The 44148-nt window shown below is 69.6% G+C and carries 40 protein-coding genes; 24 read left to right on the forward strand and 16 right to left on the reverse strand.

Annotated features, from left to right (window positions below):
- Positions 1 to 190: 190 nt before the first annotated feature.
- From rplM to glmM, 3 genes are read left to right on the forward strand one after another with little or no spacing between them, the layout of a single operon-like run.
- On the forward strand, positions 191 to 637 hold the full coding sequence (rplM, locus tag Q9S78_RS14070) for a 50S ribosomal protein L13 (protein WP_018187296.1): 447 nt from the start codon (positions 191 to 193) through the stop codon (positions 635 to 637).
- A 29-nt stretch (positions 638 to 666) separates the two neighbouring features.
- Entirely contained in the window at positions 667 to 1152 is a 486-nt protein-coding gene (gene rpsI, locus Q9S78_RS14075; protein WP_020098671.1) for a 30S ribosomal protein S9, read from the forward strand.
- A gap of 7 nt (positions 1153 to 1159) precedes the next feature.
- Positions 1160 to 2503: a phosphoglucosamine mutase gene (glmM, locus tag Q9S78_RS14080; protein WP_311859670.1), complete on the forward strand. Its 1344-nt coding sequence runs from the start codon at positions 1160 to 1162 to the stop codon at positions 2501 to 2503.
- Positions 2504 to 2946: 443 nt separating this feature from the next.
- Here glmM and Q9S78_RS14085 read toward each other — a convergent pair whose 3' ends face one another.
- A complete protein-coding gene (locus Q9S78_RS14085) occupies positions 2947 to 3171 on the reverse strand; it encodes a hypothetical protein (protein ID WP_311870817.1) in 225 nt (74 codons plus the stop codon).
- Positions 3172 to 3786: 615 nt separating this feature from the next.
- Between Q9S78_RS14085 and Q9S78_RS14090 the strand changes: the two genes are divergently transcribed.
- The gene (locus Q9S78_RS14090; RefSeq protein WP_311870818.1) at positions 3787 to 4026 is read left to right on the forward strand and encodes a hypothetical protein; all 240 of its coding nucleotides are present in this window, start codon (positions 3787 to 3789) and stop codon (positions 4024 to 4026) included.
- 62 nt (positions 4027 to 4088) lie between these two features.
- Here the strand turns inward: Q9S78_RS14090 and Q9S78_RS14095 are convergent, their stop codons facing one another.
- Positions 4089 to 5315, reverse strand: coding sequence for a hypothetical protein (locus Q9S78_RS14095; protein WP_311859663.1), 1227 nt, complete (start codon positions 5313 to 5315; stop codon positions 4089 to 4091).
- Between the two features lie 292 nt (positions 5316 to 5607).
- On the reverse strand, positions 5608 to 7071 hold the full coding sequence (locus Q9S78_RS14100; protein ID WP_311870820.1) for a glutamate-cysteine ligase family protein: 1464 nt from the start codon (positions 7069 to 7071) through the stop codon (positions 5608 to 5610).
- A gap of 190 nt (positions 7072 to 7261) precedes the next feature.
- Here Q9S78_RS14100 and Q9S78_RS14105 point away from each other — a divergent pair, with 190 nt between their 5' ends.
- The 3 genes from Q9S78_RS14105 to Q9S78_RS14115 all read left to right on the forward strand — a co-directional run bounded on the left by Q9S78_RS14105 (position 7262) and on the right by Q9S78_RS14115 (position 10633).
- A complete protein-coding gene (locus Q9S78_RS14105) occupies positions 7262 to 7432 on the forward strand; it encodes a CsbD family protein (protein ID WP_018187284.1) in 171 nt (56 codons plus the stop codon).
- A 160-nt stretch (positions 7433 to 7592) separates the two neighbouring features.
- On the forward strand, positions 7593 to 8744 hold the full coding sequence (locus Q9S78_RS14110; RefSeq protein ID WP_311870822.1) for an acyltransferase family protein: 1152 nt from the start codon (positions 7593 to 7595) through the stop codon (positions 8742 to 8744).
- A gap of 80 nt (positions 8745 to 8824) precedes the next feature.
- On the forward strand, positions 8825 to 10633 hold the full coding sequence (locus Q9S78_RS14115) for a hypothetical protein (protein WP_311870824.1): 1809 nt from the start codon (positions 8825 to 8827) through the stop codon (positions 10631 to 10633).
- A gap of 21 nt (positions 10634 to 10654) precedes the next feature.
- On the opposite strand, the gene Q9S78_RS14120 is transcribed toward Q9S78_RS14115, so the two are convergent.
- Complete coding sequence (locus tag Q9S78_RS14120) at positions 10655 to 10798, reverse strand: hypothetical protein (protein WP_311870825.1); 144 nt, start codon at positions 10796 to 10798, stop codon at positions 10655 to 10657.
- 214 nt (positions 10799 to 11012) lie between these two features.
- Here Q9S78_RS14120 and Q9S78_RS14125 point away from each other — a divergent pair, with 214 nt between their 5' ends.
- The gene (locus Q9S78_RS14125; RefSeq protein ID WP_311870826.1) at positions 11013 to 15194 is read left to right on the forward strand and encodes a carboxypeptidase regulatory-like domain-containing protein; all 4182 of its coding nucleotides are present in this window, start codon (positions 11013 to 11015) and stop codon (positions 15192 to 15194) included.
- Between the two features lie 18 nt (positions 15195 to 15212).
- On the opposite strand, the gene Q9S78_RS14130 is transcribed toward Q9S78_RS14125, so the two are convergent.
- Together Q9S78_RS14130 and Q9S78_RS14135 are read right to left on the reverse strand one after the other, a co-directional pair.
- Positions 15213 to 16763: a GMC family oxidoreductase gene (locus tag Q9S78_RS14130; protein ID WP_311870828.1), complete on the reverse strand. Its 1551-nt coding sequence runs from the start codon at positions 16761 to 16763 to the stop codon at positions 15213 to 15215.
- A gap of 17 nt (positions 16764 to 16780) precedes the next feature.
- Positions 16781 to 18157, reverse strand: coding sequence for an alpha/beta fold hydrolase (locus tag Q9S78_RS14135; protein ID WP_311870830.1), 1377 nt, complete (start codon positions 18155 to 18157; stop codon positions 16781 to 16783).
- A 166-nt stretch (positions 18158 to 18323) separates the two neighbouring features.
- Here Q9S78_RS14135 and Q9S78_RS14140 point away from each other — a divergent pair, with 166 nt between their 5' ends.
- Positions 18324 to 19217, forward strand: coding sequence for an SDR family oxidoreductase (locus Q9S78_RS14140; RefSeq protein ID WP_116227444.1), 894 nt, complete (start codon positions 18324 to 18326; stop codon positions 19215 to 19217).
- Positions 19218 to 19244: 27 nt separating this feature from the next.
- Here the strand turns inward: Q9S78_RS14140 and Q9S78_RS14145 are convergent, their stop codons facing one another.
- The gene (locus Q9S78_RS14145; protein WP_311870831.1) at positions 19245 to 20819 is read right to left on the reverse strand and encodes a cellulase family glycosylhydrolase; all 1575 of its coding nucleotides are present in this window, start codon (positions 20817 to 20819) and stop codon (positions 19245 to 19247) included.
- A gap of 132 nt (positions 20820 to 20951) precedes the next feature.
- On the opposite strand from Q9S78_RS14145, the gene coaA reads away from it, so the two are divergent.
- Entirely contained in the window at positions 20952 to 21899 is a 948-nt protein-coding gene (coaA, locus tag Q9S78_RS14150; RefSeq protein ID WP_018187275.1) for a type I pantothenate kinase, read from the forward strand.
- Positions 21900 to 21917: 18 nt separating this feature from the next.
- Here coaA and Q9S78_RS14155 read toward each other — a convergent pair whose 3' ends face one another.
- Together Q9S78_RS14155 and Q9S78_RS14160 are read right to left on the reverse strand one after the other, a co-directional pair.
- Positions 21918 to 22373 carry a VanZ family protein gene (locus Q9S78_RS14155; protein ID WP_311870833.1) on the reverse strand — a complete coding sequence of 152 codons (456 nt, stop codon included), beginning with the start codon at positions 22371 to 22373 and terminating at the stop codon, positions 21918 to 21920.
- 81 nt (positions 22374 to 22454) lie between these two features.
- On the reverse strand, positions 22455 to 22949 hold the full coding sequence (locus Q9S78_RS14160) for a CAP domain-containing protein (RefSeq protein WP_020098683.1): 495 nt from the start codon (positions 22947 to 22949) through the stop codon (positions 22455 to 22457).
- A 158-nt stretch (positions 22950 to 23107) separates the two neighbouring features.
- On the opposite strand from Q9S78_RS14160, the gene glmS reads away from it, so the two are divergent.
- Positions 23108 to 24958 carry a glutamine--fructose-6-phosphate transaminase (isomerizing) gene (glmS, locus tag Q9S78_RS14165; RefSeq protein ID WP_028497542.1) on the forward strand — a complete coding sequence of 617 codons (1851 nt, stop codon included), beginning with the start codon at positions 23108 to 23110 and terminating at the stop codon, positions 24956 to 24958.
- 1 nt (position 24959) lies between these two features.
- On the opposite strand, the gene Q9S78_RS14170 is transcribed toward glmS, so the two are convergent.
- A complete protein-coding gene (locus tag Q9S78_RS14170; RefSeq protein WP_311870838.1) occupies positions 24960 to 25622 on the reverse strand; it encodes a hypothetical protein in 663 nt (220 codons plus the stop codon).
- Between the two features lie 222 nt (positions 25623 to 25844).
- Between Q9S78_RS14170 and Q9S78_RS14175 the strand changes: the two genes are divergently transcribed.
- Positions 25845 to 27155 (forward strand): UDP-glucose dehydrogenase family protein, encoded by a 1311-nt coding sequence (locus tag Q9S78_RS14175; protein ID WP_311870840.1) that lies wholly within the window; start codon positions 25845 to 25847, stop codon positions 27153 to 27155.
- A gap of 28 nt (positions 27156 to 27183) precedes the next feature.
- Here the strand turns inward: Q9S78_RS14175 and Q9S78_RS14180 are convergent, their stop codons facing one another.
- On the reverse strand, positions 27184 to 27996 hold the full coding sequence (locus Q9S78_RS14180) for a CPBP family intramembrane glutamic endopeptidase (protein WP_311870842.1): 813 nt from the start codon (positions 27994 to 27996) through the stop codon (positions 27184 to 27186).
- Positions 27997 to 28066: 70 nt separating this feature from the next.
- Between Q9S78_RS14180 and Q9S78_RS14185 the strand changes: the two genes are divergently transcribed.
- The 8 genes from Q9S78_RS14185 to Q9S78_RS14220 are packed head-to-tail and all read left to right on the forward strand — an operon-like array spanning position 28067 to position 33489.
- Positions 28067 to 28687, forward strand: coding sequence for an arsenate reductase/protein-tyrosine-phosphatase family protein (locus Q9S78_RS14185; protein ID WP_311870844.1), 621 nt, complete (start codon positions 28067 to 28069; stop codon positions 28685 to 28687).
- A gap of 53 nt (positions 28688 to 28740) precedes the next feature.
- On the forward strand, positions 28741 to 29097 hold the full coding sequence (locus Q9S78_RS14190; RefSeq protein WP_018187267.1) for a holo-ACP synthase: 357 nt from the start codon (positions 28741 to 28743) through the stop codon (positions 29095 to 29097).
- Between the two features lie 23 nt (positions 29098 to 29120).
- Entirely contained in the window at positions 29121 to 30236 is a 1116-nt protein-coding gene (gene alr, locus Q9S78_RS14195) for an alanine racemase (protein WP_018187266.1), read from the forward strand.
- Positions 30233 to 30736 (forward strand): tRNA (adenosine(37)-N6)-threonylcarbamoyltransferase complex ATPase subunit type 1 TsaE, encoded by a 504-nt coding sequence (tsaE, locus tag Q9S78_RS14200; RefSeq protein WP_018187265.1) that lies wholly within the window; start codon positions 30233 to 30235, stop codon positions 30734 to 30736. The genes alr and tsaE overlap by 4 nt, the downstream gene beginning before the upstream one ends.
- A 39-nt stretch (positions 30737 to 30775) precedes the next feature.
- Positions 30776 to 31444 carry a tRNA (adenosine(37)-N6)-threonylcarbamoyltransferase complex dimerization subunit type 1 TsaB gene (gene tsaB, locus Q9S78_RS14205; RefSeq protein WP_311859636.1) on the forward strand — a complete coding sequence of 223 codons (669 nt, stop codon included), beginning with the start codon at positions 30776 to 30778 and terminating at the stop codon, positions 31442 to 31444.
- Positions 31441 to 31938, forward strand: coding sequence for a ribosomal protein S18-alanine N-acetyltransferase (rimI, locus tag Q9S78_RS14210; protein WP_311870846.1), 498 nt, complete (start codon positions 31441 to 31443; stop codon positions 31936 to 31938). Before tsaB ends, rimI begins: the two co-directional genes overlap by 4 nt.
- Before the next feature lies 1 nt (position 31939).
- Positions 31940 to 32998: a tRNA (adenosine(37)-N6)-threonylcarbamoyltransferase complex transferase subunit TsaD gene (gene tsaD / locus Q9S78_RS14215; protein WP_018187262.1), complete on the forward strand. Its 1059-nt coding sequence runs from the start codon at positions 31940 to 31942 to the stop codon at positions 32996 to 32998.
- On the forward strand, positions 32995 to 33489 hold the full coding sequence (locus Q9S78_RS14220) for a hypothetical protein (protein ID WP_311870848.1): 495 nt from the start codon (positions 32995 to 32997) through the stop codon (positions 33487 to 33489). Before tsaD ends, Q9S78_RS14220 begins: the two co-directional genes overlap by 4 nt.
- 1 nt (position 33490) lies before the next feature.
- Here the strand turns inward: Q9S78_RS14220 and Q9S78_RS14225 are convergent, their stop codons facing one another.
- Positions 33491 to 34690, reverse strand: a complete 1200-nt coding sequence (locus tag Q9S78_RS14225; protein WP_311870850.1) for a THUMP-like domain-containing protein — start codon at positions 34688 to 34690, stop codon at positions 33491 to 33493.
- 151 nt (positions 34691 to 34841) lie between these two features.
- Between Q9S78_RS14225 and groES the strand changes: the two genes are divergently transcribed.
- The 3 genes from groES to Q9S78_RS14240 all read left to right on the forward strand — a co-directional run bounded on the left by groES (position 34842) and on the right by Q9S78_RS14240 (position 37729).
- The gene (groES, locus tag Q9S78_RS14230; protein WP_017203655.1) at positions 34842 to 35138 is read left to right on the forward strand and encodes a co-chaperone GroES; all 297 of its coding nucleotides are present in this window, start codon (positions 34842 to 34844) and stop codon (positions 35136 to 35138) included.
- 137 nt (positions 35139 to 35275) lie between these two features.
- Positions 35276 to 36214: an EamA family transporter RarD gene (gene rarD / locus Q9S78_RS14235; RefSeq protein ID WP_311870852.1), complete on the forward strand. Its 939-nt coding sequence runs from the start codon at positions 35276 to 35278 to the stop codon at positions 36212 to 36214.
- A gap of 156 nt (positions 36215 to 36370) precedes the next feature.
- On the forward strand, positions 36371 to 37729 hold the full coding sequence (locus Q9S78_RS14240) for an ABC transporter substrate-binding protein (RefSeq protein WP_020098690.1): 1359 nt from the start codon (positions 36371 to 36373) through the stop codon (positions 37727 to 37729).
- Positions 37730 to 37899: 170 nt separating this feature from the next.
- On the opposite strand, the gene Q9S78_RS14245 is transcribed toward Q9S78_RS14240, so the two are convergent.
- From Q9S78_RS14245 to Q9S78_RS14260, 4 genes are read right to left on the reverse strand one after another with little or no spacing between them, the layout of a single operon-like run.
- Entirely contained in the window at positions 37900 to 38667 is a 768-nt protein-coding gene (locus Q9S78_RS14245; RefSeq protein ID WP_311870854.1) for an ABC transporter ATP-binding protein, read from the reverse strand.
- Positions 38664 to 39695: an ABC transporter ATP-binding protein gene (locus Q9S78_RS14250; RefSeq protein ID WP_311870856.1), complete on the reverse strand. Its 1032-nt coding sequence runs from the start codon at positions 39693 to 39695 to the stop codon at positions 38664 to 38666. Before Q9S78_RS14250 ends, Q9S78_RS14245 begins: the two co-directional genes overlap by 4 nt.
- The gene (locus Q9S78_RS14255) at positions 39685 to 40665 is read right to left on the reverse strand and encodes a branched-chain amino acid ABC transporter permease (RefSeq protein WP_018187255.1); all 981 of its coding nucleotides are present in this window, start codon (positions 40663 to 40665) and stop codon (positions 39685 to 39687) included. Before Q9S78_RS14255 ends, Q9S78_RS14250 begins: the two co-directional genes overlap by 11 nt.
- Before the next feature lie 6 nt (positions 40666 to 40671).
- Positions 40672 to 41991: a branched-chain amino acid ABC transporter permease gene (locus Q9S78_RS14260; protein WP_311859621.1), complete on the reverse strand. Its 1320-nt coding sequence runs from the start codon at positions 41989 to 41991 to the stop codon at positions 40672 to 40674.
- Positions 41992 to 42220: 229 nt separating this feature from the next.
- On the opposite strand from Q9S78_RS14260, the gene guaB reads away from it, so the two are divergent.
- A complete protein-coding gene (gene guaB / locus Q9S78_RS14265; protein ID WP_018187253.1) occupies positions 42221 to 43723 on the forward strand; it encodes an IMP dehydrogenase in 1503 nt (500 codons plus the stop codon).
- Positions 43724 to 44148: the final 425 nt, after the last annotated feature.

Genomic DNA, 44148 nt, shown 5'->3' on the forward strand with positions numbered 1-44148 from the left:
CCGCCGAACCTGATTCCCGGTTCTGTGCGAGTCCGGTCGTGGTAGAGTCATTCTTTGGTGCCTGCGCCCTGCTGGCCTCGCACCGCGAACGTGAGCCCTCCACTGGCGTGTTCGACCGGCATCCCGAGCGAACCACCCCGGAGTGGGATTCACGAACTCCTCCGTTCGAATCTATGAAAGCAGCACTACTGTGACGCGCACTTACACGCCCAAGGCTGGTGAGATCACCCGCGAGTGGGTGGTCATCGACGCATCCGACGTCGTCCTCGGCCGCCTCGCCTCGCACGCTGCCACGCTCCTGCGCGGCAAGCACAAGCCCACGTTCGCGAACCACGTCGACACCGGCGACTTCGTGATCATCATCAACGCCGACAAGGTGGCCCTCACCGGCCAGAAGCTCGAGCAGAAGAAGGCCTACCGCCACTCGGGTTACCCGGGCGGCCTCAAGTCGGTCACCTACGCCGAGCTCCTCGAGAAGAACTCGGTTCGCGCTGTGGAGAAGGCCGTCCGCGGCATGCTCCCCAAGAACAGCCTGGGTCGTCAGCAGCTGACGAAGCTGAAGGTCTACCGCGGTGCTGAGCACCCCCACGCTGCCCAGCAGCCCACCACGTACACCTTCGACCAGGTCGCCCAGTAAGCGCCGCCGAGAAGAACAAGGATTATCTGATGGCGAAGATCGCTGACTCCCTCGACCAGACCCCCGAGAACTACTCGACCGAGACCCCGGCCGCCGCTGAGGCTGCCCCGGTCCGTCCCGTCCTCTCCGTCCCCGGTGCCGCTGTCGGCCGCCGCAAGCAGGCCATCGCCCGCGTGCGTCTCGTCCCCGGCTCGGGCACCATCACGGTGAACGGCCGCACGATCGAGGACTACTTCCCCAACAAGCTGCACCAGCAGCTGATCAACGACCCGTTCACGGTCCTCGGCCTCGCCGGTGGCTACGACGTGATCGCCCGCATTTCGGGTGGTGGCCCCTCGGGCCAGGCCGGCGCCCTGCGCCTCGGCATCGCGCGGTCGCTGAACCAGATCGACGAAGAGAACAACCGCCCGACCCTCAAGAAGGCCGGCTTCCTCTCCCGTGACGCTCGCGTCAAGGAGCGCAAGAAGGCTGGTCTCAAGAAGGCGCGTAAGGCTCCTCAGTACTCGAAGCGTTAATCCTTCGATGGCACTGTTCGGGACCGACGGTGTGCGGGGCCTCGCAAACGGCCCCCTCACCGCCGATCTCGCGCTCACCCTGGCCCAGGCGACCGCTGTCGTCCTGGGCCAGGGTCGTATCGCGAACGCACGCAAAGCCGCCGGCAAGCGCCTCACCGCTGTCGTCGCGCGCGACCCCCGGGTGTCGGGCCACTTCCTGAGCGCGGCCGTCGCCGCAGGTCTCGCCTCGTCCGGCGTTGACGTGCTCGACGCCGGCGTTCTGCCGACCCCGGCCGCCGCCTTCCTCGTCGGCGACATCGACGCCGACTTCGGCGTCATGATCTCGGCCTCGCACAACCCGGCGCCCGACAACGGCATCAAGATCTTCGCGCGCGGCGGCGTCAAGCTGCCCGACGTCGTCGAACAGCGCATCGAAGAAGCGATGACCGGCCCGAAGCTCGCCCCCACCGGGGGAGCGGTCGGCCGCATCAGCCGCTTCGCCGACGCCGAAGACCGCTACGTCGTGCACCTGCTCGCGTCGCTGCGCACCAGCCTGCGCGGCCTGCACGTCGTCCTCGACTGCGCCCACGGCGCCGCATCCGGCGTCTCGCCCGAGACCTTCCGCGATGCCGGAGCCAAGGTCACCGTCATCGGCGCCGACCCCAACGGCCTCAACATCAACGAAGGCCTCGGCTCCACCCACCTCGACGTGCTCGTCGCCGAAGTGCTCCGCACCGGCGCCGACCTCGGCATCGCCCATGACGGCGACGCTGACCGCTGCCTCGCCGTCGACGCCGACGGCCGCATCATTGACGGCGACCAGATCATGGCGATCCTCGCCGTGTCGATGAAACAACGCGGACTGCTGCACGACGACACCCTCGTCGCGACCGTGATGAGCAACCTCGGGTTGCACCGCGCGATGGCGGCCAACGGCATCCACCTCGAAACCACCGCTGTCGGCGACCGCTACGTCCTCGAGCGTATGAACGAAGGCGGCTACTCGCTCGGCGGTGAGCAGAGCGGCCACGTCATCATGAGCGAGTACGCCACCACCGGTGACGGTGTGCTCACGGGCCTGCACCTCGCCGCGGAGGTTGCGCGTCAGCGCAAGCCGCTGTCAGAGCTCGCGAAGGTCATGACCGTCTTCCCGCAGGTGCTCATCAACGTGAAGGGCGTCGAACGTTCGCGCTCGACCGACCCCGATGTGCTCGAAGCCGTCGCCGCAGCTGAGGCAGAGCTCGGCGATTCCGGCCGGGTGCTGCTGCGCCCGTCAGGGACCGAACCGCTCGTGCGCGTCATGGTCGAAGCGGCCTCGGAAGAGGACGCACAGCGGGTGGGCGAGCGGCTCGCGGCGGTCGTTCGCGGCTAGGCTCAGCCCGTACTCTCTGCCAAGATCGACGAAGCCACCCGCACCCTCCTGGCGGACCTTCTCAACCGTGACCCGTCGCGCGCGTTCCTCCCGATCGCGACCGCTGGTCCCACGATCTCCTACAGCGCGAACAACGGCCCATCGACCATCACGAGCCCCGTCGAGAAGAACATCGGCGGTGGCAACTTCCCAATCCAAGGTGCTGCCGGATTCCGCGGCGTCACCTCGGGGACCGACTACCGCAACCCCGCGACAGCCGGCGAATACATCAACTCGGCCGTCGTCGGCAATGAGCTGCCCCCGTGCATCCTCACTTTCGACACCGACGCGCCCCTGTTCGAGGTCGTCTACCAGGGCACGTCGAGCCCTGCCTACCGCATAGCCGTCAACGGCGGGTGGGTGACCCCTCTCCCGGGCACGGCTGGTGATGCGGCATCCGGGGCTCAGTTGCGCATGCGTGTCAACTTCGGCACCCGCCGGATGCGTCGCATCACGATCGAGCACGGCGGCGGGTTCGCCATCAAGTCGATCACCACCAGCCCCATCGACACGGTCTCCGCTGTCGCCCTCGCGCCGATCACGTTCGCCGTGGAGGGTGACTCGCACATCGGCTCCGGAGGCATCGACGGCATCGCCCCGACCTGCGCGCGGATGCTCGGCACGGCCATCGTCGTGAACGGCTCCGCCGGCACCGGGTGGCTCAACGACCAGGCCGGAGGTGCTGGAAAGCAGGTCTACGCCGGGTCCGTACGCCTGCCAGCCATCCTCGCGAACAACCCCACCATCCTCGTCTGGTTCGGTGGGGTCAACGACGGCACAACCGGACTGCAAGCCGCGGTCGAGAGCTGGATCGACGCCGTCCACGCGGGCTCCCCGAAGACGATCCCGGTCATCTGCGGGCCCGAAGCCCCACTTAGCACCACCGTCGGGACGAAGTCCGCTCTCTTGCGCGCAGCTGCCGCGGCGAAGGGCACCCGGTACATCGGACATGAGCACAGGCAACGTCTACGCGCCGAGCGGCGCCCTCGTCCGCTCGGGAACGCTGTAAATTACCGGGACCGGGTCGAAGACCGCTCCGACCGGAGACGGCAGCGCCGACATCTACATCGGCTAGGCCCGCCTGCACGCCGGGTCAGCGACCACGCTCGCAGACTTCCCGTCCGGGCTGATCTACCACGGCATCCGTCTCGCCACCGCGCTGCAAGCGCTGATCGCAGGAGGTCTCTGATGGCTGGGTCCCCGTTCCCGTTCTCACCCCTCCGGCGCTCAATGCGACTACTCGCGTGAACAACAACGCCGCGTCGAGCGCACCACCAATGACTGACGCGGTAAGGATCACGTTTCCCGGCCCCGGCGTGTACCTGGTCACGCTCTGCGCCAAGATGCAGGGCAGCCTCGACCACGCCGGGTGGGAGCCGTCGCTCGTCTGCTACTCCGGTGACCGGTCGAACGACACGATCGTCGCGCAGCTGCTGCTGGGAACGGTCGAATGGGCTGCTGGCACAGGGTCATCAACGGGCTGACAGTCTCGGACCCGACGCCCGCAGGAGTCATGACCGCGACTGCGACGTGGAATACCGGCGGCTCATGCCCAGGATGGTTCGACCGGACTGCGACGCCGTTCGCCTCGGTGGCCTGATCGGTCGAAGACGCTAGGCCCGCGCAGCTCGGTTCGGGGTGTGCACGTGGTGATCGCCAGCAGGATGACCAGCCCGACGTATGGGCTGTTCAGGCCGCTGACGGAGAAGCTGTTGGCGACCATCACGCCCGCGATGGTCAGAGTCATCCACCCGCTCGCGCCGCTCTTCTTCAGGGTGTAGAACGTCACGATCACGGCGAGGAGTAGACCGAAGATCCCGGCGTCGAAGACCACTCGCAGAATGAAGGCGTGGAGGATGACGGAGTAGCACGAGCCGTCTTCGGTCGACGCGAAGAGGTTCACGTAGAACGCGAGCGAGTTGCACCCGTTGGAGCTCAGAGCGGTGAGCGGCGGGGTTCCGAACAGCCAGGTGAGGATGTCCCAGTCGCGGGTCTCTGCCAGGAAGACGGTGAGGAAGTTGAGTCTGTCGATGCCCGCGACGAGCGCGCGGCTCTCGAAGACCTGAGCGACAAAATAGATGATGACGGGCACGCTCAGCCCGATGAAGTAGCGGCGTAGCAGGCCAGCGCCCTTCGCCTGGCTCACGGCGTAGACCACGGCGATCGCGAACACGATTGCCCCGCTGCGCGAGCCGGAGACGACGACGACAGCGGCGAGAAGCGCGATCGTCCAGAAACGCGCGCGACCCGACAGCTCCCGGTAGATGATGATTAGCAGCCCGGAGAAGAGAGCCAGTTCGAAGTTGTTCTCGATGAGCAACCCCGACCGAGCGGTGGGCCCGAACGTCACGATCGTGAGTAGCGACTTCGCGAGCGACATGGCCAAGAGCAGCCACGTCACGCGCTTGAGCCCGACCAGAGACCCCCACCGACGCCCGACGGCGAAGGCGAACGCGATCAAGTAGAGCACCCAGCGGTAAGCCTGCAGAAAGTCGACCATGGGCGCCTCGGCCACGAGAGCGGGGACGACCCTCATTAGTAGATAGCCGACCAAGAAGAACAGCAGCACGATCGGGTACGTCCTGCCCCGCGCGATAGACACGAGGATGAAGAGGATGATCCAGGCATCTAGCAAGGTGCCGACCGGGATCGGCGAGTATCCACCAATGACGGGAATGCTGGCGAGTGCTCCGACCAGCAAAATCGCGTAAAGCGCTACCCGCATGAACCTGGGGACGGCTCGCGGATCGGTCTTCAGGAGTGTCCGCGTCACCACGCGAAGCGCCAGGCGAGTCGCGAGATCCAGTCCATGCGCGCGAGCATACCGGACGCCTGTTTCCGGCCCTGTCGCCTCCGCCCGAACGAACGCATAAGTAGTAGGCCCGGACGACGACGCCGAGCGGCGATCGCGATAACTCATCCTGACGAAGCTTGTTCTCACGGCCAAGGCCTGTCCATCAGCGCCGTCGAGACTCGTGAACGCACTCAGCTTCGGTCAGCCCGAACGACAGGTTTGTCTCCGCTGACCGCGGCTCGCCGCAGTCGTCCGCGGCTGACCGGCATCCCTACTTCCAGGTGTGCACCGGCTCGTTCGTGTGCATCGCCTGCTGGTACTCGAGCAGGGTGGCGCGCAATGCGTCGAAGCGTTCCATGCCCTCGCGGGCGCGCATCTTGCGGGCGAACCACTCCGCACCATTCGTCTTCGTCACGCACCGTTGCTCGATGATGCCGAGGTACCGCTCGCGTTCCTCGTCAGAGACACCCCACGCCGCGAGACCTTCGTGTGCGAGCGGCAGCAGGGTGTCCCGCACCAGCTCGGTCGCCGGCACCCGGCCGACGCCCGGCCACGACAGTCGAGCGTCGATGCCCAGGCGCGCGGCCGACTGGAAGTTCTCCCGCGCGGTGCCGAACGACATCTGAGACCACACCGGGCGCTCGCTCTCGGCCAGCGCGCGCACGAGACCGAAGTAGAAGGCGGCGTTCGCCACGGTGTCGGCCACCGTCGGACCGGCGGCGAGGATGCGGTTCTCCACCCGCAGGTGCGGCACGCCGTCGGCCACGTCGTACACGGGACGGTTCCAGCGGTACACCGTGCCGTTGTGCAACTTCAGCTCGGCCAGCGACGGCACCCCGCCCGACTCGAGCACCTCGAGCGGATCCTCATCGTCGATGATCGGCAGCAGCGCCGGAAAGTAGCGCACGTTCTCTTCGAAGAGGTCGAACACCGACGTGATCCACCGCTCGCCGAACCACACCCGCGGCCGCACGCCCTGCGCCTTCAGCTCCTCGCTGCGGGTGTCGGTCGCCTGCTCGAACAGAGCGATGCGCGTCTCGCGCCACAACTCGCGCCCCAACAGGTACGGCGAGTTCGCCGCCAGCGCGAGCTGCGCGCCGGCGATCGCCTGCGACGCATTCCAATACGCCGCGAACTCCGCGGGCGCCGTCTGCACGTGGAACTGCGTGCTCGTGCACGCCGCCTCGGGAACGATCGAATCCGCCGTCGTGTCCAGCTGCTCCTGACCCGCGATCGAGATGACGATGTCCTCACCGCGCGCGTCGAGCACCTGCTCGTTCAGCATGCTGTACCGGGGGTCGGCGCTCAGCGCACTACGACTCATGTGCCGATCGGCCAGGGTCGGCAGGATGCCGATCATCATCAGATGCGCACCCTGCTCCGACGCGCGCTCCTCGGCGTCGTTCAGCTGTTGCCGCATCCCGCTCTCGAACGTGCTCAGGCCGCCGCTGCGCAACCGCGCCGGCGGGACGTTGATCTCCACGTTGAACCGGCCGAGCTCGCTCACGAACGCCGGATCCGGGATCGCACGCAGCACCTGCTCGTTGCGCATCGCCGGGTCGCCGACCTCGTCGACGAGGTTCAGTTCGAGCTCGAGACCCGTCATCGGGTCATCCGCCTCGAACCGCGACTCACTCAGCATCCGTTCGAAAACGTCGAGATTCTGACGGATCTTTTCGCGATGACGGGTGCGATCGGCCCCGGTGATCTCCTGCGACTCGACTGTTTCTCCCACCCCGCCACCCTAGGTCGGCACCGGGCGCGCACCCCGGGCGGTTGACAAGCCCGGCATCGTGCCGAAACTCCACGCGACTAACCCATCGCATGCGAAAGCACCACCCCCTCACCTGTCGACCACACCAGACGTAGCGTCGGGGAACCCGGGGCGCACCGATCCCGGGAACGATCGACGGAAGGACCAGATCATGGGACTCGACGACAAGATCAAGAACGCCGCCCAGGACCTCACCGGCAAGGGCAAGGAGGGCGCCGGCAAGGCGACCGACAACGAGAACCTCGAAGCCGAAGGCCACAAGGACCAGGCTTCTGCCAACCTCAAGCAGGCCGGCGAGAACGTCAAGGACGCGTTCAAGTAAGCCATCACACCGAACGCCCGGGCCCCTCGTGGACCCGGGCGTTCGTCGTGTCACCAGGGGGCGCGAAGGGCGTTCACGTACACTTCACTCGACGTTCCCCCGACGTCGACGCCTGCTCTTCTCGTCGTGCACGGCCGTCGACGGACGCCCCAGGAGACCCATGAAACGGCTGACATCGCTCGACGGTCTGCGCGGTCTGGCCGCGCTCATCGTGCTGGTGCACCACATCATGCTGACGTTCCCGCTGTTCGCCGAGCCCTACCTCGAGGGACGAGCGGCGAACGGACTTCCCGAGCTCCTGTCGTACACCCCCCTGCACACTCTGTGGGACGGCCAGGGCGCCGTCGTCATCTTCTTCGTCCTCAGCGGCGTCGTGCTCACCCTTCCCGTGCTCAAGCAGGGCCGCGACTTCTCGTGGGTCGGGTACTACCCGCAGCGCCTGCTGCGCCTCTACCTGCCGGTGTGGGGCGCGATCATCCTCTACCTCGGCTGGGTGCTGATCATCCCGCGCACCACCGCGATGGAGAGCGCCTGGCTGGGCATCACCGACAAAGCCGTCAGCCCCGAAGCCCTGTGGGGCGACGCGACCCTGCTGTTCGGCACCGGCGACCTCGTCAGCCCGCTGTGGTCGCTGCAGTGGGAGATCGCCTTCTCGTTCCTGCTGCCCGTCTTCGTCTTCCTCGGGGTGCGGTTCGCCCGCTACAACTGGATCCTCGCCGTCGCGGCCGTCATCGGGATCGCCGTCTCGAGCAGCCTCGGCAATCGCGCCCTCGTCTACCTGCCCATGTTCCTCATCGGCGTCGTCATCGCCACGTGGCTGCCCACCATCCGAAAGTGGCAGCCCAGCCGCGGCACCCAGGCGCTCCTGCTGCTCAGCGCGCCGATCCTGCTCATCTTCCCGTGGCTCATCCGCCCCTTCGAGATGCTCCGCCCCCTCGTGAAGCCGTTCGACGCGGTGACGACCATCGGCGCCACCATCGCCGTCATCGCCGCGATCGTCGTTCCGATCTTCCGGCGCTTCCTCGAAAGCCGCGCCATGCAGTGGTTCGGGCTCATCTCCTTCAGCCTCTACCTCGTCCACGAGCCCGTCGTCATTTCGATGGCCCACCTGTTCGGCGACCAGAACCTGCGCATCGCCGGCCTCGTCAGCGTCGTCATATCGATCCCGCTCTCGTGGGTCTTCTTCAAGGTCGTCGAGATCCCCAGTCACAAGCTCTCGCGCCGAGTCGGCGACTTCGTCCGCTCCCGCACCAAGAAGCGCCCGCAGCCGCACGCCCCGATCGCCCCCGACATCCAAGCGCACCAGGCCTGACCCGCCGCTAGACTGTCGCCGGGCCGACAGGCCCCTCTGGGGAGAGAAGCATGAAGGCTGGGCGGGTACCCGAACTCGCTGTGCATCAACGAGTCGGTCTCGGCGTCCACGTGTGGTGGGATGCCGTCACCAGTCGCGCCTTCTTCACGCGCCCCGCGCTCTGGATCAGCCTCATCGTCTGCCTCACCGTGATGGCGCCGTTCCAGTACATCTCCGCTCCCTCGGGGTACGTCGGGGTCGAGGTCGTAGCCGCGATCGCCTGGGCGCTGCTCGTCGCCGTGCTCATCCCGGTGGCCCTCGTCGAGCGCCGCCTGCCGCGCGCGGCGCACCGCGGCATCCTCGTCCTCACCGCAGTCGTCCTCATCGCGGCCGCCCGGCCCTTCGTCCACGAAAGCGCGTACGTCCTCGTGTACGGCGGCGTCTTCGACCTGACCGGCATGACGGCGCGGATCGTCTCGAACGTCGCCGTCTGGCTCGCCGGCCTGTCGATCATCGCGATGACCTCCCGCTCGATCGAGCTGACCCGCGGCAGTCGCCGGCGTCTCACCGCCGCCATCGCCGCGCTCACCGCCGGCCGCCGCCGGCTCGCGCGGTTCGAATCCGAGAATCGCGAACTGCTCGGCCCCGTCATCTCCGACCTCCGCCATCGTCGCGACGAGATGCTCGCCGGCGACATCGACTTCACGGCCGTCCGCGACTACGCCGACGAGGTCCGTACGGCCAGCCACCGGTTCGAGGAGCGCGCCGGGCTCGACCTGCGCGTCATCCCGACCGACGATGACCACGAGACCGTCCAGCCCCCGCGGTCGGCCCTCACGATGCTGCGACCCGCGCCGTACTTCGTCACCGGCTTCGTGTTCCTGCTCGGTGCGATCCCGTACACGCACCTCGTCGCGGGACCCTGGGTCGCGTTGGCGGCGATCCTCGTCGGCATCCCCGTGACCCTGGGCGCCGACCTCGCCGTCCGGGTGCTCGCCCGGGGGAGGACGAGCGCCCGACGCGGGTGGATCCTCGTCGCGGTCTGGTTCGTGACCGGGATCGTCATGACGGTCGTCGCGCGCCTGCTCATCGGCACCAACGAGCCCACCCTGCTCGTCCCTGTCGCGTCGCTGCCCCTCGTTGCGTTGGCGCTCGCCGCGTGCACCGACGCGATCGCGCGAGCCGCCGACACCGCGCACCGCCTCGAAGTGGTGCTCGCGATGGTCGCCCGCACCCTCACCGCCAAGACCGCGTCGGCTCGCCGGCCCCTGCGGAACGCCGCGCACGTCCTCCACGGCCGCATCCAGGGCCGCTGCGTCCTGCTGGCCGCCGCCGCCGACGAAGACGAGGCGACGCCCGAGGTCGTGCAATCGTTCCGTCGAGAGACGGATGCCGCCTTCGACTCCGTCCTCGCTTTCATCGCCGAAGTCGACTCCGCCGCCCTCGAGGGTTCGGTCCAGAGCGCCCACGAAGACCTGTTCGAGCTCGTGGCGACCTGGCGGTCGGTCCTCGACGTCTCGAGCGAGATCTCGCCCGCCGCCGCGGCCGCGCTCGACGACCCGGCGCTGTCGCGTCGCGTCGCGACCATCGTCAACGAAGGCTTCGTCAACGCGATCAAGCACTCCATCGCCAAGAAGGTGTGGGTAGAGATCGACGTCGACGGCGACACGCTCATCGTCCGCACGTGGTCGACGGGGGTGCTCGACCGCACGCCCGCCGTCGGACCCGAGCTGCGCGGCATCAGCGTGCTCGGTGTCGGCGCGCGCATCTACCAGCGTGGCGACGCCGTCGTCCTCGAAGTGCCCGTGCCGCTGCGCCCCGAGCGCGAGGCCAGCCCCGCGCCGATCATCGCGCTGCCCCGCCGCGCGTGGTGGGCGCGTCGCGCCCCGCGCGCGTCGCGCGTCGGCTGACGTGTCGCGCGCCGGCTGGCGTCAGTACTCGAGCAGCGCGGCGATGACGAGGATGATCGCCCCCAGGGCGACCACGATGAGAGCGGCATACGCCCACCACCGCAGCCCGGGAGGGTTCGGGGCGGAGCGCTGACGTGAACGGCGGTGCGACGAACGACCCGACATCGGTTTCCTCCCCAGGGCGACAGCGCGAGAGCGCTCAGGCCTTCCGTTCGGCGCCGTTGACGAGGACCTGCGGCCCACCGTAGTGGATGCGTGTATCGGCGGGATGACGCGGTGTTGGTGGGTGTCCCCCGCTTCTGCCATGCTGAGCGCGAGGAGCCCGACGGCGGGGTCCCGGGGAAGTCGGGCGCTGGGGTGCTCGAGGGGGAGTACACGCATGCGCAGTCGGCGCCGTCTTTTCGCGCGCGGATCGGCCGTCCTGGCCGTCTGGGCGATCCTGGTGGGCGGGCTCGCGTCCGCTCCCGCTGCCATCGCGGCCGAGCCCGCGGCATCCGCCACCGCCGAGCGCACCGTCGTGGTCGACCCGTCCGGCACGGTCGTTGCCTCCGCTGATGACGCCGCGCCGACGACGGATGCCGGTGCCCCCGCCGACCCGAGGCGCGACGACCGCGCCCGTCCCGGCGACGCGAAGAAGAGCGCGGCGAGCCTCCGCGCCGAGAACAAGCTGGCGACCTCGGGCACGGCATCCATCTCGGGAACGGTCACCGACACAGCGAAGGCCCCCCTCAAGGGAATCACCGTCACGCTGTACCAGGACTTCGGGGACGACGGATCGAGCCCCGCGGGCGACACCACGACGAATGCCGCCGGTGCCTTCACGTTCGCGAAGCTGCCCGCCGGGCGGTTCACGCTGCGCTTCACCGACGAGGCCGGCAATCACGTCGGTCAGTGGTTCGGTGGCGCCGAGAGCCTGTGGGGAGAGCCGGTCTGGTTCGCCGTCGCGCCCGGTGCGAAAGTCACCGGAAAGAACGCGCGGCTCGCGCTCGGCAGCAGCATCGCCGGATCGGTGCGCGGTCCCGACAACGTCGCCGTCGCGGATGCGTTCGTCCAGCTCTTCATGTGGAACGCGGAGTGGGCGGATTGGGAGGATGTCGGTGGGACGTCCACCGACTCCCACGGCGCCTATCGGCTCACCGGCCTCCGCGCGGGGAAGTACACCCTGTACGTGCAGAGCGCATTCGGCTCCGACCTGCAATCGGAATGGTGGAACGACGCGACCTCGCAGAAGGCGGCGACCCGGATCGCCGTCAGCGCCGGAAAGTCCATCACCGGGCTGCGCACCACCCTGGCCCTCGGTGCCTCGCTGGCAGGACGCGTCACGACCAGCACGGGCGCTGCGGTCTCGGCGTCCATCACGATCTACCAGCGCGTCAACGGACAGTGGGAGTACGTCGACTCGCCGTGGGTCGCCGACGACGGTACCTTCCGCGCCAGCGGGCTCAGCGCCGGCGACTACACGTTCTCGGTCGAGCCCGACCCGTCATCCGGTCTGACCGTCACGTGGTGGGGAGGAGGGCACCGCGAGAAGGACGCCAAAGTCATCACGCTGGCCGACGGCGCTGCCAAGAAGGGCCTGAACCTCGTCCTCACCTCGGGAGCAACGCTCTCGGGCACGGTGACCGGCGGTGGCAAAGCCCTCGCCGGTGCCACTGTGGCGCTCTACTCGGCGTCGAAGACCAGCGCCGACGACTCCGAATGGGTGGCCGAGACGACCACCGGGGCCGACGGTCGGTACCGGCTCGTCGGCATCCGAGCCGGCACGTACACGCTCCACTACGAGCCGCCCACCGGAACCAACCTGATGGGCGAGTGGTGGAAGGATGCCGCCAGCGCCGAGACGGCGACCCGCGTCGACATCGCGAAGAGCGGCGCGCGGACCGGGTTCGACGCCACGCTCAGCCTCGGCTCGAAGATCGAGGGCGTCGTCCGCGGCGACGGCGGCAAGGCTGTGGCAGCGAACGTCGCGCTCTACAGCGTGGAACGATCCGCTGAAGAGGGCACCGTCCGCCAGGAGGTCGCCTCGTTCGCGACCCGGGCCAACGGAACGTTCTCGTTCGGAGGCCTCGCGGCAGGCACGTACACGCTCCGGACCTCGGTCGAGAAGGGCACCTACGCGACCGAATGGTGGGACGACCGCGGCTCCGAATACACGGCCAAGACGATCACGCTCGGGACGAAGAAGAGCGTCACCGGACTCGTCGTCACCCTGGCGCGCGCTGCCGTGCTGGGCGGTGTGGTGACCGATGAGAGCGGGGACCCCGTGGCATCCGCCACCGTGGACGTCTTCGTCGGAACGGACCGCGAATTCCTCACTCAGGCGACGGCAGACGGCGACGGACGTTGGCGGGTGGGCGGGTTGCGCGCCGGCACCTACACCCTGCACACGCAGGCTCCCGAGGGGAGCGGCCTGGTGCCGCAGTACTGGCGAGGCGCACTGGAGTGGGAGGACGCGAGCGGGGTGAAGCTCTCGAGCGGTCAGTCCCGCACCGACCTCGACGTCGAGCTGCGTCTCGGCGGGACGATCTCGGGCGCCGTCACCGGTCCCGGCGGTCGCGCGGTCGCGGGGGTGACGGTGCGCGCGCTCCAGTGGGTCGACGGCGGGTGGTCGTCGGCCACCGAAACCACGACCGACCGTGCCGGCCGGTACGTCCTCGCGGGACTGCCCGGAGGGCGGTACACGGTCGAGTTCGCCACGGACAACGACAGTGAACTCGGCGCCCAGTGGTGGAAGGGCGCCTGGCGTCAAGCCGAGGCGACCACCTTCGAGGTCGCCTACGGAGCGAACATCACCGGAATCGATGCGCGTCTGGTCACCGGCGCGACCATCGGCGGTAGGGTCACGAACGCGCAGGGCGCCCCCGTTGCCGACGTCAGCGTCAGCGTGGGAGTCGGCAACAGTCGGCGGTGGGCGCAGACCGACAAGAAGGGTGTCTGGCGGATCACCCAGCTCGACGCCGGCAGGTACACGCTCTTCTTCGAACGTCCCGAGGGCAAGAACCTCGTATCGGAGTGGTGGAAGAACGCGGCGACCGAGGCAGCCTCGACGCCGATCCAGGTGAAGGCAGCCTCCCGCACCCTCACCTTCAACGCCTCACTGGATGCCGGCAGCACGATCATCGGCAAGGTCACGGACGCCAAGGGTGCAGGAGTCAGCTCGGTGCGCGTCGTCTACACCTCGCGCCCCTCGAGCCAGCCGGCGAACGAGAACGAGGTCGAGACCAGGCCCGACGGGACCTATCGGATCGACGGTCTGCGCGCCGGCTCGTACGACGTCGAGTTCCGCCCGTCGGATGACGTGAACCTCGTCGGCGAGTGGTGGCGCGACGCGGTCGATCGCAGCGCGGCGACCGCGGTCGTGGTCGGGACGAAATCCACCGTGAAGGGGATCGATGCATCCCTCGCCGCAGGCGGTGCACTCTCGGGTCGGGTCATCGATGCCGACGGCAAGCCGCTGGCGGAGGCCGTCGTCTTCGTCGTCAACCCCGACACGCGCCGCTGGTCGGATGCCACGACATCGCGGAACGGGACGTGGACCATCCGCTCGCTGCCCGCGGGTACCTACCGGGTGCAGTACCTCGCACCCTACGGTGTCAACGCGGTCGGCCAGTGGTGGAAGGGCGCGACGACGATCGACGCCGCGGCCACCGTGACTGTGGCGGACGGCAAGACGGTGCGTGGACTCGACGCCCGGCTCGCCCGCGGCGGCACGATCAGGGGCGTCGTGACGGGACCCGGCGGTGCACCGGTTGCCGATGCCGAGATCGCCGTGTCCCGCGGCGGTGAGATCATCGCTTGGGCCCAGACGAATGCCGGCGGCTCGTACGTGGTCACGGGACTCGAAGACGCGACCTACACGCTTCGCGTCCGCCCCGCCCCCGGATCCGACTTGGCCGAGCGCTGGTGGAAGGCGAAAGCTCCCGGCGCGAAGCCCACCACGCTGAAGATCGCGAAAGCGAACGAGATCCGTGACATCGACGTCGCCCTGGTGCCGGGCGCGAAGATCACGGGCACGCTCCGCGCCGCGTCGGGCACACCGCTCGCCGGCGCGTACGTCGAGGCCTATCGACAGGGTGACGGCGACGGGGAGCGGGTGGCCGAGGCGAGCACCGACACGGCCGGCTCCTACACGCTGCCGGGGTTGGCCGCCGGCACGTACGCGGTGAAGTTCACGTACGAGGACGGCACCGACTCGCGGGTCGTCTGGTGGGGCCGAAAGCCGACCGCCGAGACCGCCCGGACGATCACGGTGACGAAGGCCGTCGCGATGCCCGGCCACAACGCCACGCTGCCGCGCGGGCTCGACTCCGGGACGCTCGTCCTCTCGGGCGCACCGCGCGTGGGGTCAACCTTGACGGCGGCGACGGCGTCGTGGCCGAAGGGGACGCACTTCCTGTACCGGTGGTGGGTCGGCGACGATCGCGTCGACACCGCGACCGGGCGGACCCTGAAGCTCACCGCCGCGCACCGCGGATCGTCGGTCACCCTCGAGGTCGTCGCATGGGGGACGGGCACCAGTGCGGTCGAGCGGATGGTGTGGATGGACGAACCGATCCGCTGACCGCCCGCCGACCCCGCGTCAGCGGGCGGCGAGCATGAGGTCGGCGGTCCGCAGCGCGAGCGCCATCTGGGTCAACGCCGGGTTCGCCGTGAGCGCGCTCGGGAACGTCGAGTTGTCGCAGATCCAGAGGTTGTCGACCTCGTGGGACCGACCGGACGCGTCCACGACGCTGTCCTCGGGATCCGCGCCCATTCGCGCTGTGCCGAGCGTGTGGCACGAGCGCTGCAGCACTCGCGTGCTCCGCGCGCCCGCAGCGCGCAGGATCCGCTCCATCACCGCGACGCCGTGCCGGTCGATGGCCCGCTCGTTGTCACCCTGCGAGAACGTGACCTCGGCCCGCGGCATCCCGTCTTCGGCGAGCTCATCGCTGAGGGTCAGGGCGTTGCGGTCGTCGGGCAGGCACTCGCCGTTCATGCCGACGCCCGCGCTGAAGGGGTACTCGCTCATGGCCGACATGAGGTCATCGCCCCACAGGCCCGCCCCGCGGACGAGCTGCGTGCCGAAGTTGAGCGGCATCACGCCGAGGCTCTGCAGCAGGTAGCCGCCGACGAAATCGGCGTCCTCGGGACGCACGAAGTCCTCGCTGATGATCGACGACGGGTACCCGCGGTAGCCCCGGATCGGCTCGTCGAATGTGCCCCACACCTGCACCCCGCCGTGCGCCATGAACCCGCGGCCCACGACGCCGTTCGCGTTGCCGATGCCTGTGTGCAGCAGCAGGCGAGGCGTCTCGACACCGCCCGCCGCGAGCACGAGGGCCGCACACCGCTGCCGGTGGTCGGTGCCGCCGGAGCGGTAGACGACCGCGGTGACCTTGCCTGAGGCATCCCGTTCGATCCCGTGGACGAACGCGCCGGCGCGCACCTCGGCTCCGGCGGCCACGGCGGCCGGCAGGTAGGTGTTCGCCGTCGTCGCCTTCGCGCCGAAGCGATCGCCCTGGTGGATGTCACCGTTGTCGAGCGTCGCCGAGCGGAGGCCATGGTGCGGCTGGTCTCGGTCGCGGGTGAGGATCGCCGCCGGGCCGTCGGTCGCGGTGATGCCGAGGGCCTCGCAGCCGCGGATCATCACGTCGGACGAGCCGTTCCGCCGCACCGGAGGGTACGCGTACGAGCGAGCCGGGTCCCACGGGTAGTGCGCAGGGCCACTCACACCGATGTCGGATTCGACCCGTTCGATGTAGCGGATCAGCTCGGCGTGATCGATCGGCCAGTCGCGTCCCTGACCCGTGTCGGTGCGTAGGCGCAGGTCGCGGGCGTCGGGACGCGGCGTGAACGCTCCCCAGTGCAGAGTGCTGCCGCCCACGCCGAAGCCGCTGTTGTTCGGGCCGAACGCCGTCGGGTCGTCGCCGCCGCTCAGGCGCTCCGACATCCAGTTGATCTTCGTGGACTCCAGCTCGTCCGGCGTGAACTCGCTCGGCGAGAAGTCCGGTCCGGCCTCCAGAGCCACGACCCGCAGACCCGCCTCGGCGAGACGCGCGAGCAGGGGAGCGCCGCCGGCACCCGTCCCCACCACGACGACGTCGACGACCTCGTTCAGATCGAACCTCTGCATGCCCGGGTGATCTGTCACCCGGCGATGATCGCCGGTCACGCGGCATCCTCCACCACTGTCTGGCCGAGCTCGCTCGGCTCCCATGTCTCTCGTTCGCCCGTCGCGATGGTCGCCCACCCCGCCGGACGCGGGCCGGTCCCACCGACCGCGAAGCCGTCGAACCCGATGCGCGCCAGCGACGCCGGGTGCGCCAACCACATGCGCAGCAGGTCGTTGCGTGCATCCTCGAACCACGACCGGATGCCGTCGGTACCGAGGCCCGCCGCGTCGATTCCGTCGGTGATCAGCCGCACGATCAGGCTCCGCTGCTCAGTCACCTCGCTCGGCCACACGGCGGCGATCGCGTCGAGCCCCAGGCCGTAGGCGACCGGGTCGGCGGGGGAGCCCACCGGGCGCCAGCCGTCGGTGCCGCCCTCGGCGAGCATGTCGTCGATGCGGACGGCGAGGTCGATCGTCCCGCCCTCGCCCTGCGGCACGAGGAGCGCCGCGAGCGCGCGGAGCGTCTCGACCTGCGCACGGTTCAGTGTGCGGGGGGCGCGGTCGCGGTCGTCCACGAGAGCCCGCTGCGCGAGCGTCCGTCGTACCGCGACGTCGACGCGCGACGACGCGATGACACGTCCCCACTCCGTCGGCACCACGGGAGCCGCGGCGCGGATCGCCTGCCACGTTTCGGCGAGCACCGCGGCGACCCGCTCGGGAGCCTCGTACGGCAGCAGATGGCCGACACCCGGCATCCGCTCGACGCGGGCACGCGGGTACACATCGGCCACGATATCGGGCTGAGCGTCGGCTCCGAGAGCCTCGTCGTCGTCACCCGCGAGCACCACGACGGGCAGGTCGAGCACGCCCACGAGGCGCGTCGCGTCCTCGAGGCTGCCCGCGGTCAGCCAGTCACGCCAGGCGGATGCCGGCTGGCGCACGACGGCATCGATCGCCGCGTCGCGCAGATCGGCGGCGAGCGGGGCGGCGATGTTCGCGGCGACGAAAGCCTCGGCATCCGCTCGCGACAGGTGCTCGCCCTGCGCGGTCGCGAGCATCTCGGCGCGCTTGTCGTCGGGCATCGGCTCGGGAGTCGGGGGAGAGGGGGCCAGCAGGACCGCGCCCACCAGCCCGAACACCGGCTCGGTGCCGGCGAGAACGCGCGTCATGACACGGGCGGCGACCTTGCCGCCGAGGCTGTGCCCGCACACGAGGAACGGGCCACCGTCGGCCTCGGCCGCGATCCGCTCGAGCGCCGTGTCGGCGAGATCGTCGACGGATGCCGCGCGCCCCCGGTCGAGCAGGTCGATCCCCACGACGCGCAGCCGCGGATCCGCCGCGGCGGCGATCGCGCTCGCCGAGGAGGCATCCAGCCCCAGTCCCGGAAGGACGAAGACGGTGCACTCGTGAGGGTGGTTCGCAGCGCTCAGCACGCGTCAACCCTAGGAACGTGGATCGTCGGGACCGACTGCTTGCGCACCGGTCGAGGAGATGCGATGATCGCGCGCTCCACTGCCCCGGCACTGCACTGCACTGCACCGCCGACGCTGCTCCCGCAAGGGGGTGAAGGGATGCCGCCTCCCGACCTACCGTGGCGGGATGACCGACCAGTACACGTTCGACAACCCCGTCACGCGCTACGCACGGGTGGAGCCGCCGGTGCAGCACCAGCCCGAGCCCGGCATCCAGGCACGGATGACCCCGGTCCCCGACCTGGGTGAGAGCACCTACCGCGGCACGGGACGTCTGCAGGGACGCAAGGCACTGGTCACCGGTGGCGACTCGGGCATCGGAGCGGCGGCGGCGATCGCGTTCGCCCGCGAAGGCGCAGACGTCGTCATCGTCCACCTCCCCGACGAGCAGGAGGACGCCGACCACGTCCTGCAGGTCATCGCCGACGCCGGCGTCCGCGGGCACTCGATCGCGGCCGACCTCACCGACCGCGCGCAGTGCCGCGAACTCGTCGCCGAGGCGGCGGAGTTCCTCGGCGGCATCGACATCCTCGTCAGCAACGCCGGCAAGCAGGTCGCCGTCGAGCGGATCGAGGACCTCTCCGACGAGCAGTTCAGCGAAACGTTCGAGACGAACGTGTTCGCCTTCTTCTGGATCGTGAAGGCCGCCCTCGTCCATATGCCCGCCGGTGCATCCATCATCAGCACGGCGTCGCTCGAGGCCTACAAGCCCGCACCCGACCGCCTCGACTACGCCGCGACCAAGGCGGCGGTCAACAACCTGTCGAAGGGTCTCGCACAGCAGCTGGCGCCCCGCGGCATCCGCGTCAACGTCGTCGCGCCCGGCCCGGTCTGGTCGGCGCTGCAGGTGAGCGACGGCGTCTCGGACGAGCAGATGCGCGCGTTCGACGAGGAGAACGAGTACAAGCGCGCCGGCCAGCCCGCCGAGATCGCTCCCGCGTTCGTGTTCCTCGCGTCGGCCGAATCGAGCTACGTCTCGGGCGAGACCCTCAACGTCAACGGCGGCATGGTCACGCCCTGACCGTCAGTCCGGCCGCGCGCTCGGGCGCTAGCGGGTGACCGAGAGCGACAGCACGGGCTTGGCCGGCGGCTTCGAGGCGTTCAGGATCGCCCCGACCTCGACCCGGGCGCCCTGCGAAAGGTTCGCCACGCCCCACTCGATGCCCGAGCAGGCAACTCGAGCACTCGCGGTGCCGGGCTTCGTGACGCGGCAGGCCATGCCCCAGGCGCTGTCCGCTCCCGTCGCGCCGGGGGAGGCCCAGGAGGCGGTCCAGGCCTTCACCTTCGCGCTCGAGGACGCGGTGAGGGCGAGGGCGACCTGGTACTTGCCGGGCCACGCGCTCGACACCGTGAGCGTCGCCGAGACGCCGTTGGACGAGGCGCTCGACGACTGCCCGACCGTCGGCGGCGGGGTGTTCCCCGGCTGCGACGGCTGCGGCGACGGCTGCGGAGGCAGCGGCGCCGGTGCCGGTGCGGGAGCGGCCGGGTAGGCGACCTTCTTCGGCGTCAGAATCGGCTTCAGCGCGGCGAGCTTGTCCTTGTCGCGGGTGACCCAGTCGTCCTTGAGCAGACCGCCCGTGTCGCCGCTGTTCGGGTTGAACGACCAGTACGCCCAGCCGAGACCGCGGTCCTTGATGTAGCCGACGAGCTTCGCGAGCCACTTCTTGTCGGACGACGTCTGCAGTTTGGTGCCGAACTCCCCGATCAGGACGGGGGCGATCTTCTTCGACGCGATGTAGCCCCAGTTGCTCTCCCACACGCCGGGGAGGTTGGCGGGGTAGTTGGCGTTGTGGAACCACGGCTGGTCCGAGATCGACGAGGGGTACTCGTGAGGGGAATACACGACCCGGTTCTTCACCTTCAGGGTGACCGGCTTCTTCGCGACGCCGCGGAGGTTCCCGCCCCACCACGTGGCGCTGCCGTCGGGACCGTTCTGGACGCCCTCGACGATGACGAGCAGATGCGGGTTCACATCGAGCACGGCGTTGCCAGCACGGACGGCGGCCGCCTGCCAGTCGCGCGAGCGGTCACCGCACCCCCAGCACGCCGCGCCCCGGGGCTCGTTGTGCAGGTCGACGCCGATCACGGTGGAGTTGTTCCGGTACCGCTGCGCGAGCATCTTCCAGTCGGAGATCCACCGCTTCTCGGAGTACTGCGGGGTGTACCAGAGCTCGGACTGCGCATCGGTCCCCGGGCGGTGACGGTCGAGGATGACCCGGATGCCGTAGGCACGCGCCGTCGCGATGACGGCATCCATGATCTTCAGCGGCGAGGCCGTCGCGAGCGTCGGATTCAGTGCCTGGTTCACCGAGTTGGCCGTCTTGCGGGTGAGGCACTCGTTGGCGAAGGGCAGCCGGATCGTGTTGAAGCCCATCCCCGCGATCTGCGCCATGCCCTGCTTCAGCGAGATCGACCAAAGTCCGTGCGGCGCGCAGGTGTCGGTCTCCATGCCGAACCAGGACGTCGCCTTGACGGTGAAGGTCGCACCCGTGGCGGCGACCTGGATCTTCGCGCCGTTCGTGCGCAGCCACTGGGCGGTCGCCGCGTCGGCGGGCGCCGCGGGCACGGTGAGGGATGCCGTCAGCACCACTGCGGCAAGGACCGCCAGGACACGTCGCAGCATCGAAAACCTCTGGTGAGAGCGGCTGAACGGCCGCGGGTGGACATCGATGCTCAGCGTACGGTACGCGCGCCCGCGACGCTGGCCCGCCTCCGCACGCGGGGGCACCCGCCGGGGCGGACTAGAGTTGCGGCAATGTCCCCCGATGAGACGCCGACGACCATCGACTCGCTGTACCGCGAGATCCCCCGTGCCGAATGGGCGCGCATGGCCGCCGGCATGGAGCAGCCCCTCACCGAGACCGAGGTCGTGCAGCTGCGCGGCATCGGCGACCGCCTCGACATCACCGAGGTGCGGGAGGTCTACCTTCCCCTCAGTCGGTTGCTGTCCCTGTACGCCTCAGCCACCAAGCGACTCGGCGCCGACACCGCCGGCTTCGTCGGTGAGGAGGATGCGACGACACCGTTCATCGTCGCCGTGGCCGGCTCCGTCGCCGTCGGGAAATCCACGGCGGCCCGTCTGCTGCGTGAACTGATGAGCCGGTGGCCCGGCACGCCCCGTGTCGAACTCGTCACGACCGACGGGTTCCTCTACCCCAACGCCGAACTCGAACGGCGGGGGATCATGGACCGCAAGGGGTTCCCCGAGTCCTATGACCGTCGCGCGCTCGTGGAGTTCCTCGTCGCCGTGAAGTCGGGCGAGCCCGAGGTTCGGGCGCCCTACTACTCGCACATGCGGTACGACATCATCCCCGATGCGCAGGTGACGGTCCGCCGCCCCGACGTGATCATCGTCGAGGGCCTGAACGTGCTCGCGTCGGCTCCGAACCCGCACGACATCGCCGTCAGCGAGCTGTTCGACTTCTCGATCTACGTCGACGCCGACGTGACGCACATCGAGCAGTGGTACGTCGAGCGGTTCCTCGCCCTCCGCGAAGCCGCCTTCTCGAACCCGAACTCGTTCTTCAAGGTCTTCGCCGACATCTCCGACGACGAGGCCGTCTCGCTCGCCCTCGGGTTCTGGAACGACATCAACCTGCCGAACCTGCGCGAGAACGTCGAGCCCACCCGGCACCGCGCGAAGCTGGTGCTCCAGAAGGGCGCGAACCACACGGTCGAGACGGTCCGACTCCGCAAGCTCTGACCGCGCCCGGCCGGTGGCTCAGCGGCGTCTGACCCGCTGCCACACGGCGAGACCCAGCATCCCGACACTGGCGCCGGTCACGTTCGCGACGATGTCGAGCACGCTCGGCACCCGGGCCTGCAGGACGAGCGCCTGCGTGCACTCGATCGTCACCGTCGCCACGAGGGCGATCGGCAGCACGAGTTCCTTCGCGCCGCGGAGGATGAGCGGCAGCAGCACCCCGAACGGGACGAACAGGGCCACGTTCGCCGCGAACTCCACCCGGGGGCGCGTGATCGCCGGCAGTCGGCGCGACAGTGCGTCGATCACGGGAGCCACGCCGGCGTCGACGGGCGTCGGCCAGAACGCGATGACCGCCAGCGCCAGCAGGTACCCGGCCAGCACGAGCACCGGGGCGGTGGTCGACGCCCGCCGGTGCTTGGGCGGCAGCGGCGGCTTAAGCGGAATCTGCGGCGGCGGGACGGCGTCGGGCATCGGTCCTCCTCACGGGACAGGACGCGACGCTGCGGTGGTCGACGAGTCTACGGCGCGAGCGGATGCCGCATCATCGCCGAGTCAGGAGGGGTAGTACCCGAAGACCTGCGTGTAGAAGGGGAGGCCCTTCGACGAGCACGCCACACCGATCCCGATGCGGTTGTACGACCCGAGGATGTTCGCGCGGTGTCCGGCGGATTTCATCCACGCGGGCGTGACCTTCGACGGCGCGTACCCGAAGGCGACGTTCTCGCCCGCCCTCGTCCAGCCCGACGGGATCTGCGACGAGTACTTCGGGTTGTGGCTCATCCTGTTGGCGGCGGCCTGCTTGCCCGACCAGGTGACGGCGACCTTCGACATGGCGGAACTCAGAGTCAGCGCCTTCTTGCCGCCTGCCTTCCGTGCGGCGTTCACGTCGGTGAGGATGCGCTTCTGCACGGCGGCCTGGGTCGTCCCGGTGCACGAGGTCGACACCGCCGCCGAGGCGGCTCCGGCGGGCACGACGGCGAACCCGAGAGCGAGGGCGGCCGTGAGGGCGAGCGCCGACCGTCGTCGGACGCGGGGGGATGCGGGCATGGGGGACTCCATCGTGTTGGGGGGCACGACCGTGCGGGGGACACGGTGCCTCATGGGTACCAAAGGATGCCGCGCCCGCCAAGTCCTTGCACCCGGCGACGCGCCCGGTGCGGCGCCGCGCGGCGGAGTCCCAGTCGCCCGCGCCTAGCATGGAGCCCATGTGTGGAATCGTCGGATACGTGGGGCCTCGTGACAGTCAGGCCATCCTCCTCTCGGGTCTTGCCCGCCTCGAGTACCGCGGTTACGACTCCGCCGGCATCGCCGTGATCGACGCGGACGGCGACCTCGAGATGCGCAAGCGCGCCGGCAAGCTCCAGGTGCTGCGCGACGACCTCAGCGCCCACCCGATGGTGGACGGGACGACCGGCATCGGTCACACCCGCTGGGCCACGCACGGCGGACCGACCGACGTCAACGCGCACCCGCACCTCGCCGACGACGGCAAGCTCGCCGTGATCCACAACGGCATCATCGAGAACTTCGCCGAGCTGAAGGACGAGCTCCTCGCGGAGGGCTATACCTTCGTGAGCGAGACCGACACCGAGGTGGCCGCCGTCCTGCTCGGGCGCGAGTTCGCGGCATCCCACGACCTCGTCGCCGCCTTCCGCGCTGTCGTCGCCCGCCTCGAGGGCGCATTCACGCTGCTCGCGATGCACCAGGACCAGCCCGGCCTCGTCGTCGGCGCTCGCCGCAACTCGCCGCTCGTGATCGGGCTCGGCGAGGGCGAGAACTTCCTCGGCTCCGACGTCGCCGCCTTCGTCGAGCACACCCGCAACGCGCTGGCCATCGGTCAGGACCAGATCGTCGCGATCACGCCCCAGGGCGTCGAGGTCACCGACTTCGCCGGTGGCGCCGTCGAGGTCGAACCGTTCGAGGTCGTGTGGGATGCCTCCGCCGCCGAGAAGGGCGGCTGGTCCTCGTTCATGGCCAAGGAGGTCTCGGAGGAGCCCGAGGCCGTCGCCAACACGCTGCGCGGGCGCCTCCACGACGGCGCCGTCGTCATCCCCGAGCTCGACGGGCTCGACGACCTGTTCGCCGGCATCCACCGTGTGATCGTCATCGCCTGCGGCACGGCCGCGTACGCGGGCATGGTCGGCAAGTACGCGCTCGAGCAGTGGACGCGCGTCCCCGTCGACGTCGAGCTCGCCCACGAGTTCCGCTACCGAGACCCGGTGATCGGCCCCGACACCCTCGTCGTCTCGATCTCGCAGTCGGGCGAGACGATGGACACGCTCATGGCCGTCAAGTACGCCCGCGAGCAGGGCGCCAGGACGCTGTCGATCTGCAACACCCAGGGGGCGACGATCCCGCGCGAGTCCGATGCGATCGTCTACACCCACGCCGGCCCCGAGGTCGCCGTCGCCTCGACGAAGGCGTTCGTCGCCCAGATCACGGCGCTGTACCTGCTGGCCCTCCACATCGGTCGCGTGCGCGGCTCGCTCTCGGCGGACGTCTCCCGTGACGCGGTCGCCCAGCTCGAGGCGATTCCCGCCGGCATCTCGCGTGTCCTCGAGACCGAGCAGGAGCACATCGAGCAGTTCGCCCGCTGGATGGGCGACACCCAGTCGGTGCTGTTCCTGGGTCGTCACGTCGGCTACCCGATCGCCCTCGAAGGTGCGCTCAAGCTCAAGGAACTTGCCTACATCCACGCCGAGGGCTTCGCTGCCGGCGAGCTCAAGCACGGCCCCATCGCGCTCATCGAGCCCGGCCAGGCGGTCTTCGTTATCGTCCCGTCGCCCCGCGCCTCGAGTGAGCTGCACAAGAAGGTCGTGTCGAACATCCAGGAGATCCGCGCCCGCGGTGCCCGCGTCATCGCCGTCGCCGAAGAGGGGGATGCCGCCGTCCTCCCGTTCGCCGACGAGGTGCTGCGCATCCCGCTCGCGGGTCCGCTGTTCGAGCCGCTGCTGGCGGTCGTGCCGCTGCACATCTTCGCGATGGGCCTCGCCACGGCGAAGGGTCTCGACGTGGATCAGCCCCGCAACCTCGCGAAGTCCGTCACCGTCGAGTGAGTCAGGCCGGGTCCTGGCCTCTGCCGGGACCCTGGCCTCTGCCGGGACCGAACGACGCGCCGCGCGCCTCGTCGACCCACGCGCGCAGCTGCCACGGCGCGAAACGGAACAGCCGGGCCACGTCGGCCTCGGCATGGCCAGCTTCGAGGACGGCGGCGACGGCGAAGTCCTTCATGGACGAGAACTCCCGTCTCTCCAGCGGACCGGTGCGCAGGTCGCGGAAGCTGCGCAGCACCGGGGGCTGACCAGGAGCGACCGGACGTCCCGTCCGCTCGGGTGAGGCCGCCGGGGCGCCCTCGTAGGGCGCCGAGATCACGTAGCCCGGGGCCGGTGCGCGCGGCGCCGGCGGTTCGGGGGCCGGCGGTTGCTGCGCGGTAGGGGCGTAGGGCGCGTACGGCCACGGTTCGGGGGCCGGCGGTGGTGCCGAGGCCCGCGCGGCCGGTTCCGGTTCCCTGATCTCGGGTTCCCTGGTCTCGGGTTCCCAGGGCGCGGGCATCTCGAGAGGTCGATATCCGGGTGGTGCTTCGGCCAGGAGGTGGGCTTCGGGCCAGAGCAGCGACGCGTCCTCGGGTGCCACCCGGTCGTCCGGGGTGTATCTGGGCGCGGGTGCGGGAGAGGGCTGGACGGATCCGCCCTCCGGAAGCCCTTCTGCGGAGGTGCTCACTGTGACGTCCTCTTCGGGTGAGGTGATGTCAGAACTCGGAAGTCGCGACGCGGCTGTCCGCCCACGATATCCATCCCGCCCCTGCCCGTCGAGCGTGATTCCGGTGCGGCGTCGATGGTTCCGGGAGCCTGCGCGACACAGGCGCGATAAGCGGCGGACACACCGATCTGGTACACAGAGCGAGGCGCCTTCCATCCGGCGCTTCGACGAGGGGGACTCTTCATGCGACTGTCTGTCATCGGATGCGGTTATCTGGGCGCCGTTCACGCGGCCGCCATGGCATCGATCGGCCACGAGGTCGTCGGCATCGACATCGACGAGCGGAAGATCGCCACTCTCGCTGCCGGCGAGGCGCCGTTCTTCGAGCCCGGACTGTCCGAGATCCTCGCGGACGGGATCGCCTCGGGGCGACTGACGTTCACGACCGACTTCGCCGCCGCCGCCGGTGCTGCCGTCCACTTCGTCGGTGTCGGCACCCCGCAGGTCAAGGGCGGGTACGCCGCTGACCTCACCTACGTGAACGCAGCCGTCGACTCGCTCCTGCCCCACCTCTCCGAGGGGGACATCGTCGCCGGGAAATCGACCGTGCCGGTGGGCACGGCGGCATCCCTCGCCCCTCGCATCACCGACACCGGCGCGACCCTCGTCTGGAACCCGGAGTTCCTGCGCGAGGGGTTCGCGGTGCAGGACACGGTCGACCCCGACCGCCTCGTGGCCGGAGTGCCGGCGGGGCCCGACGGCGAGCGGGCGACCGGCATCCTGCGCGAGGTGTATCACCCGTCGGTCGCGAAGGGCACGCCCTTCATCGTGACGGACTACGCCACCGCCGAACTCGTCAAGGTGTCGGCGAACGCCTTCCTCGCCACGAAGATCAGCTTCATCAACGCGATGGCCGAGATCGCCGAGGTCGCCGGCGCCGACGTCACGATGCTCGCCGACGCCATCGGGCACGACGCGCGCATCGGCCGCCGCTTCCTGGGCGCCGGCATCGGTTTCGGCGGCGGATGCCTCCCCAAGGACATCCGCGCGTTCTCCGCTCGTGCCGAAGAGCTCGGCCGCGGTGAATCGGTCGCGTTCCTGCGCGAGGTCGACGACATCAACATGCGCCGCCGCGAGCGCGCCGTCGAACTCGTCGTCCAGGGCCTCGGCGGCAGCGTCCACGGCAAGAAGGTCACCGTCCTCGGCGCCGCGTTCAAGCCCTACTCCGACGACACCCGTGATTCGCCGGGTCTCGACGTCGCCGTCCGTCTGCACGGCCTGGGCGCGGTCGTCTCGCTCACCGATCCCGAGGCGATCGCCAACGCCCGCCGTCAGCACCCGCAGCTCACCTACGTCGCCGACCGCGACGAGGCTCTCACCGGAGCCGACGCCGTGGTCCTCGTCACCGAATGGGACGAGTACCGCCGCGACCTCACGCCCGAGCACGCCGCGAGCCTCGCCGCAGGGCGCGTCGTCGTGGATGGTCGGAACGCCTTCGACCCGGCCGCCTGGCGCGCCGCCGGATGGACCTACTACGGAATGGGTCGCCCCTGACAGGCGGTCCGGTCGCGGGCGGGTGGCGTCACTGGCCGGTCGCGACGACCGATCCGGCAGCGATCAGCAGCAGCATCGTCACGTTGTAGACGAGGTGCACGAGCACGGCACCCCAGATGCGTCCCGTCAAGACGACGAGAGTCGCGCACACGAGGCCGACCGCGCCCACCGAGATGGACTCGCTGAGCGGAAGCGACCCGTCGACGACGTGGATGAGGATGAAGCTCGCCGTCGAGACCAGGACCGCGGCGATCGCCGCTGACGCGCGGCCGACGGGGCGGCGCAGCAGCGAATAGACCGCGACGAGGATGACGGTGCGGAAGAAGAACTCCTCCACGACGGGCCCGACGAGCCCCGCCGGGACCGCATCGGTCCACAGCCAGTACGGCGTGAGCGTCGCGCGGGGGAACGGCTGCGACGCGGCATCCGTCACCCAGCCGTCGAGGACGCGCAGTGCGAGACCGAGCGTGAGGGCGTAGACGAGGTCGGCCGGTCGGAACCGCAGCAGCCCGGCCGGACGTCCCCAGCGGAACGCGATAACGACCGGCGCGACCATCCCGACCCATAGGATCGCGGTCGACGCCAGCGGCGCCCACGGGGAGCGCCACAGCAGGGTGACGAGCGATCCCGCGAAGATGGCGGCGCCGAGACTGACGAGCGCGACGATCAGCAGCCCGCCGTTCCACGTGCGGACGGCCGTTCCCCCCAGCCGCCAGTCGGTGCGGCGGCGCCGGCCGCGGCGGCGGTGCGGCTTCCCACCCGAGTCCGCTTCGAGCGCGGGATCGGGCGCCTCGGCGTCCGCGAGGGGGGACGGGTCGCCGTCGCTAAGCTGATCCTGCACGGGCCTACCGTATCGGGTGCCCGTCCGCGTCCCGTCGCGGGACCCCGTTCCGCCACGCAGAGGGCGCGGGATGAGCCGCGGCATCCGTCTCGAAGGGCTCCGCGTGATCCAGATCCTCACCGTCTGCACGGGCAACATCTGCCGGTCGCCGCTCGCCGCTCTCGTCCTGCAGCACCGCCTCGGGGATCTCGGCGTCGCCGCGACGAGCGCCGGTGTGCGCGCCCGACAGGGCGATCGGATGCCGCGCGATGCCGTCGAGCTCGCCGTCGCCCACGGGGTGCCCACCGAGCAGATCGCGGGGCACGGATCGCGCTACCTCACCGAGGCGCTGCTGCGCGAGCCCGACCTCGTCCTCGCGATGGACCGCGACCACCGCCGCGCGATCGTCGAGCTCGCCCCGGCGAAGCTCCGCGTCGCGTTCACGATCCGTGAGTTCGAGCGCCTCGCCGCCGCGACATCCGACGACGCGATCAGGGCCGGCGCAACCGGCGACGACCCTCGCGACCGGCTGCGCGGCGCGCTCGCCGTCCTCGGCGGGCAGCGGGGTCTCGTCCTCCCGCCCGTCGACCCGACCGACGACGACGTCGTCGACCCGTACGGCCGCTCCCGCGAGACGTACGCCCGCTCGGACGCGCAGCTCTCGCCCGGCCTCGACGCCGTCGAACGCGTCGTGCGGCTCGCCGTCGGCTGAGCTGCGCCCGATATCCTGATCTGATGCCGTAGCGCGCGGCGACAGGAGGCGGGATGATCATCGGAATCGGTGTCGACCTCGTCGACATCCCGCGGTTCGAGCGCTCGATCGAGCGCACGCCGAAGCTCATGACGCGGCTGTTCACGGCATCCGAGCAGACCCTCAAGCCCCACTCGCTCGCGGCTCGCTATGCCGCGAAGGAGGCGCTCATCAAGGCGCTCGGCGGATCCGAGGGCGTGCACTGGACCGACATCGAGGTGGCCTCCGAGCCCTCGGGCCGCCCCGTCTTCGCCCTGTCCGGCGAGACCGCAGCCACGGTCGCGAGCCGCGGAATCGCCACCGTCCACCTGTCGCTCTCGCACGACGCGGGACTCGCGACGGCGTACGTGATCGCGGAGTCCGGCGCATGACCAGGATGCCCGTCCCTCACCGGATGCCGGAGGGCGTCGCCCGCGAAGCGGTGATCGACGTCGGCGCGATCGAACACAACGTCCGCCACCTTGCAGGGCTCACCGAGTCCGAGGTCATCGCCGTGGTCAAGGCCGACGGGTACGGTCACGGCGCGGAGCGCTCCGGTCGTGCGGCGCTGGCCGGGGGAGCGGCGCGTCTCGCGGTCGCCGACATCCCCGAGGCTCTCCAGTTGCGGGATGCCGGGATCGACGCGCCCGTGCTCGCGTGGCTGCACGCGCCGGGCACCGATTTCGCCGCCGCCGCCGCCGCGCACATCGAGCTCGGCGTCTCGAGTCTCGAGCAGCTCCGCGCCGCCGCGCGCGCCGGGTCGACCGATCGTCCGGTGACCGTGCAGCTCAAGGTCGAGACGGGCCTCGGCCGCAACGGCATCGCCCCCGCCGACTACGGCGCAGTCTTCGCCGAAGCGGCGGAATACGAGCGTCAGGGCGTCATCCAGGTGCTCGGCATCTTCAGCCACCTCTCCAACACGTCGTCCGACGACGACCGCACGGCGCTCTCGCGCTTCACCGTCGCCCAGGCCGCCGCCGAGTCCGCCGGTCTCCGGCCGCGGCTGCGCCACATCGCCGCCTCGCACGCCGCCATCGGCCTGCCCGAAGCGCGGCTGGGCTGCGTCCGCCTGGGGGTCGCGATCTACGGGCTGTCACCGTTCGAGGACCGGTCGTCGGCCGACCTCGGTCTCCGCCCCGCCATGACCCTCCGCGCGTCCGTCGCCGCCGTCCGCCGGGTGCCCGCGGGCCAGGGCGTCTCGTACGGCTACCTTCACCGCACCGAGCGCGAGTCGACGCTCGCGCTCATCTCGATCGGTTACGCCGACGGCGTGCCGCGCGCGGCATCCGGCGCGGGTCCCGTCTCGATCGGTGGACGCTCGTTCCCCGTCGCCGGCCGGATCGCGATGGACCAGTTCGTCGTCGACGCGGGCGACGAGCCCGTGCAAGTGGGCGACGAGGCCGTGCTCTTCGGCGACCCGGCCACGGGCGTGCCGTCCGCGACCGACTGGGCCGACGCGGCGAGCACCATCAACTACGAGATCGTCACGCGCATCGGCCCGCGCGTCCCGCGACGGGAGGTACGGTCGTGACCGGCATCGAGCAGTTCGAGGGGCGTCGCGAGATCGCCTCGCCGGACGACATGGAGGCCCTCGGCCGCGAGCTCGGCGCCGTCCTGACCGCCGGCGACCTGATCGTGCTGACCGGTCCGCTCGGGGCGGGCAAGACGACCCTCACCCGCGGGATCGGTGCGGGTCTCGGCATCCGCGGTCCCGTGCAGAGCCCCACGTTCGTCATCGCGCGCACGCACCCGTCCGAGGTCGGCGGCCCGCCGCTCGTGCACGTCGACGCCTACCGGCTCGGTTCGCCCGCCGAGCTCGACGACCTCGGCCTCGACCCCGACAACGCCGTCACGATCGTCGAGTGGGGGCGCGACATGGTCGACGGGCTCGTCGACACATGGTGGGAGCTCGAGATCGAACGCGGGTGGAGCGGCACCGGCGTCGACAACGCCTGCGGCACCACCGGCCATTACGCCGCCGAGCTCGAGGACGCCGCTCCGCGCATCGTGACAGTCACGCGCCGCCCCTGACGCCGCTCGGCCGCCGCCCGCCCGGATACCCTTGACCCTGTGATCCTCGGCATCGACACCTCCCTCGGCACGGCCGTCGCCGTGATCGACGACGACGGTGCGGTGCGAGCGGATGCCGCCAGTGCCGACGCGCTCGGTCACGCTGAGATCATCGGCACGCTGCTCGAGACGGCGATGACCGATGCCGCGCACGGCCCCATCGGTGCGACGGGTGCTCCCGAGGCCGTCGCCCTGACCCACGTCGCCGCGGGCATGGGCCCGGGCCCGTTCACGGGGCTTCGGGTCGGGATCGCGGCGGCGCGCGCGTTCGCCCTGGGACGCGGCATCCCGGTCGTCCCGGTGCGGAGCCACGATGCCGCCGCCCTCGCCGTGCTGCTCGCCGACCCGTTCGCCGACGTCCCCCGCTTCGCGGTCGTCACCGACGCGCGCCGCAAGGAGTTCGCGTTCACGGTCTACGACGGCATCGACGACGACGGACTGCCGATGCGCGTCACAGAGGCGACGCTCGTGAAGCGCGACGACATCGACGCGGCCCTCGCCGAACACAGCGCCGAGCGCCGCGACACGACGGTCATCCCGGGCGCCATGGTCGCCCTCGTCGCGGCGCGCGCCGTCGCCGCCGGCCGCGTCGAGGACCTCGGCGAGCCGCTGTACCTGCGCGCCCCCGACGTCACCATGCCCGGCCCGCGGAAGAAGGTCGGCCAGTGACCCTCCGCACCGCCACCGGCGACGACCTCGACGACATCATGCGTCTCGAGCGCGCCTCGTTCCCGACCGACGCCTGGAGCGATGCGCTCATGGCCGGCGAGCTCGCCTCGCCCCATGGTCGCTACGTCGTCGACATCGAGGCCGGTCGCCTCGTCGGCTACGGCGGTGTGCGGGCCGTGCAGGGCGCAGCGGATGCCGACATCCAGACCATCGCGATCGCCGCCGACGCGCGGGGTCACGGCCGTGGGCGCGCGCTGCTGCGCGAGCTGCTGACGACCGCCCGCAGCCGCGGCGCGCGGGAGATGTTCCTCGAGGTGCGGGCCGACAACTCCGGCGCCACGGCGCTGTACCTGTCGGAGGGCTTCGTCGAGGTCGGCCGCCGCCCCCGGTACTACCAGCCCGACGATGTCGACGCGGTCGTCATGCAGCTGAACCTCGTCGCCTGGGAGGCACGGACCACGGCTGCGCCGACGGCCGAGAAGGGCTGGTGCTGACATGACGCGCGAACCCCTCGTCCTGGGTATCGAGACGAGCTGCGACGAGACCGGCATCGGCATCGTCCGCGGCCGCACCCTGCTGTCCAACACGATCGCGAGTTCGATGGACGAGCATGCCCGCTACGGCGGCGTCGTCCCCGAGGTCGCCGCCCGCGCCCACCTCGAGGCCCTGCAGCCCGCCATCGAGGCGGCGCTCGCCGAGGCGCAGGTGACCCTCGCCGACATCGACGCGGTCGCCGTCACGAGCGGTCCCGGTCTCGCCGGTGCGCTCATGGTCGGCGTCGGCGCGGCGAAGGCCCTCGCCGTCAGCCTCGGCAGGCCGCTCTATGCCGTGAACCACCTCGTCGGCCACATCGCCGCCGACATCCTGACCGGCGACGAGGTCGAGTATCCGACCGTCGCCCTGCTCGTCAGCGGCGGACACACGTCGCTCCTGCTCGTCCGCGACCTCGTCTCGGACGTCGAGCTCCTCGGCGAGACGATGGACGACGCCGCCGGCGAGGCCTTCGACAAGATCGCCCGCATCCTCGGTCTGCCCTACCCCGGCGGACCCGAGATCGATCGCGCAGCGTCCACCGGGGACCCGAACGCCATCCGGTTCCCGCGCGGCATGTCCCGGGCCTCCGACATGGCCGAGCACCGATACGACTTCTCGTTCTCGGGGCTCAAGACCGCCGTCGCGCGCTGGGTCGAACAGCACGAGGCGACGGGGCAACCGGTGTCGGTGCCCGACGTCGCGGCATCCTTCCGCGAAGCGGTCGTCGACGTCCTCGTCACGAAGGCCCTCGACGCCTGCGCCCGCCACGGCGTGCCGCGCCTCCTGCTCGGCGGTGGCGTCATCGCGAACAAGCGTCTGCGCGACGTCGCCCTCGAGCGCGCCGAGGCCGCCGGGGTCGCCGTCCGCATCCCGCCTCTCTCGCTCTGCACCGACAACGGCGCGATGATCGCCGCTCTCGCCTCGGAGCTGATCATGAGCGGCCGCCCGGCCTCGACCCTCGCCTTCGGCGCCGACTCCACGCTGCCGGTCACGACGATCCAGGTGGCGACGTCCTCATGACCGACGAGCGGATGCCGCCCCCCGCCTCCCCGTCACGAGGCCCCGTCTCTTCAGCTCAGGGTCCGGTCGTCGAGCCGCCGTCCGTCGACGTCGCGTCCGCGCCGACCGATTCCGCGCTCCCGGGGGCGCACCGCGGCGGGTTCCGGCGCGAGCTGACCCAGCCGCTCCCCGTCGCGCCGCCCCTCGCCGTGCACCCGGACCCCGACGAGGAAGCCTCGCCCGACGTGCGGTGGATCCCGCCGACGCCGGTGCTGCCGCGGAGCGCGGGCTGGTCGCTGCTGTTCGGCGCGCTCGGTCTCGTCCTCGCGTGCTTCGTCGGCTGGGGCTTCCCGGTCGGGATGATCGGCGTCGTCCTCGCGATCCTCGCCCTCCGCCGGCCGTGGGAGAAGCGCGAGGCCGCCTACTGGGGTCTCGGGCTCAGCATCGCGTCGCTGCTGTACAGCGCCGGGTGGCTGTGGTGGGCCGGAACGCAGGGCGCCCTGGTCGGCTGAGTCAGACCCGGTCGGCCAGTATCGCGACCCGCTTCGCGTCCCGCCCCTCGCCCATCCGCGTGAGGATGAGGGTGGCGGATGCCGCGCCCCGCAGCGTGAGCTTGCGCCGGAACTGAGCCGGGTCGACGTCGACGCCGCGCTTCTTGATCTCGAGCGTGCCGATGTCGGCCTTCCGAAGCGCCGCATCGATCGCGCCGGTCTTGAGAGGGAGGGTCTCGCGCACCCGGAACGATTGGACGAACGGGTTCGTGAGCGGGGTGTCGGAGGTGAGGTACGCGATGCCGCCGCCGAGCATGCCGGCGTCGAGGCTCCGTGCGACCTCGCCGATGAGGCGCGCGCGGATGACGGCGCCCTCGGGCTCGTGGACGAACGCACCGAGGTCGCGGACGGGCTCGTCGTCGGTGTCGCCGGGCGCGGTGAGCTCTGCGGCGCTGCCGCCGCGCAGCACGAGCGCCGACCGGCGGACGCCCTCGCGGCGCAGCGATCCCGACCAGAGCACGAGCTCGACCGTCGAGCCGTCGACGCTGATCCACTGCGCTTCGACGTCGTCGGGGATGAGGTCGCGGTCGAGTCCGGGACCGAGCTTGATGCCCACAGGCATCCGTCCTGCGAGGTCGAAGGCCCAGTCCAGCGACGGCGACCAGTCCTCGGGCGCCGTGCGCGAGGTCTCGGAATGGCCGGCGGTGCGCCGGGCCGGGTCGAGCCAGACCGCATCCCACCCGTCGACGTCGGTCTCCTCGGCACGGCCGTGCCGCACGGTGACCGATTCGCCGAAGGGGGCGAGGTTGTACGCCGCGAGCGCGGCCGTCGTCTCGTCCGCGTCGACCGCGAGCACGTCCAGACCGATGCCCGCGAGCCCCAGCGCGTCGCCCCCGATGCCGCAGCCGAGGTCCGCGACGCGGTGCGCACCGGCATCCCGGAACCGCCCCGCGTGACGCGCGGCCACTTCGAGCCGCGTGGCCTGCTCGAGACCCGCCCGGGTGAACAGCATGCGGTCCGCGAACGGGCCGAACTTCGCCGCGGCGCGCACCCGCAGGTGGGCCTGGCCGACGACGGCCGAGACGAGATCGGGGGAGTGGCCGGCTGCGCGCAGACGCGAGACGGCGGCGGCGACCTCGGTGGTGGATGCCAGGGGTCCGACCTCGTCGACCATGCGCAATCCCTGGGCGGTCAGGAGGGCGGTGAGCTCGGCCTGTTCCATCCGGCCAGCCTAGGCCGTGCGGCATCCGGACCTCGGTTGGCACTCGCGTTGCATGAGTGCCAACCGCGCCCTAGACTTTCGTTAGCACTCTCGACAAGCGAGTGCTGATGAGTCTTGAAGCAGGACCCCACCAGCAAGAAAGAGGTAGACCGTGTCGGTTTCCATCAAGCCGCTCGAAGACCGCATCGTCATCAAGCAGGTCGAGGCCGAGCAGACCACCGCAAGTGGCCTGGTCATCCCCGACACCGCCAAGGAGAAGCCCCAGGAGGGCGAGGTCGTGGCCGTGGGCCCCGGCCGCATCGACGACAACGGCAACCGCGTTCCGCTCGACGTCGCCGTCGGCGACCGCGTCCTGTACAGCAAGTACGGCGGCACCGAGGTCAAGTTCGGCGCCGACGAGTTCCTCGTGCTCTCGGCTCGCGACGTCCTCGCGGTCGTCGTCCGCTGACACGCAGCACCTTCGACAGGGCCCGGATGCTTCGGCATCCGGGCCCTGTGCTTTCACCGTGCCGATGGCAGGATCCGCGCGAACGTCGGCAGTCGCCGTGACGCACAAGCTGTCATGACCGTCGTAGGCTCGTACTCATGACACCCGAGGAGACCGCCCGCGAGAAGTCCCTCGGGGGGATCTTCGTCTTCTCGGCGTACATGCTCTGGGGTTTCCTCCCGCTGTACTTCGTCAGCCTTGCGCCAACGACGCCGTGGGAGGTCGTCGGCTGGCGCATCGTGTTGAGCCTCGTCTTCTGCGTCGCGCTGATCGCGGTCACCCGCGGCTGGGGGCGGATGCGCGTCATCCTCCGCGATCGTCGGCTCCTGCTCTGGACCCTCGTCGCCGGTCTCCTGATCTACGTCAACTGGCAGGTCTTCCTCATCGGCACCCTGACGGGTCACGTCGTCGAGACGAGCCTCGGCTACTTCATCAACCCGATCGCCACCGTGCTCCTCGGCGTGATCGTGCTGAAGGAGCGTTTGCGCCCCGCCCAGTGGACCGCCGTCGGCATCGCCGCCGCGGCTGTCGTCGTCATCATCGTGGCGGTCGGCAACGTGCCGTGGATCGCCCTGACCCTCGCCGCGAGCTTCGCGACCTACGGGCTGGTGAAGAAGCGCATCGGACCGTCGGTCGATGCCGTCAGCGGCCTCACGCTCGAGTCCTTCTGGCTCGTGCCGATCGCCGTCATCCAGCTCGTCGCGGTCGGAGTGACGTCGGGGCTCACGATGGGGCGCGAGGGCACCGGCCACACGATCCTGCTCCTCCTGGCCGGAGCCATCACGGCGATCCCGCTCCTCTTCTTCTCCGCCGGAGCCCGACGCACGTCGCTGACCGTGGTCGGCATCCTGCAGTTCATCGCGCCGATCATGCAGTTCCTCACGGGCGTGCTCATCCTGCACGAACCCATGCCGTTCGAGCGATGGATCGGATTCGGGCTCGTCTGGGTGGCGATCGCGGTGTTCGCCGTCGACTCGCTCCTGGCCTCGCGTCGCCAGCGCACGCGCGCCGTGACAGCCGTTCCCGACCCTGTCTGAAACGCATCGGATGCCGCTTTCCCGACCGTTATGGGAGCGTGCCCACCTCGTTACACATCGTTAACGAACGGCAACACTCGCGAGACGACCTCCCCGCTAGGTTGATCACACCGGGCCGGACCCGATCCGACTCGTGTCACCACAGCAAGGAGCACAATGAGCGTTCTCACCCGATCGCGCACGGCAAAGGTCATGGGCGCATTCGCCCTGATCGGCGCGAGCGCACTGGTCCTGGCCGGTTGTTCCGGCTCACCCGCACCCGCCGGCTCGAGCGCCGCCGCCCCTGCTGCTGAAGCAGACTTCCCGGTGGACTGCGACAAGGCAGCGCCCGCGTCCTACACGCCGGAGTACGCGTCCACCTCCAAGGGTCCGGCGAAGGACCTCACGTACACGATCGGCACGGCCCTGCCCGTCACCGGCAACCTCGCCTTCCTCGGCCCGCCCGAGATCGCCGGCACCGAGTTCGCCGCCGACGAGGTCAACAAGGCCGACAAGGGCGTCACGATCAACCTCGAGCAGGGTGACTCGGGTGACACCGACAACAAGGCGTACGAGACCGAGATCCCGCGTCTGCTGAACGCCGGCGCCACCGCGATCGTCGGCGCCGCCTCGTCCGGCACGTCGCTGCAGTTCATCGACCAGGTCATCGCCGCCGACGCGATCCAGTTCTCGCCCGCCAACACCTCGGCCGCCTTCACGGGTTACAAGGACAAGGGTCTCTACTGGCGTACCGCCCCCTCCGACGTGCTGCAGGGCCAGGTGCTCGGCAACCTCATCGCCGGTGACGGCGCTGAGACGGTCGGCATGATCATCCTCAACGACTCGTACGGCACCGGTCTCGCGTGCTTCGCGAAGGCCGCGTTCGAAGATGCCGGCGGCTCCGTCGTCTCGGCCGCCCTGTACAACACGGGCGACACGAACTTCTCGTCGCAGGTCGAGACGGTCCTCGCGGCCGACCCCGACGCGATCGCGCTGATCACGTTCGAAGAGGTCAAGACGATCATCCCCGAGCTGGTGGCCGCCGACTTCCCGAAGGACAAGATGTACTTCGTGGACGGCAACCTCGCCAACTTCGGTGACGAGTTCGACGCCGGCACCCTGACAGGCGCCAAGGGCACGTACCCGGCCGTCGACCCGACCAGCACCGCGACCTTCCGCGAGGACCTCAACTCGTACTGGACCGGTACCGGCAAGTCCGAGCTGAAGGACTTCACGTACGGTCCTGAGTCGTACGACGCGGTCATCCTGCTCGCTCTGGCCGCCCTCGAAGCCGGATCGGCCGAAGGCCCCGACGTCGCCGCGCACCTGCAGCAGGTCTCCGGTGGCACCGGAGACGGCAAGAAGTGCACGAGCTACGCCGAGTGCGCCGACATCATCAACGCCGGTGAGGTAGCCGACTACGACGGTGTCTCCGGTCCGATCACCTTCGACAAGGTGGGCGACCCCCAGGGCGCCACGATCGGCATCTTCCAGTACGGCGAGGACAACAACTACTCGTTCCTCAACCTCGGCTGATCTGATCCGCCGCTGACGTACTCGAGCGGCCCCGGTCTTCGGACCGGGGCCGCTCTCTCGTGCGCGCGGCGATCATACGAGATCGGCGCCGGTGCATCCGCGTCGTCCGGGCGAACGACGATGCCCCCGGCCTGCAGGCCGGGGGCATGGTGCGTCGCTGTGCGGAGCGGTCAGGTCCCGAGCGTGCCCAGGTACAGGCCGATGACCTTAGGGTCGTTCAGGAGCTCGCGCCCGCTGCCCGTGTAGGCGTCTCGCCCCTGGTCGAGGACGTAGCCGCGGTCGCAGATCTGCAGGCAACGACGTGCGTTCTGCTCGACCATGATCGTAGTGACGCCGGCCTTGTTGATCTCCGAGACCCGCAGGAACGCCTCGTCCTGACGCGACGGCGACAGTCCGGCCGACGGCTCGTCGAGCAGCAGGACGTAGGGGTCCATCATGAGGGCTCGACCCATGGCGACCATCTGTCGCTCGCCGCCGGAGAGCGACCCCGCACGCTGCTGCAGACGCTTGGAGAGGTCGGGGAAGATCGACGTCACGAAGTCGATCCGTTCCGCGACGACCTTCGGGCGCTGGTAGGCGCCCATCTGCAGGTTCTCGGCGATCGACAGGCTGGGGAAGACGTTGTTGGTCTGCGGCACGAACCCGACGCCCTTGGAGACGAGCTTGTTCGCGCGCAGGCCGGTGATGTCCTCGCCGTTGAGCGTGACCGCTCCGGCGCGGATCTTCACCTGTCCGAAGATCGCCTTCAGCATGGTCGACTTACCGGCGCCGTTGGGTCCGATGATGCCGATGAGTTCGCCCTTCGCGGCGGTCAGGTTCGCGCCGTTCAGGATGTTGACGCCCGGAAGGTATCCGGCATGGACGTCCCGGAGTTCGACGACGTTCTCGGTCGCCGCGGTCGAGGTGCCGCCGACGGGGGATGCTGCGGTGTCGCTCACTTGTCGTCCTCCGTCCGGTCCGCAGCGTGTGCGGGCGTGCCTGGCGCCGAGGAATCTTCCGCCGCGTGGGTCGTGGCATCCGCCTCGACAGCCTCCTGCAGCTCGTGCTGGGCCTCGAGGAGCTCTTCCGCCTCGGGGGTGAGCTCACCGGCGTAACGGCCCGTCACGACGCCCAGGTCGACATCCTGATGCGCACCGAGGTACGCGTCGATGACGGCCTGCTCCTTCATGACGGTGTCGGGCGGACCTTCGGCGACGACCTTGCCCTCGGCCATGACGATGACCCAGTCGGCGATGTGGCGGACCATGTGCATGTCGTGCTCGACGAAGAGCACGGTCATGCCGAGGTCCTTCAGGTCGAGGATGTGGTCGAGCAGTGACTGCGTCAGTGCGGGGTTCACACCGGCCATCGGCTCGTCCAGCATGACGAGGGTCGGGTCGCTCATCAGCGCGCGGGCCATCTCGAGGAGCTTCCGCTGGCCGCCCGACAGCGACGCGGCGAAGTCCTTCTCCTTGGCGTCGAGCTTGAACCGCGCGAGCAGGCCACGCGCCTTCTCCTCGATCTCGTTCTCCTGCTTGCGCCACAGGAAGGGGAGGATGCCGCGCCAGATGCTCTCGCCGCCCTGGCCGGGCGCGCCGAGCTTCATGTTCTCGAGCACGGTCAGGAGCCCCAGGGACTTCGTCAGCTGGAAGGTCCGGACCTGGCCCATGCGAGCCGCCTTGAAGGCGGGGATCCCGGCGAGGTTGGTCCCGTCGAAAGACCACTGACCCTGGTTCGGCTTGTCGAAACCGGTCAGGAGGTTGAACAGCGTGGTCTTGCCGGCGCCGTTCGGTCCGATGAGGGCGGTGATGGCGTTCCGGGGGATCTCGACGTGGTCGACGTCCACGGCGGTGAGTCCGCCGAAGATGCGCTTCACGCCGTCGGCGACGATGATCGGATCGACCTTCTCCACGCCCGGACGGATCTCGCCCTTGTGGAGGCCGGTCGCCTTGGGACGCGGTGCGGGGGGGGCGACGTCAGCGGACAAAGGTCAGCTCCTTCTTGCTTCCGAGGATTCCCTGTGGCCGGAAGATCACCAGGACCATGAGGGCGACACCCACGAGGACGAACACCAGCATCTGGCTCTGCTCGGAGGTCAGGAACGGCAGGACGCCGATCTTGGACAGCGCGGGCAGGAGATTCGAGAGGAACGCGCGGACGACCCAGAACAGCACCGCGCCGAGCACCGGGCCGAAGATCGTGGCGGCGCCGCCGAGCAGCAGCGCGGTCCACACGTAGAACGTCTGGGACGTCACGTAGACGTTCGGGTTGACGTTCGTGCCGAGGGCGGTCACGATGCCGCCCGCGGCGATAATGACGCCGCCGACGATGAGCGCCTGCATCTTGAACGCGAAGACGTTCTTGCCGAGCGAGCGGACGGCGTCCTCGTCTTCACGGATGCCGCGGATGACGCGGCCCCACGGGCTCCGCATCAACAGCCAGACCAACGTCACGACGATCGCGATCGTGATGATGCCGATGATGATCACCCACCACTGGTCCGACTGGTACGTCCACGGACCGAAGCCGTAGCGTCCCGGGGGCAGCAGGTTGCTGGCGCGGAAGTCGGCCTGGAAACCGACCAGGCCGTCGGCCGATCCCGTCGTCTCGCGGAAGGTAGCCGTCAGGAACAGCAGGCGCACCACCTCCGCCGCGGCGATCGTGACGATGGCCAGATAGTCACCGCGGAGGCGCAGCGTCGGGATGCCCATGACGATCGAGAAGAGGACTGCCCCGACGAGGCCGACGAGAGCCGCGACGGGCCACGGCAGGCCGAAGGTGAGCGTCGAAATGGCGAAGCCATAGGCGCCGATCGCCATGAAGCCGGCGACACCCATGTTGAGCAGCCCGGCGAAACCGAAGTGCACCGAGAGACCGATGGCCGCGAGGACGAAGCCGAGTGTGACCGGCGACAGGATCTGAGCCGCCGTGTTGTTGAGGATCTGCAGGAAGTCCATGAGCCGTTATCCGATTCGCTCTCGGCGTCCGAGGAGACCCTGCGGACGGAACAGGAGGATGACGATCAGCACGACGAGCGCGCCGACGTACTTCAGGTCGGAGGGGATCCAGAGCGTCGAGACCTCGACGAGCAGACCCACGATGATCGAGCCGACGAGCGCGCCGAACGCGGTGCCGAGACCGCCCAGCGTGATCGCGGCGAAGACCAGCAGCAGGATGCTGGTGCCCATGTCCCACTTGATGCCGGGACGGAAGTAGGCCCAGAGCACACCCGAGAGTCCGGCCAGCGCGGCCGCCATCACCCACACGATGCGGACGACGGCGTCGACATCGATGCCGCTCGCCGCGGCGAGCGACGGGTTGTCGGATACGGCACGGGTCGCCCGTCCGATGCGGGTCCTCATGAGCCAGAAGGCGAACGCGATGATAACGACGACCGAGACGGCCATGCTGACGACGTCGGTGACCGACAGACTGATGGGCCCGAGGCCGGGGATGTTGGCCGTCGCTCTGCCCGGCAGGTTGACCGTGCCACCGCCGATGAACATCTGGAAGATGTAGCGGAGCGCGAGCGAGAGGCCGATCGAGACGATCATGAGCTGCACGGTGCCGATGCCCTTGCGGCGCAGCGGCCGCCACAGTCCGGCATCCATTCCGTAGCCGAAGAGCGCCGAGGCGACGACCGCGAGGGGGATCGCGACCCAGATCGGGATGTTGACCGCGACGGAGAAGAAGAGCGCGGCGAGTGCGCCGAACGTGACCATCTCGCCGTGCGCGAAGTTCGAGAGTCCCGTGGTGCCGAACACCAGCGAGGCGCCGATCGCCGCCAGGGCGAGCATCAGTCCGAAGTTGAGGCCGTTGACCGCTCGGGACAGGAATTGGTCGAGGAACGAGGTCGTCGTCCGCTCCGCTGCACCGAGGGTGAAGTTACGGGTGACGTTGCTCGTGGGGCCGAACGTCACCTCCTGCGTGAACGCGAACCCTTCCGGAGCGGCCACCCCGCTCGGAAGCGAGTCCTTCACGAGTTCGACCGTGTAGGGGACGTCTTTCGTCGGGACCGGCACGCGCCAGGAACCGTTGGCCGCCGTCTTCGCCTCGCCGGTGTACTCGCCGCCCGTCACGACGACCGTCGCGCCTTCGACGGGGTCGCCGGCGACACGGACGTTGCCCTGCACCGCGAACGGGAAGGTCTCCGGGCTCTTCGTGTCGGCGGCGGCGGGATTCGCCAGCCCGAACAGCAGAGCGCCGGAGAAGACTCCGGCGATAAGGGCTACGAGTGCGCGTCGCCATCGATCGTGGGCGCGCACAGAGCGGGTGGTCGTCACCGACACCTCCTGGTTGAAGCATGGCCAGCGCGCAGAGGTACGGGTGCCCCCGGCGCCACACGACCGTATCCAGCGATTGTTGCGGGTGTGTTTCCCTGCCGCAACCATCGACACTCCGTCGTTTCGCGCGACCTCGCGTGCTCCTTATATCAAGGGCGACGCACGCGGGGAATGAATCGAGGCTCGTGCGCCTTAGAATTCAGACAAGCCGATCGACGCAGGAGAGCACATGGAGCACAACGACCCGTTCGGATTCGTGGGACTGACGTACGACGACGTCCTCCTGCTGCCCGGCCACACGGACGTCATCCCGTCCGAGGCCGACACCTCCTCCCGGGTCACGCGGCGCATCACCGTCGCGACTCCGCTCCTGTCCGCCGCGATGGACACCGTCACCGAGGCCCGCCTCGCGATCGCCATCGCACGCGAGGGCGGTATCGGCATCATCCATCGCAACCTCTCCATCGCCGATCAGGCCAAGATGGTCGATCGCGTCAAGCGCAGCGAGTCGGGGATGATCACCGACCCGATCACGACGACTCCCGACGCGACCATCGAAGAGGTCGACACCCTGTGCGGTCAGTACCGCATCTCGGGACTCCCGGTCATCGACGACGACGGCAAGCTCGTCGGCATCGTCACGAACCGCGACATGCGTTTCGTCTCGGGCTTCGAGCGTCAGACCACCAAGGTGCGCGACGTCATGACCGTCGAGGGTCTCGTCACGGGGCACGTGGGAATCGGGGCCAACGAGGTGATCGCCCTCTTCGCGCATCATCGCGTCGAGAAGCTCCCGCTCATCGACGACGACGGCAAGCTCGCCGGCCTCATCACCATCAAGGACTTCGACAAGAGCGAGAAGTATCCGCTCGCCACCAAGGACGACCAGGGACGACTCCGTGTGGGAGCCGCGATCGGCTTCTTCGGGGACGCGTGGGAGCGCGCAGAGGCGCTGCGGGATGCCGGGGTCGACGTCATCGTGGTCGACACGGCCAACGGTCAGTCGGCCGGTGTCATCGACATGGTGAAGCGCATCAAGGCGGACGAGTCGTTCGCGCACATCGACGTGATCGGAGGGAACGTCGCCACCCGCGAGGGTGCGCAGGCTCTCATCGACGCGGGAGTGGATGCCGTCAAGGTCGGCGTCGGACCGGGGTCCATCTGCACGACCCGCGTCGTCGCCGGCGTGGGCGTCCCGCAGGTCACCGCGATCTACGAGGCATCCCTCGCCGCGCGGGAAGCCGGCGTCCCGATCATTGCGGACGGCGGACTCCAGTACTCCGGTGACATCGCGAAGGCGCTCGTCGCCGGCGCCGACACCGTCATGCTCGGCTCTCTCCTCGCCGGCACGGATGAGTCGCCGGGTGAAGTGGTGTTCCAGGGCGGCAAGCAGTTCAAGCTGTATCGGGGGATGGGATCCCTCGGTGCGCTCCAGACGCGCGGCAAGAAGACCTCGTACTCGAAGGACCGCTACTTCCAGGCGGACGTCCCGAGTGACGACAAGCTCATCCCCGAAGGCATCGAGGGACAGGTCGCGTATCGCGGACCGGTCTCCGCCGTCGCCTATCAGCTGGTCGGGGGATTGCGGCAGTCGATGTTCTACGTCGGCGCCCGCACCGTGGAGGAGCTCAAGGCCCGGGGCAAATTCGTTCGGATCACCTCGGCGGGCCTCAAGGAGTCCCACCCGCACGACGTGCAGATCGTCGTCGAAGCGCCGAATTACAAGCGCTGACAGGGATCCGGGGGCTCGACACGCCCGGGATGCGAGGCAGATTTGCCGAGTCCCCGATCCCCGCGTAACTTATTACTTGTTCGCCCCACAGGGAAGAGCGAGAGGCTGAAGAGCCCGCCGCCCCCTCAAGCTGGCGGACCACCCCCTCCAAGAAGAAACTGTCGCTCTGCGATTGGGTCTGACCTCAGGTCTAGGACGGGTCATCGGGACGTGCTCTCTGCCGTCATCCGAACTCCACGATCTCTCGAGATCATCGGCGTGTCGGGTTTGACGGTTTCAGAGCCTCGTCCTAAGGTAGAGAAGTTGCCTCACTACGAAGCCCTGCGGGGTGGTGTGGGAGCATCCGATCCTTGAGAACTCAACAGCGTGCACTTGTCAAATGCCAAATAACCTCGACTTCAGCTTCGGCTGAGGTGAGATTCCTT

It is taken from the genome of Microbacterium aquilitoris, from assembly GCF_031932285.1.
Classification (GTDB): Bacteria; Actinomycetota; Actinomycetes; order Actinomycetales; family Microbacteriaceae; genus Microbacterium; species Microbacterium aquilitoris.

Bases quoted from the DNA above. Each gene is read 5' to 3' on its own strand.
- rpsI (WP_020098671.1), top strand. From the start codon at position 667: ATGGCGAAGATCGCTGACTCCCTCGACCAGACCCCCGAGAACTACTCG.
- glmM (WP_311859670.1), top strand. From the start codon at position 1,160: ATGGCACTGTTCGGGACCGACGGTGTGCGGGGCCTCGCAAACGGCCCC.
- Q9S78_RS14085 (WP_311870817.1), bottom strand. From the start codon at position 3,171: ATGGCCGTGCCGAGCATCCGCGCGCAGGTCGGGGCGATGCCGTCGATG.
- Q9S78_RS14105 (WP_018187284.1), top strand. From the start codon at position 7,262: ATGGGACTCGACGACAAGATCAAGAACGCCGCCCAGGACCTCACCGGC.
- Q9S78_RS14110 (WP_311870822.1), top strand. From the start codon at position 7,593: ATGAAACGGCTGACATCGCTCGACGGTCTGCGCGGTCTGGCCGCGCTC.
- Q9S78_RS14120 (WP_311870825.1), bottom strand. From the start codon at position 10,798: ATGTCGGGTCGTTCGTCGCACCGCCGTTCACGTCAGCGCTCCGCCCCG.
- Q9S78_RS14125 (WP_311870826.1), top strand. From the start codon at position 11,013: ATGCGCAGTCGGCGCCGTCTTTTCGCGCGCGGATCGGCCGTCCTGGCC.
- Q9S78_RS14140 (WP_116227444.1), top strand. From the start codon at position 18,324: ATGACCGACCAGTACACGTTCGACAACCCCGTCACGCGCTACGCACGG.
- Q9S78_RS14145 (WP_311870831.1), bottom strand. From the start codon at position 20,819: ATGCTGCGACGTGTCCTGGCGGTCCTTGCCGCAGTGGTGCTGACGGCA.
- coaA (WP_018187275.1), top strand. From the start codon at position 20,952: ATGTCCCCCGATGAGACGCCGACGACCATCGACTCGCTGTACCGCGAG.
- Q9S78_RS14155 (WP_311870833.1), bottom strand. From the start codon at position 22,373: ATGCCCGACGCCGTCCCGCCGCCGCAGATTCCGCTTAAGCCGCCGCTG.
- Q9S78_RS14160 (WP_020098683.1), bottom strand. From the start codon at position 22,949: ATGCCCGCATCCCCCCGCGTCCGACGACGGTCGGCGCTCGCCCTCACG.
- glmS (WP_028497542.1), top strand. From the start codon at position 23,108: ATGTGTGGAATCGTCGGATACGTGGGGCCTCGTGACAGTCAGGCCATC.
- Q9S78_RS14175 (WP_311870840.1), top strand. From the start codon at position 25,845: ATGCGACTGTCTGTCATCGGATGCGGTTATCTGGGCGCCGTTCACGCG.
- Q9S78_RS14185 (WP_311870844.1), top strand. From the start codon at position 28,067: ATGAGCCGCGGCATCCGTCTCGAAGGGCTCCGCGTGATCCAGATCCTC.
- Q9S78_RS14190 (WP_018187267.1), top strand. From the start codon at position 28,741: ATGATCATCGGAATCGGTGTCGACCTCGTCGACATCCCGCGGTTCGAG.
- alr (WP_018187266.1), top strand. From the start codon at position 29,121: ATGCCGGAGGGCGTCGCCCGCGAAGCGGTGATCGACGTCGGCGCGATC.
- tsaD (WP_018187262.1), top strand. From the start codon at position 31,940: ATGACGCGCGAACCCCTCGTCCTGGGTATCGAGACGAGCTGCGACGAG.
- Q9S78_RS14220 (WP_311870848.1), top strand. From the start codon at position 32,995: ATGACCGACGAGCGGATGCCGCCCCCCGCCTCCCCGTCACGAGGCCCC.
- Q9S78_RS14225 (WP_311870850.1), bottom strand. From the start codon at position 34,690: ATGGAACAGGCCGAGCTCACCGCCCTCCTGACCGCCCAGGGATTGCGC.
- rarD (WP_311870852.1), top strand. From the start codon at position 35,276: ATGACACCCGAGGAGACCGCCCGCGAGAAGTCCCTCGGGGGGATCTTC.
- Q9S78_RS14240 (WP_020098690.1), top strand. From the start codon at position 36,371: ATGAGCGTTCTCACCCGATCGCGCACGGCAAAGGTCATGGGCGCATTC.
- Q9S78_RS14255 (WP_018187255.1), bottom strand. From the start codon at position 40,665: ATGGACTTCCTGCAGATCCTCAACAACACGGCGGCTCAGATCCTGTCG.
- guaB (WP_018187253.1), top strand. From the start codon at position 42,221: ATGGAGCACAACGACCCGTTCGGATTCGTGGGACTGACGTACGACGAC.